Here is a 57,671-nt window from a genome sequence, read left to right as displayed (position 1 = left end):
CGCCCTTCCATTTTAATAAAAAAAACAAAAGGAAAAAAGCAAAATAGAAATGGAGGGCAAGATTACTATTATAAAAATTCCATTAGACTGAGTCAATACCTTCTTTTTTTATGATAACTTCTAACCCGGCATCAGGAGACAAAAGGCAATATTGTACATAACAAAACCCCGGCTCTTAGAACCGGGGCCATCTGCAATGTTTACGCGTGTTTTGAAAGAAGTTCGGAAAGAGCTTCTTTTGGCTGGAAGCCGACAACTTTGTCAACGACTTCGCCATCTTTAAGCACCAGCAGTGTAGGAATGCTCATGACACCGAACTTGCCTGCTGTTTCCTGGTTTTCATCTACATCGATCTTAACGATTTTCACTTTGTCGCTCATTTCGCTGTCAAGCTCTTCAAGCACTGGTGCAATCATTTTGCATGGTCCGCACCAAGGTGCCCAGAAGTCAGCAAGAACCAGGCCTGAGCCAGTTTCTGTTGCAAAAGTTTGATCAGTTGCATTTGTAATTGCCATAATATATGCCTCCTAAAAAGTATAGAGTTTGCCGGGAAGTCCCGTCTGGATTCAGATTGAACAATACAGTTTTCCCGGGCAGCATATCTATGCCTGGCTGCCCAATCAAAAACCGCCAGCTCGAATTCTAATGACAGTATATCACCGTTTCCCTGACGAAGCTAATAATCTGTTTCGTCCGTAATATACCCTTTTAACGCTGATATATTCATGATTTTGCCCTATTAAAACCCGGGGTCAAAAGAGAAAGAGCGGCTTGTGCCGCTCCCCTCATTATGCGTTTACAACGACTTTCCTGAATTCCTCTGTCAGCAGCGGGAGTACTTCAAACAAGTCTCCGACGATTCCGTAGTCTGCCACTTTGAAGATATTTGCTTCAGGGTCTTTATTGATGGCTACAATCACCTTTGAATTGGACATCCCTGCTAAGTGCTGGATGGCTCCGGAGATGCCGCATGCAATATAAAGATCCGGGGTAACCACTTTACCAGTCTGTCCGATCTGAAGTGAATAATCACAGTACTCTGCGTCACAGGCACCGCGGGAAGCCCCTACTGCTCCTCCCATAAGATCCGCAAGCTCCTTCAACGGCCCGAAGCCGTCTTCACTCTTGACTCCTCGTCCTCCCGCTACGATTACTTTCGCTTCAGAGAGGTCCACCCCTTCTGATGCTTTTCTCACCACTTCTTTAATGATTGTGCGCAGGTCTTTAATTTCTACAGAAAGTGAAGCTGTATCCCCAGTGCGTGACTCATCCTTTTCAAGCGGAGCGATATTGTTTGGCCTGATCGTTGCAAAAATCAGCCCATCTGTGATGATCTTCTTTTCAAAAGCCTTGCCTGAATAAATCGGGCGAGTGAATACAATATTTCCGCCGCTTTCTTCGACACTGACTGCATCAGAGATGAGGCCGGATTCAAGCTTTGCTGCGATCCGCGGCGACAGGTCTTTCCCAAGCGCCGTATGTCCGAACACGATCCCTTCCGGATTTTCGGAATCCACGACAGCCAGGAGTGCCTGTGAATAGCCGTCTGAACTATATTGCTTCAGCTTTTCGTCCTCCACTGTAACAACCCTGTCTGCACCGTACTGGATCAGCTCTGCTCCCAAAGCGCTGACTGAGTCCCCGATCAGAACGCCGACAACCTCTCCTCCTTCAGATGCAGTTTTGGCAGCTGCAATTGCTTCGAACGATACATTGCGCAATGATCCATCCCTGACTTCGCCCAATACCAATACTTTTCTAGCCATTTTGTGTACCTCCTGAGTATTTATTCTGTATCAATGAATTAGATGACTTTCGCTTCAGTGTGAAGAAGGCTGACAAGCTCTTTAACCTGGTCTTCCAGGTCCCCCTCCAGCACTTTACCGGCTTCCTTCTTCGGAGGAAGATATATTTCGATCGTCTTTGTCTTCGCCTCTACATCGTCTTCTTCAAGGTCAAGATCATCCAGCTCAAGCTCTTCAAGCGGCTTTTTCTTCGCCTTCATGATGCCAGGGAGAGATGGGTATCTTGGTTCATTCAAGCCCTGCTGAGCTGTAGCGAGCAGAGGAAGGCTTGTTTCAATCACTTCAGAATCACCTTCAACATCCCGGACAATTGTAGCTGTTGTACCGCTGATGTCCAGTTTTGTGATAGTAGTGATATAAGGGATATCCAGCAGCTCTGCAACACGCGGGCCAACCTGGCCTGAGCCGCCGTCAATGGCCACATTGCCTGCCAGAATCAAATCGGCTTCTTTGTCCTTTAAGTATTCGGACAGAATCCTGGCAGTTGTGAACTGGTCGCCTGCTTCCACATCATCTTCCGTATTGATCAGGACCGCTTTGTCAGCTCCCATCGCAAGTGCAGTACGGAGCTGCTTTTCAGCTTCCTCCGTGCCTACGGAAATGACCGTGACTTCACCTCCATGCTCATCCCTTACCTGGATGGCTTCTTCGACGGCATACTCATCGTACGGATTAATGATGAACTCTGCGCCATCTTCATTGATCTGGCCGCCTGAAATGGAAATTTTCTCCTCAGTATCAAAGGTTCTTTTCAATAAGACATAAATATTCATTATGTTCCCTCCCAAATTGATAGGTTAGATGAATTAAAAAATTGTGTGCGTTTACATTTTTGAAAAAAACGTCAGTTTAAAAGATTGGGAAAATTCAAGGCGGAGTAAATCCCCAGCCATGAAGCTGAGGGAAAAACTCTTATACAGCACTTATTTTCCTTTGAAAGCAGGCTCTCTTTTTTCAATGAAAGCTGAAATTCCTTCCTGCCCATCTTCAGAGGCGAATACTTCTCCGAAGAGTTCAGCTTCTTTTTCCACCCCTTTATAAAACTCAGCATGCTTGGAATAGTTGAGAAGCTCAATTGCAGCTTTCAGTGCGATCGGGCTCTTCCTGGCAATTTTCTTTGCCATATTAAACGCATTTTCCAGCAGCTCTTCTTCCGGGAATGCGTGGTTAGCCAAGCCATACTGGACAGCCTGGATGCCTGTGATCGGATCACTTGTGAACAGCATTTCCGCTGCCCGCGCAGATCCTACCAGCCTTGGCAGCCGCTGTGTGCCGGCAAAGCCCGGGACAAGGCCCAGCTGAAGCTCAGGAAGGCCCAGCTTGGCTGTTTCGGATACCAGCCTGAAATGGCAGCCCATGGCAAGCTCAAGGCCCCCTCCGAGCGCAGCTCCGTGAATGGCGGCAATGATCGGCTTTGGAAATGATTCCATCCTTTCGAACAGATCCTGGCCGAACTTGCCCAGTTTAGAAAAGTCGCCGCTGGACTCTACTTCTGTAAATTCTTTAATGTCAGCGCCTGCTGAGAAGAAGCGGCCTTCCCCACGAATGAGGACCACCCGAACCTCGTGTGTTTCTTCGATTTCATCCAGTACACCGGAAAGCTCTTTCAGCAGACCGGAAGAAAGCGCGTTTGCAGGAGCCCGGCTGATTGCAATCTCTGCAACCATGTCCTGATGCGACCAAGTTAAATACTCCATATTTCCCCTCCTATAATCGTCGGTTTACTCATATATCAGGTTTTGCCTGCCCTAGCGGTTTGAACAGCCATGCACAAGCAGCTTATGGACAGCAGGGGCCAGATCAGTCAGGCTGTACTTTTGGTCGTTCATGACCCAGGTCGTTACAGTTTCGTCTATTGTGCCGAAGATCATCTGTCTGGCCAGCCTGATATCAAGCGAGGGTGAAAATTCCCCGGTTTCAATCCCTGATGCAAGTATCTGATCGATCGCCTTTAAATAGCCTTTCAGCACGTCATTGATTTTTAAGCGCAAATCCTTATTGGACTGCCTTAATTCAAGCTGGGTGACAATGGCCAGATGGTGATCTTCAGATAAAAGCTTGAAATGATTTTCGACCATCATTAATAATTTCTCTGTGGCTGAGTCATTTCCTGCAATATTCTGTTCGATTTTTTCAACAAAGGATCCCATTTTCTCTTCAAAAAGTGAAATCAGGATATCTTCCTTATTCTTAAAATATAAGTATATCGTCCCGTCAGCCACCCCGGCCTGTCTCGCAATTTTCGAAACCTGGGCCTGATGGTAGCCGTTTTCTGCTATAACTACTACAGCAGCTTCAATGATTTGCATATATTTAGGTTTATTCTTCTTCAACATTTTTCCCCCGTTCAATTTATCAAAAAGCGCAAAGAAAGGGATAATGCTGTCATGCAGATTGTTCCTTTGTGCTAAAATGAATGAATCATCATTCATATTTTTATAATAGTATCACAAGTAATAGTTGTCAAGAATTTATCATGATAATTTTTCCTGCCGCTGCTGTAGCGGACAAGCCCAATTCTCCAAAATAAAGAGTCCGAATGGAGATCCGGCCTCAGGAAGGATCTGAATCTGTTTGTTTATACTTTACTCTATTATCCATTATTTTAAAAACGATCAGGCTTGCTTTTTCTGTTCTTCTTCCAATTTCTTTTTCTCTTCTTCTACAAGTGCCCGGCGGAGTATTTTGCCGACGGCTGTTTTCGGGAGCTCACTCCTGAATTCATAGACCCTTGGAACCTTGTAGGCAGCAAGGTGCTTGCGGGCAAACTCATTCAATTCTTCTTCGGTTGCCTCATGCCCTTCTTTCAAGACTATATAGGCTTTGACCGTTTCCCCTCTGTATGGGTCAGGGATTCCTGCAGCCACAACTTCCTGTACGCCCGGATGTTCATAGATGACTTCTTCTATTTCACGCGGGTAAATATTGAACCCTCCGGCAATGATCATATCTTTTTTGCGGTCCACGACATAGAAATAGCCTGATTCGTCCATATACCCAAGATCACCTGTAAGGAGCCAGCCGTCCCTTAGAGTCTGGGCCGTATCCTCCGGACGGTTCCAGTAGCCTTTCATGACCTGAGGACCCTTTACTGCTATTTCCCCAACTTCCCCGGGAGGCAGCTTTTCGCCGTTTTCCATTGAAAATACTGCAGCATCTGTATCAGGCCATGGGACACCTATACTTCCTTTCACACGCGGACGGTCCCATAAATAATTTGAATGGGTGACCGGCGAAGATTCTGTCAGCCCGTAGCCTTCAACAAGCTTTCCTCCCGTCACTTCCTCAAAACGCTGCTGTACTTCAACCGGCAGGGGAGCTGAGCCGCTGATGCAGGAATCGATTGATGACAGGTCATATTTCTGAAGATCCGGATGGTTAAGAAGCCCTATATAGATGGTTGGCGCTCCCGGAAAAAGGGTTGGCCTTTGCTTTTGGATTGTTTTCAACGTTGTCTCGGCATCGAATTTCGGAAGCAAGACCATTTTATACGCCTGCATGATGGAAAGGATCATCACGGTGGTCATGCCGTATACATGAAAAAAAGGCAGCAGGCCGAGAACAATTTCTTCCCCGCGGCGGCATTTATAGAGCCAGGCCTGGCACATGGAAGCATTGCTGACAAGATTCCTGTGGGTAAGCATAACCCCTTTGGGAAATCCTGTGGTCCCGCCGGTATATTGCAGAAGGGCGATATCTTCTTCATAGTCGAAGCTATGCTCCTTCAGGCTGCCGATGGGACGCTTCAATATTTCCTTCAGCAAATGGTTATTTCCTTCATGCTTCACATTGACTACAATGCCATATTGCTTTTTCTGGATATATGGGTAGACAAGGTTCTTCGGGAAAGGGAGCGCATCTTTGACAGCGGTTACAATTACATGTTCGATCCCTGTTTTTGGGACAGCCTTTGAAACACGCGGAAACAGAATATCAAGTGTTATGATCGCTTTTGCCCCGGAGTCCTTCATCTGGTACTCAATTTCTCTTTCCATATAGAGCGGATTGGTCTGGACTACCACCCCGCCTGCTATCAGGATGCCATAGTAGCTGATGACTGACTGCGGAGTATTGGGAAGCATGATGGCCACTCTGTCCCCTTTTTCAATGCCCAGCCCCTGAAGATAGGAGGCAAGCTTGAGTGCCTGCTCATACACCTCCTTAAACGTAAATTCCCTGCCCATAAAGTGAATGGCGCTTTTGGATGGAAACTCCTCTGCTGCTCTTTTTAAATACTGCTGTACCGGTTCGTCTTTGTATGTCAAAGTCGGGGGGATATCTTCCGGATAGCTTTGAAGCCAAGGCCTTTCTTCTGTCATTTTTTTCCCTCCTTCAAAAATGATTTGTTAGAACATTCTAACTGTTCCCATTCATTATAGTATAAGGAAATAATCATGACAATCTGTATAAGCCAAAGGACCTGCTGTTTGGTTCTTGAAAAATTAAAAAACTGCAGACATGCCCGTCTCTGCGGGTTTATCTGCAGTTTTTGCCGCCATATGCCGGCGGCTTCTACTTTATGCGATAAAAAGTATATACACGGCTCCGATGACTATAAATAGTCCGCAAAGCACCATAAGAATTTTCGCCAATTTTTCCACAGTTCTCCCGCTCCCTGTTAGATGCCTGCCCCGATGACATATGACAATCCGATTGAAATGACCATGGATATAAATCCGACCGCCTTGTTATTATTTTCGATTTCTTCATCGATCCTGAACTTCGGGGTCAGGAATTCATAAATGAAATAGCCTGTCAGCAAAAGGAAAAAACCGAAGACGCCCCAGCCGATCATAGTGAAAAGTGAATCATGCTGTGAAATGGAATGCCTGAAGATATTGGCAATCCCGAATATCTTTCCTCCTGTTGCCATGGCTACAGCAATATTGCCATTTTTGATTTCTTCCCAGTTTTTATATTTAGTGACAAGTTCAAAAATGGCCAAAAACACAATCATGCACAAAATGACGACGCTGTAATATGCTGCTGTCTGGATATACTCATTTTCCCAAAAACCGTTCATTCAGACTCTCCCCATCATTTGAACTCCACCACGGTTACGCCTGATCCGCCTTCCCCCGCTTCCCCGAAACGGATACGCTTCACAGACCTGTGGTTCTTCAAGTATTCCTGCACTCCCTGGCGCAGAGCCCCTGTCCCTTTCCCATGAATGATGGAGACGCGGGGATAATTGGATAAGAGCGCATCATCAATATATTTCTCGACCCTGATCAGTGCATCCTCATACCGCTCGCCGCGCAGGTCCAGCTCAAGGCCCACATGGGAGTCCCTGCCTTTTACGATGGCCATTGCCTTGGTTTCCTTCGGCTTTGGACTCTTAATAAATTCCAGGTCCCGTTCTTTTACCTTCATTTTCAGGATGCCGATCTGAACCTGCCACTCATCATCTGAAGCCTTTTCCAGAAGATGTCCTTTTTGGCCAAAGGTCAGTACCTTCACTTCATCCCCGGCTGCAAAATCATGCTTGTCAGACTTTCTTGCTTCTTTTTTGCTTTTGCTGACTTTCGGTGCAGCATCCTCCAGCTTCTTCCGCGCGTCGATCAGCTCATGCTCCTTCACTTCAGCATGCTTTTCGATGCGCATTTTTCTGAGATCACGGATAATCTCTTCTGCTTCCGCTTTCGCCTTCTCAACAATGTCAGCGGCTTTGGCAGCAGCCTTTTCCTGCATTTCATCCTTCTGCTCATAATACTCCATCATCTGCTTCTGCATATCCTTGTGGAGCATGTCAGCACCGCGAAGGAGCTCGTGGGCTTCTTCCAGCTCTTTTTCCGCCTGGCGCCTGCTGTCCTCAAGAGACGCAATCATGTTCTCGATCTGGCTGCTGTCCTCGCTCACATGGGAGCGTGCAGATTCAATGACAGAATTGTCGAGGCCAAGGCGCCTGGAGATTTCAAAGGCGTTGCTCCGGCCCGGCACCCCGATCAGGAGCTTATAAGTAGGGCTGAGCGTCTCAATATCGAATTCGACACTTGCATTGATAACTCCTTCCCTGTTATAGCCATAAGCCTTCAGTTCAGGATAATGGGTCGTCGCAATAACGCGGCTGCCCCTTTTGTACACCTCATCAAGGATGGAAATGGCAAGGGCTGCCCCTTCCTGCGGATCTGTCCCAGCCCCAAGCTCATCAAAGAGAACGAGGCTTTCAAAATCCGCCTTAGCTAAAATGTCAACAATATTAACCATATGGGAAGAAAATGTACTCAAGCTTTGTTCAATAGACTGCTCATCCCCGATATCAGCATAGACAGCTCCAAATACAGACACCTCTGAACCATCCAGAGCAGGAATCTGAAGCCCAGCCTGGGCCATCAGCGTACATAATCCCACAGTCTTAAGCGTTACAGTCTTTCCTCCGGTATTCGGTCCTGTAATCACAATGGTGGTATAATCCTTGCCTAAGGAAATATCGTTAGCCACTGCTTCATCTATCGGCAAAAGCGGATGCCTTGCCTTGAATAGATTGATCCTTCGCTCATTATTCACTTCAGGCTTGGAGGCCTTTAGCCTCCTGCTGTATCTTCCCTTTGCAAACATAAAGTCAACCTCTGCCAGGACCTCGACGATAATATCAAGCTCCGGCTGATAGGCCGCCGTCCGTCCGGAAAGTTCCACTAGTATGCGCTCAATTTCCTGCTGTTCCTTCACCCTGATGCTCTGCAGCTCATTGTTCAGCTGCACAATTGCCTGAGGTTCAATGAACAGCGTCTGCCCTGAAGAACTCTGATCGTGGATGATTCCCCCGTAATGGCCGCGGTATTCCTGTTTGACCGGGATGACAAAACGGTCATTCCGGATGGTGATAATGGCATCCGACAGCATTTTTGCAGCATTGGAAGAGCGGATCATGCTCTCCAGCCGCTCACGCACACGTGACTCCCTTGTGCGGAGCTGTGTTCTGATGGACCGGAGGGCATCGCTCGCACTATCCAGCATTTCGCCGTTTTCATCGATTGCCATGCGGATGGCCTCTTCAAGCTCAGCCAGCACGATTACCCTATCCATATACTTAGTCAGTATCGGCAGTTCAGATTCTTCGTTTGAAAAATCATCAACAAAGCGCTTCAGCTGTCTGCTTGCATGAACTGTGCTTGCAATCTGCACCAGTTCCTGGGGGCTCAGCATGCCTCCAATCACTGATCTTTTTACATGGGGAAGGATATCAAAAATCCCCCCAAGCGGAATATTGCCTTTTATCCGCAGCACTTTAACCGCTTCATCTGTTTCCTCCTGCAGCCGCACCACTTCTTCGTAATCGGCAGAAGGAAGGAGCACTTCTGCTTTGCTGCGTCCAAGCGAAGATGACACATGCTCAAGCAGCTGCTCCCTGACTTTATTAAATTCAAGCACCTTAAGCACCCGTGAATCCATGGAGTAATTCCTCCCTTTTTCTTTCTAGTCCTTCTCTATATAAGCCCTCAAGTCCGGCTGTAATTCTCCGCCTTTAACAAAGGGATCATCCATCATTCCTTTTAAGGAAGGAAAGAAGTTCTTCCATGCTGTAAGCATTTATCACATTTTCCTTCCTCAGCCATGCCTTTCTCCCTGCTGCAGCACCGATTTCCATATGGACGAGAGTGTCAAGCTTATGCGCATCTGTATTGATGACAAGCTTCACTCCCGCCTCCTGTGCCTTCCTTAAATGTTCTGCTGCCAAATCAAGCCGGTTCGGGTTGGCATTCAGCTCCAGGGCAGTATTTGTCTCCCTGGCAAGCTCGATCAGCATTTCCATATCCACCTGATAGCCTTCCCTCCGGCCGATCAGCCTGCCGGTCGGGTGGGCGATGATATCCACATGGCCGTTCATCAGGGCGGTCTTCAGACGTTCCATTATTTTATCCTTTGGCTGGCTGAAGGAGGAATGGATCGAGGCGATGACCACATCAACTTCTGCCAGCAAGTCATCTTCAAAATCGAGCGTCCCATCAGGGAGGATATCCATCTCGATCCCTGTCAGGATTTTGATGTCGTCATATTTTTCATTCAAACTCCTGATCTCTTCCATTTGCTTTCTCAGTCTTTCCGGCGTCAGTCCATTTGCTACCTTCAGGTACTGAGAATGATCAGTGATGGCCAAATATTGATAGCCTCTTTTGCGGCATGCCTCTGCCATTTCTTCAATAGTGTGGGCACCGTCGCTCCAGGTGGAGTGCATATGAAGATCTCCCTTTATATCTTCCAGGGAAATGAGCTCCATGCCTGTCTTAAATTCATCTACCTCACGGCCGTCCTCGCGGATTTCAGGAGGGATGAATGGAAGTCCGAAATGTGCATAAAAGGCTGCTTCATCCTTAAAAGTAAGAATTTCGCCCGTTTCGGCATTCTCAACACCATACTCGCTTATTTTTTCTCCGCGTTCCTTTGCCAGCTGGCGCATCCGCACATTATGATCCTTAGAACCAGTGAAATGATGGAGCGCTGTCGCAAGTTCATCCTGTGAGACGATCCGGAAATCAGCAGACACATCATACTGGTGGTTAAATGTCAGCGAGACTTTTGTGTCGCCTGCAGCAATGACATCCTTAATGCCTGGAAGGCTGAGCAGGGCTTCTTTGACTGATGAAGGATCATCGGAAGCAATGATAAAATCAAGGTCCTTGACTGTTTCCCGCATCCTGCGCAGACTGCCTGCCCTTGAGAACCGGATAATCGATTCCATCCCTGCAAGCCTTGCTTCAATATCCTCTGCGATCGGAAGCATAAAGGCAGCCGGGAGACGATCCGGCCTTTTGCCGGCATTGGCCAGCGCTTCAAGGATTTTTTCCTCTGTTTTCTTTCCGAAGCCTGCAAGCGCCTGAACTTTGCTGTCCCTGCAAGCCTGCTCAAGGTCTTCGGCGTCCTCTATCCCAAGCTCCTTATAGAGCTTCGCTATTTTCTTGCCGCCAAGGCCAGGGAGCTGAAGCAGCGGGATGAGCCCTGCAGGCACTTCTTCCTGCAGCTCCTTCAGTGCGGTTGATGTTCCTTCTTCGATATATTCCTCGATGACCGCAGCCGTCCCTTTACCGATACCGGAAAGCTTCGTGAAATCCTTTATTTCTGAAAACTTGTCATCATTTGCTTCCAGGGCTCCTGCAGCCTTCCGGAACGCCGCGACCTTGAACGGATTTTCACCCTTCAATTCCATATATACTGCTATTGTCTCCAATAGTCTTACCACATCTTTTTTATTCGGGTTCATTTTTTCTGCACCTGCCTTTAGAACATTCTCTCTCTTTATCCTTACCCTGAAACAGCGATTATTCTCCCATTCCGTCCAGGAGAGAACATAAGTATAATAGCAAACATAGCCTTTTATCATGATTTTTTAAGAAACATGTGTTAAACATTGCTAACAAAGCATTATAAAAAGAAAACTTCTCTGCGCAAAGAGAAGTTATGCAGCCTTATATTCAATCCACATTTCCTTAAGCTGCTGCGAAAGTGCAGGTGTATGGTTTATGATAAACTTTGCCGTGCCGGAATCATTGATCGGCTGCTGGACTGCTTCCACAGGGAGCAGTGCTCCTATGTATAATAGGATAAAAATGATAAGATAGACTTCAGCAAAACCGAGCAGTCCGCCTGCCCAGACATTGAGCTGCTTCAGCACAGGCAGTGAAGATACAAAATCCAGCATGCTGCCGATGATCTGCAGAATGATCCTCACAGCAAAAAAAATCACGACAAAAGCAATGGCGCGATAATAGGCATCCTCCATATTGGCATTGTCGAAAAACAGCTGAAGGGAAGAATCGCTTCCGAAATTCGGGTAGGGTACCCAGAGGTTCAGCTTGGGAGCGAGATCATCATAGTACATATTAGCTGCAATAAAAGCAACGATGAAGCCTGCTAAATGGATGAGCTGAAGGATAAAACCCCTTTTTAATCCCATAAAAAATCCAAAAACCAGTATTACCAAAATGGCGAGATCCAACATGACCCTGTTCAGTCCTTTACTCTTTTTAATTCATCTTCAAGCCGTTCAAGGCGGTCTAATATCTTAATATAATCATTAACGGCATTGACTGCCGTCAGGACGGCAAGCTTGCTGCTGTCAAGTGAAGGATTCATGGAGCTTATTTCGCGCATCTTTTCATCAACCATAGAAGCGACAAGCCGGATATGGCCTGAGCTTTCCTGGCCGACGATGACATACTGCTGTCCATAAATATCAACACTTGTGCGGTTTTTCTGCGTATCTGACAACGCTAATGCCCCCATTCCTTCCAAATCCTAATCTATATGATAACATGAACGTAAAAGAGTGGGAAGTCAAAGCCTGTCAAATTAAGCCGCAACAAGGGGAATGATGCAGATTATCAGGGATCAGCCAGTCACTATCATAAGCTCCTGATGCTGAAAGTTAAAAATGATTTAGTCTTTGGATCATACATAAATAATATATCTTTTTTAGGAGTGGTGGATATGAGCCATGTTGTACTTCAGAAGCGTCCAGCGGAAATCGAACAGATGAAAGCCTATTATGCGGCAAACCTGACGGGGAAAACTCCCCAGGGAGGCATATTTGCCGCCAAAACGGCAAACTGCAGCATCACTGCATATAAATCCGGGAAGGTGCTTTTCCAAGGGGCCGGCTCTGCGTCAGAAGCGGCAAAATGGGGAAGCACAGCCGAAAAAAAGGCGGCATCACCCAAAAGCCCTCAAGGCTCCCGCCTTCCTCCTTCTTTTGAAAGCCTTTCTGTCATCGGTTCAGATGAGGTCGGGACAGGGGATTATTTTGGACCCATAACCGTAGTCGCAGCATATGCGAAGAAAGAAAACCTCCCCCTGCTTAAGGAACTGGGCGTAAAAGATTCAAAAAATCTAAAAGACGAGCAGATCATCAGGATTGCCAAGGAAATAAAAGAGGTTGTCCCGTACAGCCTGCTGACCCTTAGAAACAGCAAATACAATCAGCTGCAGCAGTCAGGCATGTCTCAGGGGAAAATTAAAGCCCTCCTGCATAACCAGGCGATCGGCAATGTACTGAAAAAGATCTCCCCTGAAAAGCCTGAAGCCATTCTGATTGACCAGTTTGCAAAAGAAGATGTGTACTATAATCATTTGAAAGGGCAGTCAGTGATACAAAGGGAAAATGTCTACTTCAGCACAAAGGCTGAAGGCATCCACCTTTCGGTCGCCGCCGCTTCGATCCTTGCCCGCTATGCCTTCCTGCGGTATTTTGACAAACTCAGCGAAGAAGCCGGCTTTACCCTGCCAAAAGGAGCCGGTGCCCAGGTCGATAAAGCTGCTGCACGGCTGATCAAGGCTAAAGGTAAGCAGGCACTGCCTGATTTTGTAAAGCTGCATTTCGCTAATACAGAGAAAGCTTCGCGGATTGCGGGCATTTAATGGCAAGAAAGAATTAAGTTCGCAGGAAGTTTTCAGTAATTATGGGGCTGTTGATCTGCACTCCAGGCACTTCGCTTTCCGCGGGGCGAAGTTGAGCCTCCTCGCGCTGCGCGCTGTGGGGTCTCAACATTTCCGCTGCAATCCCGCAGGAGTCTGCGTGCCTTCCATTCCGATCAACAGGGCTTTTTAAACTTTTGGGGCAATTCTGCAATAGAAACAAAGGGATATTCTCCGTCATTATGATATATAACAGGAAAAGAAAGTCATAAACATATAAACTTGTGCACTTTATGTTATCCTGCTTTACTCCTATTGGAAAGATACAACAGATGCCTTCAATAAAATTAGTAAGCTCAAAAAGAGGTACGGAAGAATTTCCGTACCCCTTTTTTGTCTGCAAATTGACATCTTTTATGTCAGGCGTTTTTATTAGCCGCGCAATACTGCTCCGGCTTTTTCTTTTACCGCTTCAAGCACTTTATCATGGGCTTTGGCGATATCTTCATCTGTCAGTGTTTTCTCCGGGTCAAAATATTTCAGGGAGAATGCAAGCGATTTTTTGCCAGCCTCCATTCTGTCTCCTTCATAAAGGTCGAACACTGCTACTTCTTTGAGAAGGCTTCCGCCAGCTTCCTTGATGATATGCTCCAGCTCTCCTGCTTCTTTTTCAGAATCAATCACAAGGGCGATGTCCCTAGTAATGGACGGGTAGCGCGGAATCGCTTGATATTGAAGCGGCGCAGTTTCTTCTTCAAGTACATCCTTGAGGGAAAGCTCAAATACATAGGTTTCCTTCAGGTCAAGATCCTTCTCGACTGTTGGATGGACTCCGCCGATAAAACCGATTTTCTTGCCGGAAAGGACGATTTCCGCCGTTCTGCCCGGGTGCATGCCGTCGATTGCTGCACGGCGGAATTCAACTTTACCTTCAAGACCGAGGCGGGCAAATAAGCCTTCCGCAATTCCTTTTAACACGAAGAAGTCGACCGGCTTTTTCTCTCCCTGCCACGGGTGGGAGTGCCAAAGGCCAGTGACGGCAGCTGCGAGATGCTCGCGCTCCTCCGGAAGGCTCTCGCTGCCATTCGACAGGAATACGGAACCTGTCTCATATACGGCGAGGCTGTCATTCTGGCGGGCTGTGTTGTATTTCAATACCTCGAGCAGCTGCGGCACAATGCTTTGGCGCAGGATGCTCCGGTCTTCGCTCATCGGCATCGCCAGCTTGATCGGTTCGCGGCTTTCAATGGCATATTGGCCTGCTTTTTTTTCGCTTGTCAAAGCATAGGTCACTGCCTGGAATAAACCCGCACCTTCAAGATAGCGGCGGACGGTGCGGCGCTTTTTCTGATACTCTGTCAGGCTTCCAGGAGTAGATTCGCCGGAAGGCAATGTAACAGGAAGATTATCATAGCCATACAGTCTTGCCACTTCTTCAACCAAGTCTTCCTCGATCGTAATATCCCCGCGGCGGCTTGGGACTGTTACGGTAATGGAACCATTGTCAGCAGATGCTTCAAACTGAAGGCGGGCAAAGATATCTTCTACTTCTCCCATTGCCAGTTCAGTTCCGAGCACCCTGTTGATCTTTTCCAGGGAAATGGAGATGACGGCTGGCTCAAGTGTAAGTGAATCAGATTCAACGGCTCCTTCAAGAACTTCGCCTGATGCATACTTCTCCATCAGTTCAGCCGCTCTTTCTGCTGCAGCACGGACACGGTTAGGGTCTACCCCCTTTTCATAGCGGGTGCTGGCTTCACTTCTCAGGCCATGGTCTTTTGAAGATTTGCGGATCGTCCCCGCTGTGAAATAAGCAGATTCAAGAAGGACTGTCGTTGTATCTGACTGCACCTCGGAATTTGCGCCGCCCATTACACCTGCAAGCGCTACAGGCTCACTTCCATTCGTAATGACAAGATGATCTGCTGAAAGCTTCCTTTCTGCATCATCCAGTGTGACAATGGTTTCACCTTCATTCGCGCGGCGTACAAGGATTTCTTTGGAACCAAGTCGTCCATAGTCAAAAGCATGGAGCGGCTGGCCGTATTCAAGCAGAACATAGTTCGTGATATCGACCACATTATTATGAGGCCTGATGCCCTCAGCCATCAGCCTCGTCTGCATCCATAGAGGAGAAGGGCCGACTTTCACGTTTTTAATTACTTTTGCCACATAAAGCGGATTGTCTTCTTTAGCTTCAACATTCACAGTGATATAGTCTGAAGCTTTTTCAGCTGATCCTGCTGCCTGCGGGGATGGGACCTTCACTTCTCTTCCCAGAATGGCCGCAACCTCATAAGCAACGCCGAGCATGCTCAGGCAGTCCGCACGGTTAGGAGTAAGGCCGAGTTCAAGGACATGATCATCTCTGTTCAGCATTTCAAGCGCATCCTGGCCCACTTCCACATCATTCGGGAAAACAAAGATGCCTTCAGAGAACTCCTTTGCCACAAGCTTGCCCTCGATCCCAAGCTCCTGAAGAGAGCAGATCATGCCGTTTGATTCTTCACCGCGCAGCTTTGCACGCTTGATCTTGAAATTACCCGGCAGGACAGCTCCTACTGTTGCAACGGCAACCTTCTGGCCTTTATCCACATTCGGCGCACCGCAGATAATCTGTACAGGCTCTTCCCCGCCCGTATCTACAAGGCATTTATTCAGCTTGTCGGCATTCGGGTGCTGCTCGCGTTCCAGCACGTGACCGATCACTACCCCTTTAATGCCTTCGTTCAATGTTTCAATTCCTTCGACTTCTATTCCGCTCTTTGTAATCTTTTCTGCCAATTCTGCTGCGGAGATGCCGGATAGATCTACATATTCCTGCAGCCATTTATATGAAACCAACATAAAGCAGTCCTCCTATTCCTGTACTGAAAATTGTTTCAAGAAACGAATGTCATTTGTATAAAAATGGCGGATATCATCTATGCCATATTTCAGCATTGCAATCCGCTCTACGCCCATGCCGAATGCAAAGCCGGTATATTTCTTAGGATCATAGCCTGCCATCTCAAGTACATGCGGATGGACCATGCCTGCACCAAGGACTTCGATCCAGCCGGTGCCCTTGCAGACACTGCAGCCTTTTCCGCCGCAGATCTTACAGGAAATATCTACTTCAACAGAAGGCTCTGTGAACGGGAAGAAGCTCGGGCGGAGGCGGATTTCCCTTTCATCGCCGAACATCTTTTTAGCAAACACTTCAAGTGTTCCCTTTAAATCTGCCATGCTGATTCCCTCAGCTACAACAAGACCCTCGATTTGCATGAATTGGTGGGAATGGGTGGCATCATCGTTATCGCGGCGGTATACCTTACCTGGACAGATGATTTTGACAGGCCCTTTCCCTTCGTTCGCCTCCATCGTATGTGCCTGTACAGGTGAAGTATGCGTGCGGAGAAGCGTTTCTTCCGTTATATAGAAAGAATCCTGCATATCCCTTGCCGGATGGCCCTTCGGCAGGTTCAGCGCCTCAAAATTATAATAGTCGCTTTCTACCTCATAGCCTTCTGCTACGCTATAGCCCATTCCGATGAACAGGTCTTCGATTTCTTCCACAATCTTTGTCAGCGCATGATGAGTCCCGGTTCTGACAGGGCTTCCCGGGAGGGTGATATCAATGGTCTCTTCAGCCAGCTTTTGTTCAACAGCTGCACTCTCGAGCTTTACCTGTTTTTCTTCAATGGCTGTAGAGATGCTGTCGCGCACTTCATTTGCCAGTGCCCCCATTTTCGGGCGTTCTTCCGCCGACAGTTTGCCCATCCCTTTCAGTACCTCAGTAATCGGGCCTTTTTTGCCAAGATAAGAAACACGGATATCATTGAGCTCTTTCAGGTTCTCAGCTTTTTCAACTGAAGTTAAAGCTTCCTGCTGCAATTCTTTTAAACGATCTTGCATCTTTTTTCCTCCTTTTTACGTATCAGCGATATTTTTAGGCAAAATAAAAAACCCCTCCCTGTTAAGGGACGAGGTTTTGGATTCGCGGTACCACCCTTATTAACAGCCGCCTTTCAAAGAAGGTGCTGTTCGCTTCATTCAGATAACGGCTGTGCCGGGGGCATCTTTCGATTTGCGCTGTCCGCAAATGTTCCCGATGCCAGCTCAGGAGGTGAACTTCACTTAAAAAACACTCTAAAATGCTTCCAGTCACGGCATTTTATCCCTGTTGAGCTTTTATAAGCTACTTTTCTCCATCATCGCTTTTTATGTAATGCAGTTTTGCTGTTTATTATAGTATATTCTTCCCTTTGTTTCAAACTCTTTTCAAGTTTTTGCAGGCCCAATTCAATTCTTCAGATAATACAGAAGAATGCCTGCTGCAACCGCTACATTGAGCGACTCACTTTTTCCGTATATCGGGATATAAAGGTTCTTGTCTGTCCGCTCCAGGAGATCAGGACTGACCCCGCTCCCTTCATTCCCGACGAGGAGCGCAAAACGCCCGGCCGGCTGGGTCTCCTTGTAAGATGATCCATTTTCAAGCGCGGTTCCGTAGACCGGTATTTCCTCTTCCTTAAGCCTGTCCATCCACTCATCGAGGCTGCCTCTTATGATTGGAAGATGGAAGTGGCTGCCCTGGGCGGACCGGAGAACCTTAGGGTTATAGATATCTGCACTGCCTTTCCCGACTATCACTGCATCAATTCCGGCAGCATCTGCAGTCCTGATCATGGTTCCCAGATTGCCTGGATCTTGTACAGCATCTATCAGCAGGAAGGTACTGCCCTTTACAGAAGCGGGCAGCATTTTTTCTTCTTTGCATACCGCGATGACCCCCTGGGGAGTTTCGGTGTCTGAAAGTGATTTTATAATTTCATCGGTCACTATTGTTACCGGAAGCTCGCCATAATTCCAGCGGGCAGGCAGCTCTGCATTTTCACTGATGATCAGCTCGGTAGCTTTTTCTCCCTTTAGGGCTTCCTCCGCCAGGTGATAGCCTTCAGCAAGGAACATGCCCGTTTTATCGCGCTCTTTCTTGGCCAGCAGCTTCCTCCATTGTTTGATCTGCGGATTATTTGCAGATTGAATATGCTTCAACACGGTCTCTCCTTTATCTTTCAGCTTTCAATTTTCTTATTATAGCTTACCCTCTGTACATAATAAATCCAAAAATAGAAAACATATTAAAGAATTGAATATGAAAGGGGTGCGTGCAGATGAATCTGAATTTGCGCAATGCCATTATCCACAATGTTTCCGGCAACTCTCAGGACGAGCTGAAGGAGACGATAGTCGACGCAATCCAGAACGGCGAAGAAAAAATGCTGCCTGGCCTTGGCGTCCTCTTCGAAGTCATCTGGCAGAACTCATCAGAAGAAGACAAAAAAGAAATGCTCCAGACATTGGAGAGCAGTTTGAAATAATGCTGCAGGGAAGGTGACAGGCACCCATACCAATTTCTAAAGTGGCATAGGTGCCTGTCACCGCCGAAAAAAACAGCAGCCCCAAGAGGGGCTGCTGTTTTTTACTCGTAAGTAATCCTATCAACAGTTTCCTTATCCAAACGTTTAATCACTTCAACGATGAGCTTGACTGCATTTTCATAGTCGTCGCGATGAAGCATGGCTGCATGTGAATGGATGTAACGGGTGGCAATCGTGATGGCCAGGGAAGGCACTCCATTATGGGAAAGGTGGATGGCTCCTGAATCTGCACCTCCGCCGGCAATGCTGTCGAACTGGTACGGGATATTCAATTCGTCCGCTGTATCTGTGACAAGGTCACGCAAGCCTTTGTGGGATACAAGAGATGCATCATAAAGGATGATCTGCGGCCCTTTGCCCATCTTGCTCAATGCTTCCTTCTCAGAAATACCAGGTGTATCACCTGCGATACCTACATCCACGCCAAAGCCGATATCCGGTTCAATGAGGTTGGCAGCTGTCTTTGCCCCTCTCAGCCCTACTTCTTCCTGTACAGTTCCAACGCCGTATACCACGTTTGGATGCTCGGCATCTTTAAGCTGCTTCAGCACATCGATGGCGATCGCGCAGCCAATGCGGTTGTCCCATGCTTTGGCAAGCAGCATCTTTTCGTTATTCATCACAGTGAATTCAAAATAAGGGACTGCCATATCACCTGGCTTTATTCCCCACTCCATCGCTTCTTCGCGGCTGGAAGCACCGATATCGATGAACATATCCTTGATGTCGACCGGCTTTTTGCGGGCTTCAGCAGGAAGGATATGCGGCGGCTTGGATCCTATGATGCCTGTAATATCCCCTTTGCTTGTTACAATGGTAACACGCTGTGCAAGCATAACCTGTGACCACCAGCCTCCTACAGTCTGAAAACGGAGAAAGCCTTTGTCATCAATGCTAGTGATCATGAATCCTACTTCGTCCAGGTGGCCGGCAATCATGATCTTCGGTCCGCCCTCCTGGCCGGTCTTCTTGGCCACAAGGCTGCCAAGGCCGTCAGTTGTCACTTCGTCTGCAAATTCTGTTATGTATTTCTTCATGACATCGCGAACTTCGCGCTCATTGCCCGGAATGCCTTTTGCATCGGTCAATTCCTTCAGCATCGTCAGCGTTTCATCTAATTTTGCCATATGTTTCGACTCCCTTAATATTTATTTTCTTCTTCATTATACCTTACTGTCCCATGGTGTAAAAAGAAAAATCCGAATCTTGCGGGTTTCCTTAACGAGGCAAAGCTATCTGCTAGTATCCCTGGCGCTGCCTCTCATAATTCACTTCATTCTTCTCCACATAAGCCCTCTCGATTTGTTCTTCAGAAAACCCAAGCATTTCTGCCAGGCATACATATGCGCCAAAAAGCACATTAAAGTCCATAAGGGTCCTGGAAGCACTGAATTTATCTATCAAATGATAGAGGTTCAGAAACTGATGGGACAGTGATTCGCCCTTTTCCTGCGGCTCGATGGCGGCACCGCCCACAAATCCGCACTCAATTCCGAGTGACAGGATGAAATGGACGCCGTCGACGAATTCCTCAAGGATCACTGCAGGCTCAGAAGCTGGCTTCTGGCTCCAAAACTTAAAGCACCTCGTTTCATTGGCAAGCTCACCCAACTCTACCAAAAGGGCCAGGACCTTTCTGTCAAATAGATTTTCCTCCGTCAATTTATGCTCAGTCTCAATATGATGGTCAAGCGCTTTTTGCATATCAAAAAGTTTGTTGATATTCACAGCAGATAAACATCTCCTTTCAGCTGGCTTCAGAAAAACTTGCTGACGGAGATTGGCCAGCAAAAATCACCCGTCAGAAAAAATTATAACAAATAAAAAAAAGAACGAAACTTTTTTGAGATATATCCGTAAATAAAGATAAAACTGTGACCAGCGGAGGTATTTTATGATGTGGGCGATACGCTTGCTTTTGTTTGCACTCATTTTATTTCTCATCTACACATGCGTTAAATATATCGTTAACCCAAAGCGGAAGCTCGAGCTTGCCCATGAACAAAAGCGCTATTATTTCCTGGATGACCAGAATAATGTCCGCAAAAATTTCCTGATTACGTACAAGGGCGTACTGCTTGAGGGGGAGAAATATTTAGGCACCACTGACAATGCTTTTGAGGTTGTTTCCATTTTCATTTGGCCGCATAACCTGTCCTCTCTCAAAGGGATGGTAAGGGAAGATTTCCTATTCATTGAAAGAAAAATATCGGAGCAATATCCCAATGCAAAGCTTGACTGGAAGAGCCCCATCAAGGAATTCATGAGCAAAGGCACAGATTCCATTTAATTTTCAGGGAGTTTCGAGCCTGATTTTAACATGAAGCACTGCCAAAGCTAAATTTTATAAAAGGAAGAGGCGCCAATCCTTCGGCTGGCGCCTTTTTTCATGCAGAAAAACACTTATACCAGGTCCCCGCCAGCGGGAGGAGCCATATTCTTCTTATGCTGTTTCCTTGAAAAAATCCCGCCATTCAATGACGCTCATCTTTTCCCTAAGTATATACACTAACACTCCAAGCAGCAGCAGGATTGCCCCCGCGGCCGGAAGCGAAAATCGGCTGATGAAACCGCCAAACATGGTATAGCATACCGCCATCGGCAGATTGGTCACCCAGCTGCCCTTCACAAACTCCCCAAACCGTTTATATCGCTCGAGCAGACAAAAGGTGAGCAGATGATAATGAACGAAAGGGATCAGCCGGAGAACAGCCACCTGGCCTGCAGTCAGATTCCTGTATTCCCCGAACCAGCGTTTCTTTAAAGAAGACAGCTTATTGCGGGCAGCCGGCAACTTTTCCAGCATCCAATAAAAAAGCATATTCCCAAGCAGCAGTCCTGCAGCAGAATAAGCGGTGCCCGCAGCCGTTCCGAATGCCGCTCCTCCAGCTATGCAAATGGCGGCAGCAGGCACGAAAAGAAACTGCCTTATTGTATGGAGCAGAATGAATAAGACCGGAGACAGCCAGCCGCCCGTATGAACGGCGGCCAATACGAGAGAAAGCATTTCATTCATGGTAGCCACCTTCTTTGCTGTTAAATCATGATGTTACTTTAACATATAGCAAATGAAGGCAGCTTATGCCCAAACGGCTAGCAAATATATACAGACTGCCGCTTCAAGCATGCTCAGCGCCGGCAGCCCGTATTTAAAAGCATCATGTTTTGTTTTATGCCTGAATTTGTTCATGCCGGCGTACATTCCCGGGGCTCCAAAAACAAAAGCTATGGTCCAAAGTGTTCTTTCGCTTATCCGATATTGATTTTTCCGTGCTTTTTGTTTATCTGCCCTCATAATAAAAAAGCCCGCTGCATTGATCAGCAGCAAATACAGAGCAGCCCATTCCATTATCAGTCAGCCCCTTTATGTATAGTCTTATTATTGAAAAAAGCCATCCTCATAGCGAGAATGGCTTTCTAAAGGCCTCAGCCTTATTACTTGCTCAGGTTCTGCTTTGCAACAGAAGCTAATTCAGCAAATGCTTTTTCGTCAGCAACTGCAAGTTCAGCAAGCATTTTGCGGTTCACTTCGATGCCTGCAACTTTAAGACCATGCATCAAACGGCTGTAAGAAAGACCGTTCATGCGGGCAGCCGCATTGATACGAGTAATCCATAGTTTACGGAAGTCGCGCTTTTTCTGGCGACGGTCACGGTATGCATACATTAATGATTTCATAACCTGCTGGTTAGCAACTTTATATAATGTATGTTTTGAACCGAAATAACCTTTGGCTAATTTAAGAACTTTTTTACGACGTTTGCGAGTAACTGTACCGCCTTTTACACGTGGCATATCTTTTCCCTCCTATATTCGGAAATTACTTAATGTTGTCTAGCATATGGCGAATGCGTCTGAAATCGCCTTTGGAAACAATCGCAGCTTTACGAAGCTTACGCTTTTGTTTAGTTGATTTGTTAGCAAATAAGTGGCTAGTGTAAGCGTGAGAACGTTTCAGTTTACCTGAACCAGTCTTCTTGAAGCGCTTAGCTGTACCGCGGTGAGTTTTCATTTTTGGCATGTGGAATTCCCCCTCTTTACTTGTCGATTTTAGGTGCTAAGACCATGAACATGCTGCGTCCGTCCATTTTCGGATGTGATTCCACAGCTGCAACTTCCTTGCAGGCTTCCGCAAAACGGACTAAAACACGCTGACCAATTTCCTTATGTGTAATCGCACGACCTTTGAATCGGATCGAAGCTTTTACTTTATCGCCCTTTTCCAGAAACTTAATTGCATTTCGCAGCTTTGTATTAAAGTCATGCTCATCAATAGTCGGACTTAAGCGAACTTCTTTGATATTGATAATCTTTTGGTTTTTGCGAGCTTCTTTTTCCTTCTTCTGCTGCTCAAACTTAAACTTTCCATAGTCCATGATGCGGGCTACAGGAGGTTTAGCATTTGGCGCAACAAGAACAACGTCAAGATTTACGCGTGTAGCAATTTCCAGCGCTTCATTCTTGGACTTGATTCCCAATTGCTCGCCATTTTGGTCAATTAGACGAACTTCACGGGCGCGGATGCCCTCGTTTAACAACATATCTTGTTTGCTAATAGTTAGCCACCTCCAAGGTTTTGTGCGAATACAACGTCTGAGTCAAGAGCAGCCGCAAGCTGCAGAACCTGCACCGAATCCCACGCTGCATCCAGCATGACACTGACAATATTACATCATAAAGCTTTATAGACATATAAAAAAGTGCGGATGAAATCACCCACACTTACGAAACGACAAGTTAAAAGCTGTTTCAGTAAAACCTGCCAACTGCTCTTTGCGTCAGCCAGGTGAGAAGCGGGTGCTTCTTCTTTTCCTCAAAGCCGTATTCAATTTACCTAAGTAACTATATCACAAATGATAATTTCGTGTCAAACGAATAGATGTTTTTATCACAACGATTTGAATTCTATCAAAGAAATTGATTTCTTGCAATAGTTTTCGCAGATATTTTTTCTTAATCGTTCTAATTATTGGCTGAATTAAACATTGTTGCTGATTTTGGGCTCATTTAAGCAGATATTCACCCTTCCAGCTTTCTCAGCCGCAGAGTGAATATCCAGCTGCCTTTCAGTACAGCTGAAAGGCGTGTGAAACAGAATTTCACCCGAATGAGCCCAAAATCAACTTTACTAACAAAGTTTAACTATTAAAAAAGAGAGGCCGAAGCCTCCCTGTAAAAATTGTTATCTCACTGCATCTTCTTTCAATGCATCCTTGAACGCATCAAATGATATGGTCTCAGAATTCTGCTCACCGTATTTACGGACATTTACCGCATTATCTGAAACTTCCTTGTCCCCAAGAACGAGCATATAAGGGATCTTTTGCATCTGTGCTTCACGGATTTTGTAGCCGATCTTCTCATTGCGGGCATCCAATTCCACCCTGTAGCCTTGAGCCTGGAGCTCTTCCTGAACCTTTTTTGCATAGTCGAAATGGGCGTCAGGGGAAACCGGGATCACTTGTACCTGTACTGGTGCCAGCCATGTCGGGAATGCCCCTTTATATTCCTCGATAAGGAAAGCTACAAAGCGTTCCATCGTGGAGACGACACCTCGATGGATGACGACAGGACGGTGCTGCTTCCCGTCTTCGCCGACATAAGAGAGATCAAAGCGCTCAGGCAGAAGGAAATCAAGCTGGGCAGTGGAAAGGGTCTCTTCTTTGCCAAGCGCTGTTTTTACCATCACGTCCAGCTTAGGGCCGTAAAATGCTGCCTCGCCTTCTGCTTCATAGTAGTCTAGGCCAAGCTCGTCCATTGCTTCCTTCAGCATGGATTGGGCTTTTTCCCACATCTCATCATCATTGAAGTATTTCTCTGTGTCCTGAGGATCGCGGTAAGACAGGCGGAAAGAATAATCTTCAATGTTGAAGTCTTTATATACCTCGAGAATCAGGTGGACGACGCGCTTAAATTCTTCCTTGATCTGGTCCGGGCGCACAAAAATATGGGCATCATTCAAAGTCATCCCGCGCACACGCTGCAGTCCGGACAGCGCACCAGACATTTCATAGCGGTGCATGGTGCCAAGCTCGGCAATCCTGATCGGCAGCTCACGGTAGCTGTGAATGCTGTTTTTATAAATCATCATATGGTGCGGGCAGTTCATCGGGCGCAGGACAAGTTCCTCATTATCCATTTCCATGACAGGGAACATATCTTCCTGGTAGTGGTCCCAGTGTCCGGATGTTTTATAAAGCTCAACATTTGCCATAACTGGCGTATATACATGCTCATAGCCGAGGCGCTGTTCCTTATCAACGATATAGCGCTCGACGATGCGGCGGATGGTTGCACCCTTCGGCAGCCACATTGGCAGCCCCTGGCCGACCTTCTGGGAAGTCATGAACAAATCAAGCTCTTTGCCGATCTTCCTGTGGTCACGCTCTTTCGCTTCTTCGAGCAAACGCAGATGCTCAGCCAGATCTTCTTTCTTAAAGAATGCTGTCCCGTAAATGCGCTGCAGCATCTTATTGTCGCTGTCTCCGCGCCAGTAAGCACCGGCTATGCTGAGCAGCTTGAATTCCTTAATCTTGCCTGTGGAAGGCACATGGACACCGCGGCAAAGGTCTGTAAAATCACCCTGCTCATAAAGAGTGACAGTTTCCCCCTCCGGAATCGCTTCAATCAGTTCAAGCTTGTACTCATCGCCGATTTCCTTGAAGAACTCCACCGCTTCCTCACGGCTTACTGCTTTTCGATGCACATCAATATTTTCATTGACGATTTTGGCCATCTCTTTTTCAATCAGGGGCAGGTCTTCTGGAGTCAGTGATTCTTCAAGATCCACATCATAATAGAATCCGCCTTCAATGACAGGGCCTACACCGAATTTGGCGCCCTTGTGCAGGCGTTTGATGGCCTGTGCCATTAAGTGGGCTGTACTGTGGCGAAGAACCTCGAGCGCTTCATCGCTGCCCTGTGTGACGATTTCAATAGAACCATCTTCTTCTATCGGCCTGCGAAGATCGTACATAGTGCCGTTCAGCTTTCCTGCTAGCGCTTTTTTCTTCAATCCCGGGCTGATGGATGCAGCCACATCCTCTGTAGATGTTCCTTTCGGAAATTCCTTTACAGCTCCATCCGGAAAAGTCAATTTAATTACTTCTGACATGAAAAATTCCTCCTTATGTGCTTAAAAAACAAAAAACCCGTCCCTAAAGAAGGGACGAGTTGTATTTAACACGTGGTTCCACCCAAATTCCCAGACGCATTAAATCACGCAGTCCGGCTTAGTGAGGGATATAACGGTCCCATGCCCGCCAGCCAATACTTAGACCAATGATAAGCGGCGAATCTTCGTCACTCTTGCGCCACTGTCCTTTCCTGACTGTTGTTCGGAGGCGGTAAGCATTTCATCCGTGCTGGGAAGTTTTCAGCCTTGGCTTCCCTCTCTTTGAACCGTAATGAATACCCTTGTCCTCGTCACTACATTTGTGGTGTTTGAATTATTATGTACGTTATTATAGTAGTTTATCTTGGAAAAATCAAGGGATTTCAGATTTTCTCCCTTCCTGCTGCAGAGAGGATTTTCTTCAGTTCTGTAAAGACTTCAAGAGGCTGGATGACCACTCTTTCCTCAAATATATTGTGGACGGTCCTGGCCAGCGGACAGTCTGGTACATCTGAGTAAAGAAAAATGGCTGACGGCGCCATTGAAAGAAGCGGGGCGATCGTAACGGAATCGACGTATACAGGATGGTTAAAAAGCAGCCGGCGGTCAACCATCTTCAAGAGCTCAGCCCGCTTGATCTCAATAAGCCGGCCATCATAAAAGACAGTCTCCTCCCCCATCACCAGATGGACAGCACTGCGCTTAGGGGCCCTGCCCTTCAGGAAATCCCTCAGCATATGGATGAACATCTGATATTCCTGCTCCATCTTATATTCATCTATGGAAAGCGCTGCATATCGTTCAAGCTGGTCCATCATCGGGCGGAGGCGGAATTTTACAAAAGAGTCGAACGAAAACGAAGAGATGTCCCCTGACATTAATTCTTCAATTGCGAGGCTAAGGCTTTTCTCCGGTCCAGGACCGTCCAGAAAAGCAGACAAATCATCCCTGTTTCCCTCAAGAATGGAATGGATAATATCCATGATCTGCTGCTGCTCTTCCTCATCTTCATAAAAATACTGCTCCGAAAGAATCCTGCGGAACCAGTCATCCTGCTTAGTTTCTATAATGAAGTGTGTCATCGCCCTTTTTACCAGGTCTGCCGTCTCCTGTACTCTGCCCCCTTTGACCTGAACAGTATGCCCGTCTTTCAGCTGAAGTGCTGTTATATTAGAGGATGCTAGTTCAAGCTCCAGGAGTTCCTGCAGTTTCCTCGCATCCTGCTGATTTTGGAAAATGATTTCAATCAATCATATCCCCCCTTGTTTATTAAACAATATTCGAAGCTGCAGCAAGTGCCGGGAGATATCCTCTCCTTACCTATACGGCTTCCTTCGTTAATATCCCTGATTCCATGTATATGGGAAACTTGTACAATTTAGAAGCAAATGCGAAGCATAACAGGGATAAAAAGGGGGACATATTGCGGGAAAGAAATTTGGAGACAAAAGAACAAAAGCGCATGCGCCTTGATCACCCTTAAGGAACGCAGACTAAAAACGCCACGTCCTGTGGCAACGTCTGCATGACCCCCATCCTGGGGGCCTCAAGACAAACCTCCCGGAAAGGCGTTCTTTGCCTTTTTGGGAGGTTTGTCTTGTGACCTCGGCGCAGCTGCTGGACGTGGATCAAGAATTGATAATAATCCACAAGGCTTACAATTTATAATTTCCTAAACAATTAAAAACTGCCTAAATACAAGGCAGTTTTTTCAGAATCACTCTTTATACACGGCGGTTCGGCCCGTCAACCAGGACCGGCTCAGACAAGTAGCGGATGCGCTCCATGATCCGGCGCGCTTTCATTTTTTCTTCTTCGCCGCGCTGGCTGTAGGTCAGGTGGTGCTCCAGCCCCTGCATATCAAAATTGGATGTAAAGAAGGTTGGCAGGTTCTCCAGCATCCTGAACTGCAGGATTGGTCCTAACACCTCGTCCCTTGTCCAGCTGGACATCGTTTCGGCGCCAATATCATCAAGCATCAGGATCGGCTCGCGCTTGATGGCCTCAAGCTTTTCATTCAAGGTTGAGTCTCCGATGCTGCTTTTCATTTCCCTTAAGAGCTCCGGGACATAAACGATCATGGACGAGATCTTTTTCTTGGCAAGTTCATTGGCAATTGCTCCAAGCAGAAAGGACTTGCCGACCCCGAACTTTCCGTAGAAATAAAGCCCCTTCTGCCTTGTACCCGGCTGATAATTCTCGACGAAGCTTTCCGCTTTATCAACCGCATCCAGTCTGGTATCCAGGTAAACATCAGCGAAGGAGGCGCTGACAATCTCTTTTGGAATATACAGGCTTCGGATCAGCTTCTCATTTTTCTTCCGTTCATCATGGATCACCTTGCGCGGGCAGCGGTTGTATTGGACATCAATGATCCCCCTCCTGATGACCAGTTCAGGATGGTACCCCTGCATCATATTCTTGCATTCCCCAAGGCTTGGGCACTCTCTGCATTCCTTGCTCTGCTGGGCATACTCCGAGAGCTTGATCATGCTTCTTTCTGCCATTTCATTTGTAATTTCTGCGCGATGCTCCTGCAAAAAAGCTTTTACATCAGGATGGGAGAAAATTTCCTTCTTTTGCTGCTCGTACCTTTTTTGAAAGCTTTCGTTACCTGCAAGTTTTTTCAATGTCTCATTGATCCTTTCCATGCTGCCACCTCCTTATTTCTTATATTTTTTAAGCCTTTCCTCTAAGGCCCGTCTTTTTGCCTCATACTCCGAGTCATTGGCGGCCGATGCTTTTTGCGGCTGCTCTTCCTGCTGCTCATCAAACCAGTCCGGCAGTGCTTCTTTTCTGATCGGCTTTTTCGCTGAAGCAGGCTTTGCCTTTTTGCCTTCTGCCCACTCCAGATACTGGCGGTGTTCATTTTTGGCCAGGATCATGGCTTCTTTGACCGTTTTAATCTGTTTTCTAGCCCAATGCCCGGCAATCTTCTCTACATAGGCTTTCGTCAGCTTCATATCTGTCTTTAGCATAACATACTGAATTAGAACATTAGCAACGCCAGGGTTCAGCTTCTGCTGAAACATAACATCCTCAATAATCTGCAGGTCTCCCTTGGAGGGATCAGCCCCGCCGGAGATGTCCTTTAACAGCTGGCGCGGAGAAGTGGTCTCCATATATCTGATCAATTCTTCTTCCTGTGTTTTCGGCTCAGCGGCCTGAATTTGATGGATGCCTGGCTGGATCCGGTCTATAAGGGACGGCAGCTGATCCTGATGCTCAAATTGGTACCAGTCACGTGCGGATTTCCGCAGCTCTTCAATATTAATATCATTGTCTTCCGTCATTGCACTGATCAGGATGTTTTTCATCTGCAGGGCATCAATCCCGTAAAGAAAGGACAGGTTGCTTATTGCCTCCCGGACCTTCGGGGTCAGCGCCGACTTGGGAAGAAGAGACTCATTCAAACCAGCTGCAAGCAGCTCAAAATCAAAGGATGACCCGTCGATTTTTATCTCTTCAGTGCTTGTTCTGCCTATGAAGGCAAAGCCATCTTCAAGGGAAAGATCCCTTCCTGTATCCTGGTCAGGGGAGAAAGCTGCAGGATGGCCTGATTCATATACATCCTGAAAGGCTTTAGTTACTTCCTCATAACCCTGCATCATACCAGAATCATAGTCACAGAAAAATCGTTTAAGCCTCAGAAACTGATTTTTGCCGATTTTTCGATACAAATAGATGTTAAGCATCCCATCCAGAAAAAACTGCTCCGGACTCAGCGGCGGCTGCAGTTCGTATATAAAAGAGCGGCTGCCTTCATCATTTTTCACAAAAGCCTTCAAAAGACCAATTCCTTCAAGCTTCAGTCTTGCTTCATAAATCTCCTTTAAGTTCATCCCCATGAAATTCATCAAGCTATGATGGCTGTTTGATTGAGACCAGAGCCTGTTTTCCTCCAGTTCAGCCCACAACGTCATATATAAACTGAAACAGGAAGCCCCGATTAAGGGCTGATACAACAAAGTCAGTACCTTTCGGTCATACTCATGCAAAAGACCGCTCGCGGCCACTGCATAGCGGTCAATTGGAAGCATTTCTTGCCAATGCTGAGTCATAGCTGCCAACCTTTCTACGATCTTCGGGAAACCAGCCAAAAAAGAGCCAAAGACAGTCTTTAGCTCGGCTCTGGCTGCAGGCACTTCAGTGCATCACTTCCAAAAAATCATTGTTCTTTTTTGATCAATTCTTTCAGCTCATCGATAAATACGTTGATATCCTTGAATTGCCGGTAAACAGAGGCAAACCTGACATAAGCAACCTCATCAATTTTGGCCAGTCTGTCCATGACCATTTCACCGATAAATTCGCTTTTTATTTCAGAAACCCCCTGGCTGCGAAGCTCCTTCTCCACTTCAGATGTCACTTCTTCAAGCTCCTTAAGGGCAACAGGACGTTTTTCGCAGGCCTTGATCAGGCCCCTCAGCATCTTATCGCGGCTAAACTCCTCGCGCGTACCTTCCTTTTTTACGACAATAAGGGGTATCTCCTCCACCTTCTCGAATGTGGTGAAGCGATAGCCGCATTTCTCGCACTCCCGCCTTCTGCGAATGGAACGGCCGTCATCGACCGGACGGGAATCAAGGACGCGTGTATTGTTATTCTGGCATGAAGGGCATTTCATACAATCAGCTCCGTATCCTCATTCATGTACTTGCTGGCCGTTTCTCTGCACGAAGGCCATTCTGTTTCTATCATATAAAAAACACATCAGCGGTACAAGCTTCCGCTATTCAGCATTCCTGCCGGAACCAAGATATGTAAGCTCTTTATCCAGCCTGCTATAGAAACCTGTGATTTCCTTTTTCAGGGCAGGAAATGCTCCAGTAGGAGAAAATTGCTCAGTCGATATATTTACATCAATGGCAGACTCCATTCCCCTTACAGACACAATGGTGATAATGGCAAAGTACTTTCTGCCGCGGGTAATTTCCGCAGCCATTTCTCCATGCTCCTTGGCAGAGCTGATCATTTTCACGCTGGGATCCTTCCGCAAAACGTTTTCTGCAGTTTCAAAAGCCTTATTAAAGCTGGCCTTATAGTATCTTGTCCGCAGATTCTCATCCCGATGGCTTTCACTTGTTTCACACTGTTTTTGAAAGCGGCCGAAAACTGTCCGAAAAATTGACATCCATTCATCCTCCGAGTTATCACTTTTCTTTATTTTAACACAAGAAAAGCGCAAGCGCCTTGTCAAAAATGGAACACAGACTAAGAACGCCACGTCCTGTGGCAGCGTCTGCATGACCAGCTTCCCAGGGGCCTCAACACGATCCTCCCGGAAAGACGTTCTTTGCCTTTTCGGGAGGATCGGCTTGTGACCTCGAGGGGGCAGGCGCTGGGCTAGACAGTAACCGCAGTTGTAAAAACTATCTTATTTTTCGGATCATGCTGCCCTGCTGTCCCGGCCAATATAAAAAGAGGTGTACGGATACACCCCTTTGATTTGTCAGTTTATCAGTTTGTCATTTTTATAGTGCGTTTGCTTGAGCTTGCTTAACTTGAACAGGACCCATACCGCGAGGAATTTCAATATTCTCACGAGTTTGAGCGCCTAACTCTTCTGCAATATAATCTGCAGCAATGTTAGGATTGAGATCTCCGCATGTGTATACATCAATGCTTGCATAGCCATGCTCCGGGAAGCTGTGGATGGTCAGATGAGATTCGGAAATGATTACTACTCCGCTTACACCCTGCGGTGCAAACTTGTGAAACGCGACTTCGCGGATTTCTGCACCAGACTTCAATGCAGCCCCTACAAATGTCTGTTCAATAAATTCCATATCATTCAACTTTTCAAAATCGCAGCCCCATAGCTCTGAAATAACATGACGGCCCATTGTTTCCATATTCAAATTTCCCCCTTTTTAAAAATACAAGCGAATTAATGAGCTTCTTCATTTTTACTGGCCAACAACTACCACGGGGGAAAGTTAGTCCAGAGAGGTCCTAACCCTTTAAGTAGCCATCACTGCCAAAATTCAAGAAGTTCACGAGGAATAGTATACTTTGTTTATATTTTTTTTGCAACAGGAGTTTTTGATTTTTTTAGAGGTGTAGTTTGTCTTGAATAATAGATGGAAAAAGACTGGAATATGTCTTAAAAAGCTGGTTATTGGAGGGTTAGCTTTAGGTATGGGGGGTTGATTTCCGTTCCAGGCACTTCGCTTTCCGCGGGGCGGCGCTGAGCCTCCTCGTCGTACCTCCTGCGGGGTCTCGGCTCTGCCGCTGCAATCCCGCTGGAGTCTTCGTGCCTTCCACTCCAATCAACAGGTTTTTAAATTTTTTAAAGTCAAAAGCCTAATACATAAAATAAAAACAGGGGAACTGAAGAGTTCTTCCGTTCCCCTGTTTTCTAAAACAAACGTGCTTTAATAAACAAGCATCAGCTTACTATTTTCCGGTGTTGTCAGCCTGCTTTTACTTCTGTTAGTTTAGCCATTTTTCCGGCAACAAAGTTGACGAGGTCTACGACCCGGCAGGAGTAGCCCCATTCGTTGTCATACCAGGCGAGTACTTTTACTTTGTTGGGGCCGATGACCATTGTTGAGAGGCCGTCAATGATGGCAGAATGTTCATTTGTATTAAAGTCGACAGATACGAGCGGCTCTTCTGTGATATCCAAAATGCCCTTCATGCTTCCTCTGGCTGCAGCTTCAAAGGCATCGTTGATTTCGTCGGCCGTCACTTCTTTATTCAGGTCCACCACAAGGTCAACCAAGGACACATTTGGCGTCGGGACACGGAGGGCCATTCCGTGAAGCTTGCCCTTCAGCTGGGGCAGGACAAGGGAAAGGGCTTTGGCAGCGCCTGTTGATGTCGGAATGATTGATTGGCCGCATGCTCGTGCACGGCGCAGGTCCTTATGCGGATTGTCAATATTTTTCTGATCGTTTGTGTAGGCATGGACAGTCGTCATCAGTCCGTTTTCAATCCCGAATTTTTCATCAAGCACCTTTGCGACAGGCGCCAGGCAATTTGTTGTGCATGATGCGTTAGAAATGATGTCATGCTCGTATATATTTAATGCGCTTTCATTTACTCCCATCACAATTGTGACATCCTCATTTTTACCCGGGGCAGTCAGTATTACCTTTTTAGCTCCTGCCTCAAGATGAAGCGCTGCTTTTTCGCGGGAATTGAACTTGCCTGTTGCTTCAATGACAATATCGATTTCCAGGTCCCTCCACGGGAGTTCAAGGGGATCTCTGCTTGCCAGCAGCCTGATGCGCTTCCCGTTTACGACTATTGCATTATTTTCAGGAATCACTTCGCCTTCAAACATACCGTGATTCGTATCATATTTGATTAAATGAGCCAGAGTTTCAGCAGGATAGCTGGCGTTGATTGCTGCAATTTCAAGATTTTTCTCCATAATTGCCTTTCTGAACACCATTCTTCCGATCCTTCCAAAACCATTAATCGCTATTCTCGCCATCATTATACGGCCCCTTCCGAATAAGTGTTATACTTTAGCTGTTTATCCTTACGATTAGTATAACATATATAGTAACTTTTGTGCTCAAGATTGTGCACATTTTCAAAAAGTCTAATTATTCAGAATAACATTTTTGGACCTTAGTTCAATATAGTCTGCTTTACGCCTTTTATGAACGGAAAGAACAAAGCAAAAGCTATAAACATTTAGCTTCATTAGGCATAAAAAAGAGGGAAGGCATCAGCTCTTCCCCTTTTCCTCCGGCAGCCATTGGTCCAGCAGCCCCAACAACTGCTCCTTCGTCTCTTCAATGGTGCCATTATTATGAATGACGGCATCTGCCAGTCTGACTTTTTCAGGAAGAGGCATTTGAGAATTGATTCGTGCCTCCGCTTCTTCCTCACTTAAAGAATTCCGGTTCATCAAACGCCTCAGCTGAGTTTCCCTATCTGTATAAACAAGCAATGTCTTATCAGCCAAATGTTCCAGCTTGCTTTCGAACAAAAGCGGTATATCCAGCACTACAAGCTGCTCCCCTTTTTGGATGGCCTGTTCTTTTTTCTCCAGCATCCTTTTGCGGACAGCAGGATGGACGATCGCATTAAGAGCCAGCCGTTCCTCTTCATTATGAAAAATGATAGCTCCGAGCTTTGCCCGGTCAATTTCTCCATTAGATTGAAGAATTTCGGTTCCAAATCGGCTGACAATACCATCATATGCTTCTTCGCCCTTTTCCACCGCAAGCCGTGCTTCCAAGTCTGCATCAATGACTGTAATCCCTTTTTCCATCAGCATGGCGGATACGGTACTTTTCCCGCTGGCGATGCCTCCGGTCAACCCTATTACTAACGGCATATTCTGTCCTTTCCGGACTCGTTATATTTTCCAGATTCCAATGACGATCAGCAAAAGCCCCGGAATAAAAGAAAAGCGCTGCACCCAGCTGCTGTGGCTGAAAATAGTGCCGATCTTCATTCCGGCAAAAACAAAAAGCGAGCTCATTGCAGCCACCGCGGCAGCTAGATAGCCAGGAGAATAGCCCAGCATGGCGGCTCCTATCCCTGCTCCAAATGCATCCAAAGATAAGGCAAGGCCCAGCATAAATGCTTCAATCCCTGTAATCGTGCCAGATTTATCAAAATCGGCAGCCATCGGCTTTTGCAGGATATTTATAACAAGACCTAATGATTTAATTTCAAAATTAACAATCGTTTTTTCGTGGGGAAGTACATCCTTTGACTTTTCCGGACGGAAAAACTGGTATAAGACCCAGGCTCCAAGAAGAATCAAAAGAATTCCGCCAAGACTCTCGGCAGCTTGAGGTGACAGAAAACTCTCGATCACATGGCCGATGGTCATTGCTGTTATAAGCGTGATAGCCGAACAGCAGGCAATAATCAAAATCGACTTTAAGGGTATGCTCATTTTCCTTAACCCATATGTCAAGCCAACACTGAAACTGTCAAGACTGACAGCAAATGCAAGCATAAGAAGTGAGAGAGTGTGTACCATGGATCATGCTCCTTCCTCCTGTAAATCGCTAGGATAGTATATGGAAGAAGCCAATCCAATGTTATTAGAAATGCGGAAGCAGCTTGCCCAGGGACGACTAGCATAAGGCAGACTGGCTGAAAGGTTCGCTCTTTAACCTTTTAGCCAGGCTGACTTATGTCTCGAGTCCCTAGCCGCTGCAGCTGGACAAATCGAATTGCGGAGGGCGCTTGCCCACTGAGGAACGCAGACTAAGAACGCCACGTCCTGTGGCAACGTCTGCATGACCCACATCCTGTGGTCCTCAAGCATAAGACGAGCAGGACGGAAGGTTGTTCTTTAACCTTCTGGCCTGATTGGCTTATGACTCGAGGGGCTAGCGCCCGCAGCTGGACAATCGAAAAGCGGAAGCGGCTTGCCCAGAGCCGACAAGCATAAGGCGCACAGGAATAAAAGGCGTTCTTTGCCTTTAATTCCTGGGTGACTTATGACTCGAGGCTCTAGCCGCTGGAGCTGGACAATCGAAATGCGGAGGCGACTGTTCAGGTGCGACAAGCATAAGACGCTTTGGAATTGAAGGCGTTCTTTGCCATCGATTCCAAAGTGGCTTATGACTCGAGCACCTAGGAGCCGCAGCTGGACAATCGAAAAGCGGAAGCGGCTTGCCCAGAGCCGACAAGCATAAGGCGCACAGGAATAAAAGGCGTTCTTTGCCTTTAATTCCTGGGTGACTTATGACTCGAGGCTCTAGCCGCTGGAGCTGGACAATCGAAATGCGGAGGCGACTGTTCAGGTGCGACAAGCATAAGACGCTTTGGAATTGAAGGCGTTCTTTGCCATCGATTCCAAAGTGGCTTATGACTCGAGCACCTAGGAGCCGCAGCTGGACAATCGAAAAGCGGAAGCGGCTTGCCCAGGGACGACAAGCATAAGGCAGACTGGATGAAAGGTTCGCTCTTTAACCTTTTAGCCAGGCTGACTTATGTCTCGAGTCCCTAGCCGCTGCAGCTGGACAATCGAATTGCGGAGGGCAAAAGACCCTCTACTTCACCTGGCACACAGGGCAGAAGACTGTGCCCCGCCCGCCGACGATGATTCTTTCGAGTGTGCTGCCGCATGATTTGCATGCCTCTCCTTTTCGCCCGTAAACGAAAAGCTCGAGCTGGAACATGCCGATCTGGCCCTGCGAATTCACATAAGACCTGATGGTGCTCCCTCCCTTCTCAACTGCTTCAGAAAGTGTGGCGACAATTTCCTTATGCAGCCTGCCTACTTCATCACCAGAAAGAGAGCTGGCCAGCCGTTCAGGGTGGATGCCTGCTCTGAACAGCGCCTCATCCACGTAGATATTCCCCAGTCCAACGACCGCTTTCTGATCTAAAAGAGCAGTTTTGACCGCTCTATTTGTCCCGGCAAGCCGCTGCTGCAGAAACTGGGGTGTAAATTCTTCCGAAAAGGGCTCAGGCCCCAGCTGGGACAGGGGCAGACTCGCAAATTCCTCTCCCTTGGCAAACAGATGCATGGTACCGAATTTCCTTACATCCCTGTAGCGGAGTTCAGAGCCGTCTGAGAAATGGAAGATAACATGGGTATGCTTATCCTTGTCCTCTTCTTTTGAATAAAGAGCATACTTACCTTCCATGCGGAGATGGGAAACCAAAGCATAATCATCTGTGTAAATGATCAAAAACTTTCCCCGCCTCCCGACATCCAGGATAGTCTGTCCGGCAAGGGCATCGGCAAACTGCTCAGCTTCGCCTGGCTGCTTGATCATCTTCGGCCAATGGATGGACACCTGCTTGATTTCTTTGCCGCTGACAAGCTCTTTCAATGTTTTCCTGACTGTTTCTACTTCAGGCAATTCAGGCATGATTCATTCTCCTTTCTTCTTTATGCAAGCCTAGACTGCTGGCAAGGAAGAAAGCGCCCGGCTGTACCCAAGCGCTTGCTATCTTCCTTCTATTTTGCATCAAACCATGTCGGCCCGTATGAGAAGTCAACCTTTAGCGGGACATCCAGATCCACTGTGTTTTCCATCACGTCCGGCACAATTCTCTTCAGTGTCTCAATTTCTTCCTCAGGCGCCTCAAAGATCAATTCATCGTGCACCGATAAAAGAAGGCGGGCCTGCAGTCCTTCTTCACGAAGCCGATCGGCCATGTCAATCATGGCTTTCTTAATGACATCGGCAGCACTGCCCTGTATCGGCGTATTCATGGCTGTACGCTCTGCAAAGCTTCTTAGATTAAAATTCCGGCTTGTAATCTCAGGAAGATATCTTCTTCTATGAAGAAGGGTCGAAACATATCCCTTCTGTTTCGCCTCCTGGATGATATCGTCCATATATTCGCGGACACCCGGATAGCTTTCCAGGTAACGGTCGATGAACTGCCCGGCTTCCTTCCTTGTAATTCCGAGGCTTTGCGACAACCCATAATCGCTTATTCCGTATACAATTCCAAAGTTGACTGCTTTAGCGTGGCGTCTCATGTTCGATGTCACTTCGCCTTCTGAAACATGGAATACCTCCATAGCTGTCTTTGTATGGACATCCTGATCTTCACGGAAAGCCTCGATCAGCTTTTCATCGCCAGCAATATGCGCAAGCACCCTTAGCTCGATCTGGGAATAGTCAGCTGCAAAAATGACCCAGCCTTTTTCAGAAGGTACAAAGGCCTGTCTGATCTTTCTTCCCTCTTCAAGGCGGATCGGGATATTCTGCAGGTTCGGATCCGTCGAGCTGAGGCGGCCAGTTTGTGTGAGTGCCTGATTAAAGCGGGTATGAACCTTTCCAGTTTTCTTGTCCGTCACCTTTAGAAGCCCTTCGATATAAGTCGACTGAAGCTTGCCAAGCTGCCTGTACTGAAGGATTTCCCTGATGATTTCATGCTTCTCTTCCAGCTTTTCCAGGACATCGGCAGAAGTCGAATACCCTGTCTTTGTCTTTTTAACAGGAGGCAGGCCCAGCTTTTCAAAGAGGATGACCCCAAGCTGCTTAGGAGAATTAATATTGAAAGCCTCACCGGCGTGCTCATGGATTCGCTCCTCGATATCGCCAAGCTTCTGATTGATCTGTTCTCCCATCGCCTGTAGCCTTTCAAGGTCGACCTTAACGCCCTGGGACTCCATATCAGCCAGAATAAGCGAAAGCGGCATTTCCAGATCATAAAAAAGTTCATATTGCCGGTTTTCCTTTAACTCATCTTCAAGCTTGTCCCTAAGGGCTTCCAGCGCTGCAGCTTTTCTGGCAAGATGTCCTGCAAGCTCTTCCTGTACAGGAATTTTTCTCTTCGCACCCTTCCCGTAGACGGCATCATCCGTTTGTAAACCATTGTATCCATGGCGTTTGGCAACAGAAGCAAAGTCTTCGATTGATTCTGACGGATTGATGATATAGGAAGCGATAAGAAGGTCAAATTCCACTCCTTTTAGGTGGATGCCGTGATGGCGCAGTGAGACCTCCGTTCGCTTGGCATCATAGACAATCTTCTTTTTAGACTCGTCCTCGGCCCACTTCTTAAAGGTCTCAGAACTTAAAGCAAGCTCAGCCGGAATAAAATAGACCCCATTTCCGCTTGCAGCCGAGAAGCCGGCTATTTCTGCAGTATGATAATTCTCTTCAAGCATCTCGACATAAAAAGCAGTTTCATCAGCAAATAAATCGTCAAGGATATTCTCTGCTGTTTCAAACTGGATATCCTCAAGGGGCGCAGCTGCTTCTTCAGTTACTTCTCCGCCGATCTTCTCAAGAAGCGAGTTGAATCCGAGATCTTTGAAAAGAGAAACGACTTTAGCCTGGTCGTAGCCTGAATAGCCCACATCTTCTACTTTCACTTCAACAGGCGCTTCCCTTGTGATAGTGGCAAGCTCCTTGCTCATCACGGCCAGATCTTTGTGCTCCTCAAGCTTTTCCTTCAGCTTCTGGCCGCTCACACGATCAATGGATCCAAGCAGGTTTTCAAGCGTTTCAAATTCCTTCAGCAGCTTGATTGCTGTTTTCTCTCCTACACCAGGCACCCCTGGAATATTGTCTGAGCTGTCCCCCATCAGACCTTTCATATCAATGATCTGTCCAGGTGACAGGCCATATTTTTCCCGGATATGTTCCGGAGTATATTCTTCGATATCCGTTATTCCCTTGCGGGTGATTCCGACGGTAGTATGTTCAGAGCTTAGCTGGGTCAAATCCTTATCCCCGGAAATGACTTTCACCTCGAAGCCCTCCTGCTCTGCCTGGAGGGAAAGGGTGCCGATGATGTCATCCGCCTCATAATTCTCAAGCTCATAGCGCGGTATCTGATAAGCATCAAGCAAATCACGGATGAACGGGAATTGTTCAGACAGCTCTGGCGGAGTTTTTTGCCTGCCTCCTTTATATTCAGTGAATGTTTTATGGCGGAAGGTTGTTTTTCCTGCATCAAAAGCAACCAGAATATGAGAAGGATCTTCATCCTCCAGGATGCGCATGAGCATCATAGTAAAACCGTAAACCGCATTTGTATGTATGCCTTTGTCATTATTCAGCAGCGGAAGCGCAAAAAAGGCCCTGTATGCAATACTGTTTCCATCAATCAACACAAGCTTTTTAGCCAATGGTCCATCCTCCTTGCAGCATAGTTCTTGAAAGTCCGGGAAGCGCACTCTTGTCAGCGCCGCCGAATTCTTCAGCCAGCCAAAATTGGCCTTCAGCCTGGCAGAAAAAAGCTTAACATAAAAAACCGTTATTCTTCTTTCATTTTATCACGACTGGATAAAGAAAGAAAAATAACGGCGCGCAGCTATTTGACTGCTAGTTTGTATACCCCATCAGCAGGCGGGCATACGGCGAATCGGAAGGAAGCACAATGACAGACTCCCCATTAATCGTCTTTTTATAAGATTGAAGTGTTCTATACAGCGAGTAGAATTCAGGATCTTTTGAAAAAGACTGATTGTAGATGCGGGCAGCTTCTGCCTCGCCCTCCGCACGGATGGTTTCTGCTTCAGCCTGTGCCTTTGAAAGCATCTCCTTAACGTTCATGTCAGTTTCCGCTACAATCCTGTTATTTTGTGCATCCCCCTGGGAAAGATATTCCTGCGCCTTAGTATCCCGCTCGGAAATCATCCTTGTATAAACAGATTGCTCATTTTCGCTTGGCAGATCGGTCCTTTTCATCCTGACATCTGTCACAACCACCCCATACTGGTCCCTGGACAGCATCTCATTCACCTGTTCAGTGATCCTGTCATTGATTGAACCGCGGGAAGAGGCTTCTTCATCAGTGATGATGTCCTCATATTCCAAATTACCAAGCTCTGCCCTTACCACCGAGTAGATGAATTCTTCCATCCTTGACTCTGCTTTTTCCATCGTCTGGGCATTTGCGATCAGCTTCTTGGGATCCTCGATTCTCCAAACGGCATAATTATCGATGATAATCCTTTTCTTGTCTTTCGTATTGATTTCCGCCTCATTGACATCATATGTCATCTGATACTTCGGCAGGGAAGTGACACTCTGGATGAAAGGAAGTTTATAGCTGAGTCCGGGATCCTTCTCAATCCTGACTACCTCTCCAAACTGGCGGATAACCCTGTACTCACCTTCCTTCACGATAAAGAGGTTGGCAAAAATCAGAATCAGTGCCGCGATGACCACAACCAGAAAAATTCCTGCTTTTATATAGTTGCGCCATTGGAACCCGTTTCCGCGCTCATTTATATTCACTACATTCTGATCATCCATTGCCTTCACTTCCTTCCTCTGCGGGTGCCTTAGGCTGCTCCTTCTCAAGTGGCCTGATCGGGAAATATTTCATCGTATTGCCGTCATCATTCATGATATAGATTTCAGCACCTGGAAGAACCTGCTCAAGCGTTTCGAGTACCAGCCTCTCCCTTGTGATATCAGGGCTGTTTTTATATTCCGCATAAAGCTTGTTGAATACTGCTACATCACCAGTTGCTCCCTGGATCCTTGCAGTTTTATCTCCTTTTGCCTTGGAGATCATGGCATCCTCTTCACCGGCTGCCTCATTCATTCTTTTATTCTTGTATTTTTTAGCTTCATTTATTTTAGTATTCATCGTCTCACGGGCGTCTGTTACATTGGTGAACGCCTTGCGGACTTCATCATTGGGAAGTTCGACATCCTGGAGTTTGACTGCCAGTATCGATATGCCAATATCATATTTTTCAATCAGAGAAGTCAGCATCTCCCTGACGTCCCCCTCGATCTGTGCCTTGCCTGAGGTTAAGGCATCATCAATCTTAGAATTGCCGATGATGCTTCTTAATGAGGCAGAAGTTGCATCATACATGACTTCTTCAGGGTCATCTGCATTAAATAGGAATTTTTCAGGATTTGTAATTTTCCATTGCACCACAAGGTCTGCATGGACAATGTTCTCATCCCCTGTAATCATCTTTGTATCTTGAGGATATTCCTTTACCTTCCCATCTTTTTCTTCATAGCCGAATTGAAGGCTGAAGGTTTCTTTTGATAGCTTTTCTACTGACTGGATAGGCCAAGGCATTTTAAAATGCAATCCAGGCTCATTGATGCCCTGTTCCACTTCACCGAATGTCAATATGACTGCCTGTTCAGATTCGTCGACTGTATACCAGGTGGTGAATGCTGCAATGCTTAGTATGATAATCAGGACTACGAGGCCTGATATCGTATAAATCCTTTTTAAGCTGACCATTCCCCTGCTCACCCTTTCTGTTTTTATCTCTGCCTGTTAATACGGCTATATAACAGAAAGGTTTCAATAAGATTACAAAAAAAGCTGAAGAAACGGCGAAAGACGAAAGCGGGGTCTGCTTTCGTCTTTCTGGTTTGGCTCCTTGGATGAAGGGGTTTTTCATAAATGATTGTATCAATGGAATATTAAGGAACAATAAATACCATGTAAAGAATGTGTAAACTTAAATCCCCTTATGTACGATTTATGAAATTTCCCTGTGCAGCTGTACCTTAAAAGTTGTCCCTTTCCCCACTTCACTTTCAACCGTAATGCTGCCTTTATGTGCCTCAACGAGATGCTTAACGATTGCAAGGCCTAGGCCAGTGCCTCCGGAATTCCGGCTCCTTGCTTTGTCGATCCTGTAGAACCGCTCAAAAATCCGGGGAATTTCATCCTGTTCGATTCCCATGCCTGTATCTTTAACCATAACCTGAACCTTATCTCCCTTTTCCTCGAGCAATACGGATACTTTTCCGCCCTGAGGAGTATAAGTGATGGCATTGGTCAGCAGGTTGATGAACACCTGTTTGAGGCGGTGCGGGTCTCCCTTCATCCATCCATTTCCCGATTGATCTGTATACTCTATAACAATATCTTTATCTTTTGCCTTTCCCTTCAATATCGCCAGGCATTCACCAAGCAAGCCGGAAAGATCCATCTCCTGGATAGAAAGCCTGAACCCCTGCTGTTCTGTTTTGGAGAGATCCAGCAGATCCTGGATGAGAGACTGGAGGCGGTCGCTTTCCTTCAATATAATGTCCAGGAAAGCCGATAACGCTGCTTTATCATTCATAGCTCCGTCAAGCAGTGTTTCAGAAAACCCCTTAATAGAGGTGATTGGTGTCTTCAGCTCATGAGAAACATTAGCGACAAAGTCCTTTCTCATCTGTTCGAGCTTTTTTAATTCCGTAATATCATGGAAAACCAGCAGGATCCCTTTCCATACATCATTTGTTCCGATGATCGGAACTCCATACACCTCAAAATGCTTACGCTCAATCGCAACAGGAATCACCATTTGCTTTCTTGTTTTCTGCTCTGTCATAAAGATATCTTCAACCAGGTCGGTTATTTCTTTCTGTTCAATCACTTCATAATAAAGATTGCCGACATAGCCGTAAGGCTCCAGGCCGAAAATTTCATAGTATGGCTTATTCACAAGGCTGATATAGCCCCTGCTGTCGATTAAAATTAAGCCGCTGCCCATATTTTCAATCAGGGTTCCCAGCCGGTCCTGCTGCATCTCCTGGGCCTTGACCATATCCTGCAGATTTCGGGCAAGTACATTGATCGAAGAGCTGAGCATTCCGGTTTCATCTATATTGTCCTCATACGTCCTTGCCCGGTAATTTCCTTTTGCAAGTTCAATGGCGACGTTTGTAGCAGATTCAATTGGCTTTGTGTATCTCGCAGCGATCTTTGAACCGAGGAGGATGATGACTGCCAGTGCAAGCCCGAGGCTGACGGTCAATATCCACCAAATCTGCCTGTAGGCTTTTTTCAGCTCTGTCATCTGTGAGCTGAGAAATATATAGCCTTCATTTTCTCCGCCCTGGATGATCGGCTTCCAGTAATAATGCAGATCAAAGCCGCCTTCTACCTCGAAGACTTCCTCATCTCGCCCTGTCTTGCTTAGGATCCCCTTTATAATTCCTTCATGCCTGCTAGCAATGTCTTCCCTTTCACCTTTGCTGTCATACCGGATGGTGCCGTCCCCATTGACAATGGTGACACGGACGCCCAGCATCTCTCCAAAGTCCAGGATGGTTTTTTGGCTCAGCGCATCAATTCCCCCGCTGTCCTCAATATATGTAGAAAGCATCTCACTTTCCTTGATGAGCCTTTCATCAAATGACTTAAGATAATAGCTTTTAAACAGCTGGCCCAGCAGGAGGCCCAGTCCCACCAAAACGGCAATGATAAGCGTGATCAAAGCAAAAAGGAGCCTTGTTCGGAATTTAGTCATCAGCCCTTCGGCTCCTCCAATTTATAGCCGAGACCCCTGATTGTTTTTATATAAGCCGGCTTTTTCGTGTTCTCTTCAATTTTTTCCCGCAGATGGCTGACATGCACATCCACGATTCTTGTATCACCTGCGAAATCATAATTCCACACCGCACTCAGCAGCTGGTCCCTTGTCAGCACCCTGCCTTTATTCTGGGCAAGATAAAGCAGGAGTTCAAATTCCTTCGGTGTCAGTTCCAGCAGTTCTTCCGAGAAATATGCCTCATAATGCTCCGGAAAGATCTTCAGGCCGCCTATCCGGATAGAATCAGCATCCTCTTCATGCTCCTGCTGCCCGGCCGTCAGCTGGGTCCTGCGCAGGATTGCTTTTACCCGGGCAACAACCTCTCTTGGACTAAAAGGTTTTGTCATATAATCATCAGCGCCAAGCTCCAGGCCAAGCACCTTATCAAATTCATCATCCTTTGCAGTCAGCATCAGGATGGGTGTATGTATTTTTTCCTGGCGAAGCTGCTTGCAGACCTCTATACCATTAAGCTTCGGCAGCATTAGATCCAGTACGATCAGATCCGGCCTTTCCTGCAGGGCACAATCCTTGCCGGATTCTCCATCCATTGCAGTGATTACCTCATATCCTGCCTGTTTCAGGTTATACTCCAAAAGGGTGACAATGGATTGTTCATCATCAACTACTAGCACTTTTTTATCCATAAAGGCCTCCAATAATCTATATTACCCCTGTAAAAACCCCAAGTACCACAGCTCTATTATAATATATGGTGCCGGAGGAAAAGCAATAACGAATATTCCGGGATAAGCAATATCACCTTCTGGGAGTATCGCCGCAGATGGACAATCCAGGCATGAGGTTTAGCAAAAAATAAAAAAGACCCGGAATGCTTCCATTCCAGGTCCCCTAAATCTTTCATCTATTAAAAGTTTTCCAATGCGCTGCCTTCCATACCTTCCAGGCGGTATGGAGGACATACAAGGAGAGAACCGCTTAATGCGAGTTCGCCTTCTTCCGTGATGGCCTCCACTTTGATTGTTACTGTATGGCTGCTTTCGTTTACGTCATCCACCAAAAATAAAAATTCGATGACAGAATAATGGTACACAGGTTTATGGTACTCAATCTCCTGTTTAAGGATATGAGATCCAGGTCCAGGCAAATACTTTGAAACGGCCGATGATATAATGCCATTCAGCATGATATTCGGTACTATCGGTTTTTTATAAGGCGTCTGGGAAGCATAGTCATGCTGGATATAAAGAGGATTGGCATCATTGGTCAAGCCAAGATACAGCAGCAGATCCTTATCCTCGATTTTTTCTGTCAATGTAAGCTTTTCTCCTGCGGTTATTTCGTCTATTTTCCTGCCCAGTTTGCGTTTTTTTCCTAGAAGCAAGGAAGAGCACCCCCTAATTTTTGTAATCGTTTTCATTTTTATGTTTGATAATTCAGTTATTTTCTTTTAAAAAAATCGGGGGTATTCCCCCGATTTAATTGAATATCAAGCAAGCACATCCATTACATTCCGGACAGCTTCCGCAGATTTATCCAGCGCAGCTTTTTCATCTTCTGTCAGTTCCAGTTCAATGATCTTTTCAATTCCGTTCGCTCCAAGGATGGTTGGAACGCCGAGATAAATGCCTTCATAACCGTATTCCCCTTCAAGATAAGCGATGGAAGGAAGCACCCTCCGCTGATCTTTTAGGATTGCTTCGCACATCTCCACCAAAGAAGCAGCCGGAGCATAATAGGCGCTTCCGTTTCCAAGAAGGTTGACGATTTCCCCTCCGCCTTTGCGTGTCCGTTCAACGATTGCATCCAGGCGGTCCTTCGGAATTAATGTTTCCAGCGGGATGCCTCCTGCATATGAATAGCGGACAAGCGGAACCATATCGTCTCCATGTCCGCCAAGGACGAAGCCTGTAATATCCTTAACGGAAAGGTTCAGCTCCTGGGCGACAAATGTGCGGAAACGCGCCGTATCAAGGATGCCCGACTGGCCTATTACACGGTTTTTCGGGAATCCTGACTCTGTGAAGACTGTATAGGTCATAGCATCAACCGGGTTTGTCAGGACGATGATATAGCTGTCAGGAGAATATTTTACAATTTCCTGCGCGACGCTTTTCATGATTTTTTGATTGGTCTGAACAAGGTCATCGCGGCTCATGCCAGGCTTGCGGGCAATTCCGGCTGTAATCACCACGATATCGGAATCCTTCGTATCTTCATAGCTGGATGTGCCTGTTATATTGGCATCAAAGCCCTGTACAGGACTTGCTTCAAGCATATCAAGCGCTTTTCCTTTTGTAGGGTTTTCCATTTGAGGAATATCCACAAGGACTACATCCCCAAGCTCCTTTTGGGCGAGCAGGAAAGCTGTCGTTGCTCCGGTAAATCCTCCGCCGATTACAGAAATCTTTTTGCGTTTCAATGTCATGACATGTTCCCCCTTAAGGAATGGTTTGGCACGCAGCCTGCAGCTGGCAGGGCAGCGGCCGGATAATTCCGATTATGTAAGAGGCCGTCCTCAGATGAGAACCGGCCTCCTGTAAAATTCCTGCTGCTCTTACTTCATGTTCTTGATCAGCTCATCGCCGAACTCAGAACATTTCACTTCTGTCGCACCGTCCATCAAACGTGCAAAGTCATATGTCACAACTTTTGATGCGATTGTATTTTCCATAGATTTGACGATTAAGTTTGCAGCTTCAGTCCAGCCAAGATGCTCAAGCAGCAATACGCCTGACAGGATTACTGAAGATGGATTGACTTTATCAAGGCCTGCATATTTAGGTGCAGTACCGTGGGTTGCTTCAAAGATTGCATGCCCTGTTACATAGTTGATGTTTGCTCCAGGAGCGATTCCGATGCCGCCTACCTGTGCAGCCAGTGCATCAGAGATATAATCTCCGTTCAGGTTCATTGTAGCCACTACATCAAACTCGCGCGGACGTGTAAGGATCTGCTGAAGGAAGATATCTGCAATGGCATCCTTGACGATGATTTTACCGGCAGCTTCTGCATCAGCCTGTGCATTATTGGCAGCCTCTGTGCCCTGCTCTTCTTTGATGCGGTCATACTGGGCCCAAGTGAATACTTTGTCGCCGTATTCTTTCTCAGCCAATTCATAACCCCAGTTTTTGAATGCGCCTTCTGTGAACTTCATGATATTGCCTTTATGTACGAGCGTTACTGATTTGCGGCCTTCCTTGATGGCATAATCAATAGCTGCACGGACTAAACGGCTGGTGCCTTCTTCAGAAACTGGCTTGATGCCGATTCCTGATGTCTCAGGGAAACGGATTTTATTGACGCCCATTTCGTTTTGAAGGAAGCCGATCAGCTTCTTCACTTCATCAGAGCCTTTTGCATATTCAATTCCTGCATAGATATCTTCCGTATTTTCGCGGAAAATAACCATATCAGTATCCTGAGGACGCTTGACTGGAGAAGGAACACCTTCGAACCAGCGTACAGGGCGCAGGCAAACATACAGGTCAAGCTCCTGGCGAAGGGCAACGTTCAATGAACGGATCCCGCCTCCGATTGGAGTTGTAAGCGGACCTTTGATTGCAATCAGGTATTCGTTGATAAGTTCAAGTGTTTCAGATGGAAGCCATTCACCGGTCTTGTTGAATGCCTTTTCACCAGCAAGAACCTCTTTCCAGACGATTTTGCGCTCACCATTATAAGCTTTCTCAACTGCAGCATCCAATACTCTTGATGCTGAAGCCCAAATATCCGGTCCAGTTCCATCGCCCTCGATAAATGGGACGATTGGATTGTTAGGTACATTTAAAGCGCCGTTCGTTACAGTAATTTTTTCACCTTGCATGGTTTTTCCCTCCAAATTCTTAAGCTTAGGCCGGCACACTCATCCCGGCAATAGAGACCAGCCCGATAAAGCTGGCCGGAATGCCGATCGGTGCGCGGTTTTCTCCAGGAAACGGAAGTGAAATGAACAGCCTATCATTCTATCATGCTGCCATCCTATCCCCACTATAAAGAGGCATCCGAATTCCCTTCTTCTATTACATCAATTTTTTACTGAAAAGTAAAATTGTTTACTATATTATCCGCGTTCAGCAACCGGAACATATGTCTGCATGCCAGGTCCTGTATAGTCGGCGCGCGGACGGATGAGGCGATTGTTTTCGTATTGCTCGAGAATGTGGGCAAGCCATCCGGACACACGGCTTACGGCAAAGATCGGCGTAAACAGGTCATGGTCGATTCCCAGGCTGTGATAAACAGAAGCAGAATAAAAATCAACATTCGGCGGAAGGCCTTTCTCGCCTGTCACGATGTCCTCAATCTGTGTTGACATCTGGTACCAGTGCGGCTCACCAGTCAGATGAGTCAGCTTTTCAGACATTTCCCTCAGGTGTTTGGCGCGCGGGTCGCCTTTACGGTATACACGGTGGCCAAAGCCCATGATTTTTTCTTTATTGTCCAGCTTTTCACGAATATATGAATCTACGTTATTCAATTCGCCGATTTCTGTAAGCATCTTCATGACAGCTTCGTTTGCTCCCCCATGAAGAGGGCCTTTAAGGGCGCCGATGGCTGCAGTGACACCGGAGTATACGTCAGACAATGTCGCTACACAGACACGGGCAGTAAAAGTCGATGCATTCAATTCATGGTCGGCATGAAGGACAAGCGCCTTGTTGAAAGCTTCCACTGCGATATCTTCCGGCTCGTTGCCAGTAAGCATATAAAGGAAGTTGGCAGCAAAAGTGAGATCCTTTCTAGGAGCGATTGGATCAAGCCCTTTGCGCACGCGTGCGAATGCCGTAACGATTGCAGGCATTTTGGCCTGCAGGCGGACAGCTTTGCGGTAATTGGCCTCTTCATTCATTTCATCTGCTTCCTCATCATACAAGCCAAGCAGGGATACAGCTGACCTCAGCGCTGCCATAGGATGCACCTTATCAATCGGATACATTTTGAAATGCTCAAGCACTTCCTGTGGAAGCTCCATATCTTCTGCCAGCTGGTTCTTAAGCTCTTCCAATTGTTTGGCAGTCGGAAGCTTCCTGTGCCACAATAAATAGATTACCTCTTCAAAACTTGCATTTTCTGCCAGATCATCGATATTATATCCCACATAAGTGAGCGTATCATCGATGATCGAGCTGATAGAGGAAGTAGTCGCCACTACCCCTTCAAGTCCTCGTGTTGCTGTCATATGAACCTCTCCTTTACAAATTGATTTTCCCCTTGCCGGTATGCCTGTAAACATGCCGGCATGTCCAAAAATAGCACCGGTAAAAGATCATTCTGTTCAGCCCGACCGAGCCTGTTGTGTAATAGACTGCAGAGCTGATGCTGCAGGTTTTTGAACAAAGCTCCGCAAGCCTGATATATCGAGCGCTTGCTCGGAACCAGTATTAAAAAAAAGAAAATGCTTTCATTTTTTCGTTGCCGCCTTTTACTGATTCTGGCGGCAGGAAACTATCAAAAGGATACGCTTACAAGTCCTATTATAAACAATTATCTGATATTTGTGAACGAAAAGGCACTCGAAATGTGAAAAAATTATTATTTTTGGAGAAAACTATTTTAGAAATTCAAATAGTCTCATTGCCATGTAAGCGATTCCAGCTCCGATCAATGGCCCGACTGCGACACCCTTAAACAGTGATACGGCCAGGATGGTCCCAAGGACAAGCGCTGCCGTAATATGAGGATCCTCGGTCAGCAGTGTCAGTCCGCCTTTTGCAATCAGTGCGACTGCCATTCCGGAAATAAGGGCAATCCAGGCATACGGCGATTTAAAGGCTGCTGTAAGTTCCTTGAACCCGATATCACCGCTTGCAATCGGGGCCAGCACCGCAATCGTAATGACCGTGACTCCCCAATTGATTCCTTTTGTCTGCAGCACAGAAAATATTTTTGAATCTGCACCTATGGCTTTTATGGCCACCAGCACCATGACAGCGAGGACAAGAGAGTTATTTTTTGCAGCCAGCCCGATGGCCAGCAGCAGGATCAAAAAAATGAGCGACTGTGACATGTTCTTCTTCCTTCCTTCATATTTTCATTATTTTAACATAATATAAATAAGGTTTTTTATCGATTTGCCTTAAAATCCGCATATGCTGTCACATTGCTTTCCAGGCAGGTCTTCTTCCTGATTCTGATGCTGTTGGTGCTGCTTAATCGCTTTTTCGTTTTGCGGCATATGCAGCAGGACAATGGGCCGCCTTCAACGAATATGTCACTAGATGCAGTCCAGGTCTATTTATTGGCAGCCCCAAAAACATATTTTTTCCAGCAGTGCTGAATCTTAATCCAGCCAGTTTCGTAAATATGATGTGACGCCTGCTGAAATGTGCAGTTCTGGCAGAGGGCTGCACCGCCAGCACAAATTTGAATATCCCAAGGAGGAAAAACGGTTTGAATACTGTTTATCTGAATCGATCCCTAAGGTTTATTGTAGTTATTGGAGCAGTCCTCCTGCTCCTGGCTGGTTTATTTTATATTTCAAAGGTAACCTATCCGTTTATAATCGGATTTGCCATTGCGTTCCTCATGAATCCGCTTGTCAATTTCCTCGTCAGGAAAGGGCGGATGCCAAGGGCCCTCGCTGTGCTTATCAGCCTGATTCTTATTTTTGCCTTTTTTGCCGGTCTTATTACTCTGCTGATTGCCGAGATCGTCTCTGGTGCAGACTACCTGGCACAGGTGGTCCCGAATCATCTTGAAACCCTGATTACATATGCCGAAGACTTTTTTGCCGGACAGCTGATCCCGCTTTACAATCAGCTCACCAGTATGTTCAACAGCCTGGATACAGGACAAAAGGATACCATCCTCGCCAATATCCAAAATGTAGGCTCCAGGTTCGGAGCGACCGCAGGATCTTTTATACAATCGTTTTTCGAAAAGATTCCTAATATCCTTTCCTGGTTCCCTAATGCTGCATCGGTCGTGATTTTTTCCCTTTTGGCTACTTTTTTTATCAGCAAAGACTGGTACAGGCTATCCATCCTGGGGAACAGGCTGCTGCCTGAAAAAGCAAAAGCCAGCAGTGCAACAGTTTTCACCGATCTGAAAAAGGCCTTATTCGGGTTTGTCAAAGCACAGGCCACTCTGGTTTCTATCACTGCCATCATCATTTTAATCGGGCTGCTCATCCTTCGTGTCGATTATGCCATCACAATTGCCCTCGTTACAGGGATCGTCGACATCATCCCTTACCTGGGCACCGGCCTTATCTTTGTCCCATGGATCATTTACGAGGCCATTGCAGGAGAAATGAGCACCGCAGTCGGTCTCGGAGTATTATATGTCATCGTGCTCGTACAAAGGCAGGTGATGGAGCCGAAGGTGCTCTCCTCAAGCATTGGCATGGATCCGCTTGCTACCCTGGTTGCTTTGTTTGTCGGCTTTAAGACAATCGGCTTTCTTGGCCTCATCGCCGGCCCTGTAGTCCTAGTTATCATCACGACCCTCCATAAGGCAGGCGTTTTCAGGGATTTGTGGCTTTACATTAAAGGGAATGACCGAAGAAAGCCTGTATGAACAGGCAATGTAAAGAAGAAAGTCTGCCATCCAGGCAGCGGGGAGGTAAGGAACCCGCTGCTCCAGGGCAGACTTTCTTTCTATCTGATAATCTTAATATTTCCTCTTTGGATCCTGCTCCTGAAGATTTTCATCAGGATATTTTTGAAGAATATCCTTGAAGGGGGCAGCAGCAGAAGGAAACCAGTTATATCTGTAATAAATCCGGGCGTCAGGAGCAGCGTGCCGCCGACAAGGATACAGATGCCATCCAGGACCGCATCTCCCGGAAGCTGGCCGCGCCCGAGCTGTTCCTGTACCCTGCGGATTGTCTCAAGCCCCTGCTTTTTTGCCAGGTAAGCACCCAGCAGGCCTGTACAAATGATGAGCAGGATGGTCAGCCATACACCGATGACCTTCCCTGACAGCAGCAAAACTCCTATTTCAGCTGCCGGGATGATGATCAACAGCAGAAGAATATAGCGCATTTCTTTTCCTCCAGTCTTGAACAGGTGATGGATTACATGCCAGAAAGCACGTTTTCTAAAATACCTGCCTGTCCCTATTATAAAACTGTATGGTCTAAAAGACCAATTATGCAGGAGCTGCGGACCAAGAATATGAATATTTTTGAAAAAAAAGAAGAAGGGCAGCAAAACCCTTCTTCTCTTTCTTACTTACAGGACGCTTGCATGTCCATTATAGATAATGCCTCTTCGTGAATCGACAGTGATTTCCTGGCCATCCTTGAAAATGGAAGTGGCGTTTTCCGCCCCCACGATGACAGGGATTCCAAGATTCAGGCCGACAACAGCTGCATGGCTTGTCAATCCGCCTTCTTCAGTGATCAGGGCACTGCATTTTTCAATGGCTGGAACCATATCACGGTCTGAGCCGACTGTGACAAGAATAGAGCCTTGAGTGACCTTTTCGATTGCTTCTTTCGCATCCTTTGCGACAACCACTTTGCCGAACGCTGATTTGCGGCCGATGCCCTGTGCTCTCAGTGCAGCATCGCCAATCACATGGATCTTCATAAGATTCGTTGTACCTGCCTCGCCAACAGGGACGCCTGCAGTGATGACAACCAGGTCGCCTGACCCCACAAGTCCGCTGTTCATGCTTTCCTGTACAGCTGAATCGAGCATATCATCCGTTGTAGAAGCTTCCTGTCCAACCTGAGGATATACACCCCAAACCAATGAAAGGCGGCGTGTAACAGATTCTTTGGAAGTTACCGCAACAATCGGAGCCTTCGGACGATATTTTGAAATCATCCTTGCTGTATGGCCGCTTTCTGTTGGGGTGATGATCGCATTCACATCAAGATTTAATGCTGTATGTGCCACAGACTGGCCGATTGCATCTGTGATATTATGTTCGTTATCCTTGCTTCGGTTGGAAAGGATTTCTTTATGATCAAGCGCTGATTCTGCACGGGAAGCGATATTGTGCATCGTTTGCACTGCTTCTACCGGATATGTGCCTGCTGCTGTTTCACCGGATAGCATGATGGCATCAGTGCCGTCAAAGATCGCATTGGCGACATCGCTTGCTTCTGCACGCGTAGGGCGCGGATTGCGCTGCATGGAATCAAGCATCTGTGTAGCAGTAATAACAGGCTTGCCTTGAATATTGCACTTCTTGATCAGGCTTTTTTGCACAAGAGGAACCTCTTCTGCAGGAATTTCAACGCCAAGGTCACCGCGGGCTACCATCAGACCGTCTGATACTTCAAGGATTTCATCGATGTTGTCGACGCCTTCCTGGTTTTCGATCTTAGGGATGATTTGGATATGTGAAGCATTATTATCTTCAAGCAGCTGTCTGATTTCCAGAACATCCGAAGCACGGCGCACGAATGATGCCGCAATGAAGTCTACTCCCTGCTCAATTCCAAAAAGGATATCATTCGCATCCTTCTCTGTAATCCCTGGAAGCTTTACAGAAACGCCAGGAACGTTAACGCCTTTTTTATTTTTCAAAGTTCCGCTGTTGAGAATCTTTGTATGGATTTCACTGTTTGCCTTATCAATCTTTGTTACTTCTAATCCAATCAGGCCGTCATCCAGCAGGATTTTAGAGCCTGTATGGACATCGTCAATCAATCCAGCATATGTAACAGAAAATTTATCCGCATTCCCCAGAACTTCATTCATTGAAACAATGATATTATTTCCGGCTTCAAGCTCGACTGCCCCGTTTTCCATATTGTTTGTACGGATTTCAGGTCCTTTTGTATCAAGCAGGATTGCGACCGTCTTGCCAGTGCTTTTTGAAGCTTCGCGGATGTTTTTGATCCTCGCTCCATGTTCTTCAAAATCTCCGTGTGAAAAATTCAGACGGGAAACGTTCATTCCAGCTTCAATCAGCTGTGTCAATTTCTCAATACTTTCACTGGCAGGGCCAATCGTACAAACGATTTTCGTTTTGCGCATATTTCACAAACCTCCTGATATATTTGCACAGTCAGATTCCACTTACTGTGCCTGGGCTTGCTTCTGCAAGCCATGCGTTTATAATCCAGGCATCCCGGCTGCTGAATCCGATCCTGAGCCGGCCCGGATGAAAAAGGCGGGGAGGCTTCCTCGCAAGCCTCCGCCATTTTTTAAATGGAAAGCTCCTGTGACAGTTTGTACAAGTCAAGGTCGACAGTGTGCTTTCTGCCCAATGCTTCAATAATATCATAATCAACCAATTTATTCTGCTCCATGCCTACTGCACGGCCGCCTTTGCCATCCAGCAGCAATTCCACAGCTCTTGCGCCGAGCCTGCTGGCAAGTACACGGTCAAAAGCAGTCGGAGATCCGCCGCGCTGGATATGGCCCAGTGTCGAAATCCGGTTATCAGTGCCGGTGGCTTCTTTCAGCTGCTTTCCGAACTCATGGCCGCTGCATACACCTTCGGCAACCACGATGATACTGTGCTTCTTGCCGCGCTCATTCCCTTTTTTCAGGCGTTCTGCAATATCATTCATATCATAATTTTCTTCCGGGATCAGAATGGTTTCCGCTCCGCCTGCAAGGCCAGCCCATAGGGCGATATCGCCTGCATTACGGCCCATAACCTCAATGATGAAGGTCCTTTCATGAGACGTAGCTGTATCGCGGATTTTGTCAATCGCATCAATTACTGTATTCAGAGCCGTATCAAAGCCGATTGTAAACTCTGTACCAGGAATGTCATTATCGATTGTGCCCGGCACCCCTACACATGGATATCCTTGCTCAGTCAAGGCTTTGGCGCCCATGTAGGAGCCATCCCCGCCGATTACGACAAGGCCGTCAATACCATGCTTCTTGAGCTGGTCGATCCCCTTTTGCTGTCCTTCTTTTGTCTTGAACTCTTCGCATCTTGCTGAATAGAGCATTGTGCCGCCGCGGTGAATAATATCGCCGACTGAACCGAGCTCAAGTTTCTTGATATTTCCGCTGATCAAGCCTGCATATCCGCCGAAAACGCCATATACTTCAATTTCATGGAAGATTGCCTTTCGGACTACGGCACGGACAGCTGCATTCATTCCAGGAGCGTCCCCTCCGCTAGTTAATACGCCAATTCGTTTCAACATAATCACCTCATTAATTGTCAATAGCAACAAACTATGTAAATGGATAAAATAGGAAATATATATTTGAGAGGATAGTCCATACCCTCTTATTATAAACATAATAGCAGGGAATATTTCTAAAATACCATGAAGAATGGTCTATCTCAACTTAATCATGCACGAAACAGCAAAAGACGGAATTATCGCTAAAATGAAAGCGTTTAATCCGAAAACTGACTGCTTTCACGACTGAGTAAAAGAAAAACGTGCTGGAAGCACGTTTTTTAATTTACCCCAATATAGTCATTCAAAAACGAGTATTCCCCGATTGACTTATATTTATCATATCTTTGGCTGACAAGCTGCTCCACTGGCAAGCCTTTCAATTCCTTCAGTGCGGAGTACAAAATGCTTTCGATTTCGAAGGCCTGTCCCCTCACATCTTTATGGGCTCCCCCTTTGATTTCCGGGATCACTTTGTCAACAACTCCCAGCTCCTTCAGATCCGGAGCGGTGATCTTCATTGACTCTGCCGCCCTTTTCGCCTGGGCTGCATCCTTCCAGAGAATTGCTGCTGCCCCTTCTGGTGAGATGACGGAGTAGGTGGAGTTTTCAAGCATCATAATACGGTCCCCGACTCCCAATGCAAGGGCGCCCCCGCTCCCGCCTTCACCGATGACGACACAAAGGACAGGCACTGTGAGGCCAGCCATCTCAAACAGGTTGCGGGCAATGGCTTCACTCTGCCCCCGCTCTTCTGCTGCCTTCCCGGGATAAGCGCCTTTCGTGTCAATGAAGCAAATGATCGGACGGCCAAACTTCTCTGCCTGCTTCATCAGGCGGAGGGCCTTGCGATATCCTTCAGGATGAGGCATCCCGAAATTCCTGCGAATATTTTCCTTGGTATCCTTGCCGCGCTGCTGGCCGATGACTGTGACAGGAAGTCCCCTGAATTTCGCAATACCTCCGACAATCGCTTCATCATCTCCAAACGCCCTGTCTCCATGGCACTCAAAAAAGTCAGTAAAGATGTGGGATATATAATCAAGCGTCGTCGGCCGTGAAGGATGGCGTGCAATCTGCACCCTGTCCCAAGGTTTCAGATTCTCATAAATATCCTTCTCCAGCTTCTCAAGGCGGTTCTCAAGCTTGGTTATTTCGTCAGAAAGGTCGACTTCTGCATTTTTAGTAAAATCCTTAAGTTCGGCAATTTTCTTTTTCAGTTCAACGACAGGCTTTTCAAATTCAAGTTCTCCTACCATTCGAAGTCACCTCCTTGATGAATGCTGAGTATGTTAGCTACTTTCTCCTTTAGTTCCGGCCTTGGCACCACTGCATCAAGCTGGCCATGCTTAAGCAGGAATTCAGAAGTCTGGAAATCCTCAGGCAGTTCTTCCCTGATCGTCTGTTCAATGATCCTCCGGCCCGCAAAGCCGATCAATGCTCCCGGCTCTGCCAAATTGTAATCTCCCAGTGAGGCGAAGCTTGCTGAAACGCCTCCTGTGGTAGGATGAGTCATGATCGAGATGATCAGGCCGCCATTATCGCTGAAGCGTTTGAGTGCAACGCTCGTCTTGGCCATCTGCATAAGGCTGAGGACCCCTTCCTGCATCCTTGCGCCGCCTGAAGCAGTGAAAATGATAAACGGAACAGACAGCTCATCCGCTTTCTCAATCGCCCGGGTGATTTTCTCCCCGACAACAGACCCCATGCTTCCCATCCGGAAAGTTGAATCCATTACAGCTACAGAGACTTTCATGCCTTCTACTTCACCAGTCCCCGTTACGACAGCCTCATTGATGCCTGTCTTCTTGCGATCCTTCTCCAGCTTCTCCACATAATCAGGAAAACCAAGCGGATTCTCAGAAATCATATTTCCATCCAGCTCTTCAAAAGTATGCGGATCAAGGAAACTGTTAAGCCGCTCACGGGAATTCATGGAATGATGGTGCTGGCAGTGGAAGCACACTTTTAAATTCTTTGACAGCTCTTTCGTATACATGATCTTTTTGCAATTAGGACATTTCGTCATAATTCCCTCTGGAACATCATGCTTTGCGGTTTCCGAAGGTATGGTTGCATATTTCTTCTTTTTTGGTTTACTGAATATATCTTTAAGCAAGGTGAACCTCCCCCATTCGTTACATAAGCAATTAATATCAGGCAAATGCCTCAGGAACTATTAGTCCCAATGTACTTAAATACTGCTTAAGAGCCAGTGGTCAGACCACTGCCCTAAAAAACGAAGCCTTTTCAGGTGCTTCGTATGTTTGTCCCTATCAATATAGAACAAGCGTGTTGCAGAATCTGCAAAAAACTGTCACCGCGGAATCGACAATTTCCTTAACTCCCGGTACACTCTCCTGACTTCGGATTCTTTGCGGGTAGAAAGAGCATCGATAAGACCGGTATAGTCTTCGAGTCCGGCATCCGCCCCTTGCAGATGCAGTGAATTGTAATAATCCTTCAGGATCAGCCACATTCTGATGAACAGATGGTTATCCGCCAGGCTGACAATTTTGTAAAAAAAATCATCATCTGCAAAAGCGGATGAATTCACCCACTTCCGCAGCTTCAGAAGCTGGGCATCTTCTGCCTTGCGCATGACCAGCCACAGGCAGTCCATCTCAATCAGGTACTTTGTTTCCCTGACATCATGCTTTGATCTTTCATCCTGCAGGATGAATGTGCTCAATAATTGTACAAGCTGGTGCCCCCTGAAGTCACGGATGAATGTCCCTTCCCCGCGCCTTGTCTCAATAAGGCCAAGCAGTTCAAGCGCACGCAGCGCTTCTCGGACGGAAGAGCGCCCGACATTCAGACGCTCTGTCAGTTCCCGTTCAGAAGGCAATTTGTCCCCGGGCTTCAAGCCATCCTCCTGGATCATCGATCTTAATTCTTTCACGATTTCAACATATACTTTGGAGCCTTCCGACAAATTCACGCTCTCTGATCACTCACTTTTTCCAATGACTGCAAGTCTGCTTGTTTTTGCCTTTACTTCTTCTGGATCCACTTTGATCCTGGCAACGCCAGTCTCCATTGCTGCCCTCGCTACCGCTGCAGCCACCGCCGGCGCAACTCTTGGATCAAATGGCCCCGGAATGACGTAGTCGGCAGTCAGCTCTTCGGTGCTGACCAGGCTGGCGATTGCTTCCACCGCAGCCACCTTCATTTTCTCATTTATATGTGTTGCCCTTACATCAAGGGCTCCGCGGAAAATTCCAGGAAAAGCAAGGACATTGTTCACCTGGTTAGGGAAATCCGACCTTCCGGT

The 57,671-nt window shown here is 46.7% G+C and carries 53 protein-coding genes and 2 other annotated features (1 of these 55 cut by a window edge); of the genes, 4 read left to right on the top strand and 49 right to left on the bottom strand.

From position 1 onward, the window contains the following. Window positions 1-200: 200 nt before the first annotated feature. From trxA to zapA, 11 genes are all read right to left on the bottom strand, one after another. A complete protein-coding gene (trxA, locus tag ACQCVH_RS01150) occupies window positions 201-515 on the bottom strand; it encodes a thioredoxin (protein WP_009796020.1) in 315 nt (104 codons plus the stop codon). A 273-nt stretch (window positions 516-788) separates the two neighbouring features. Continuing rightward, the gene (locus tag ACQCVH_RS01145) at window positions 789-1,766 is read right to left on the bottom strand and encodes an electron transfer flavoprotein subunit alpha/FixB family protein (RefSeq protein ID WP_426834093.1); all 978 of its coding nucleotides are present in this window, start codon (window positions 1,764-1,766) and stop codon (window positions 789-791) included. A 38-nt stretch (window positions 1,767-1,804) separates the two neighbouring features. Then, window positions 1,805-2,578, bottom strand: a complete 774-nt coding sequence (locus tag ACQCVH_RS01140; protein WP_224898542.1) for an electron transfer flavoprotein subunit beta/FixA family protein — start codon at window positions 2,576-2,578, stop codon at window positions 1,805-1,807. Between the two features lie 150 nt (window positions 2,579-2,728). Beyond that, a complete protein-coding gene (locus ACQCVH_RS01135) occupies window positions 2,729-3,502 on the bottom strand; it encodes an enoyl-CoA hydratase (protein ID WP_426834092.1) in 774 nt (257 codons plus the stop codon). Between the two features lie 51 nt (window positions 3,503-3,553). Next, the gene (locus ACQCVH_RS01130) at window positions 3,554-4,138 is read right to left on the bottom strand and encodes a fatty acid metabolism transcriptional regulator FadR (protein WP_257991994.1); all 585 of its coding nucleotides are present in this window, start codon (window positions 4,136-4,138) and stop codon (window positions 3,554-3,556) included. Window positions 4,139-4,420: 282 nt separating this feature from the next. Continuing rightward, entirely contained in the window at window positions 4,421-6,124 is a 1,704-nt protein-coding gene (locus ACQCVH_RS01125) for a long-chain-fatty-acid--CoA ligase (protein WP_426834091.1), read from the bottom strand. A 299-nt stretch (window positions 6,125-6,423) separates the two neighbouring features. After that, window positions 6,424-6,828 carry a DUF350 domain-containing protein gene (locus ACQCVH_RS01120; RefSeq protein ID WP_224898534.1) on the bottom strand — a complete coding sequence of 135 codons (405 nt, stop codon included), beginning with the start codon at window positions 6,826-6,828 and terminating at the stop codon, window positions 6,424-6,426. A 14-nt stretch (window positions 6,829-6,842) separates the two neighbouring features. Next, the gene (locus ACQCVH_RS01115; protein WP_426834090.1) at window positions 6,843-9,197 is read right to left on the bottom strand and encodes an endonuclease MutS2; all 2,355 of its coding nucleotides are present in this window, start codon (window positions 9,195-9,197) and stop codon (window positions 6,843-6,845) included. 85 nt (window positions 9,198-9,282) lie between these two features. Then, window positions 9,283-11,004 carry a DNA polymerase/3'-5' exonuclease PolX gene (gene polX / locus ACQCVH_RS01110; protein ID WP_426834089.1) on the bottom strand — a complete coding sequence of 574 codons (1,722 nt, stop codon included), beginning with the start codon at window positions 11,002-11,004 and terminating at the stop codon, window positions 9,283-9,285. Window positions 11,005-11,199: 195 nt separating this feature from the next. Then, window positions 11,200-11,742: a CvpA family protein gene (locus ACQCVH_RS01105; protein ID WP_224898528.1), complete on the bottom strand. Its 543-nt coding sequence runs from the start codon at window positions 11,740-11,742 to the stop codon at window positions 11,200-11,202. 8 nt (window positions 11,743-11,750) lie between these two features. Continuing rightward, the gene (gene zapA, locus ACQCVH_RS01100; RefSeq protein WP_022544258.1) at window positions 11,751-12,011 is read right to left on the bottom strand and encodes a cell division protein ZapA; all 261 of its coding nucleotides are present in this window, start codon (window positions 12,009-12,011) and stop codon (window positions 11,751-11,753) included. A 219-nt stretch (window positions 12,012-12,230) separates the two neighbouring features. On the opposite strand from zapA, the gene rnhC reads away from it, so the two are divergent. Next, entirely contained in the window at window positions 12,231-13,157 is a 927-nt protein-coding gene (gene rnhC, locus ACQCVH_RS01095; protein WP_426834088.1) for a ribonuclease HIII, read from the top strand. A 429-nt stretch (window positions 13,158-13,586) separates the two neighbouring features. Here rnhC and pheT read toward each other — a convergent pair whose 3' ends face one another. From pheT to ACQCVH_RS01080, 3 genes are all read right to left on the bottom strand, one after another. Beyond that, window positions 13,587-16,001 carry a phenylalanine--tRNA ligase subunit beta gene (pheT, locus tag ACQCVH_RS01090; protein WP_426834087.1) on the bottom strand — a complete coding sequence of 805 codons (2,415 nt, stop codon included), beginning with the start codon at window positions 15,999-16,001 and terminating at the stop codon, window positions 13,587-13,589. A 12-nt stretch (window positions 16,002-16,013) separates the two neighbouring features. Beyond that, a complete protein-coding gene (gene pheS / locus ACQCVH_RS01085) occupies window positions 16,014-17,051 on the bottom strand; it encodes a phenylalanine--tRNA ligase subunit alpha (protein WP_426834086.1) in 1,038 nt (345 codons plus the stop codon). Window positions 17,052-17,112: 61 nt separating this feature from the next. Next, window positions 17,113-17,360, bottom strand: a binding site (T-box leader). 78 nt (window positions 17,361-17,438) lie between these two features. Next, window positions 17,439-18,191, bottom strand: a complete 753-nt coding sequence (locus ACQCVH_RS01080) for a TrmH family RNA methyltransferase (RefSeq protein ID WP_426834085.1) — start codon at window positions 18,189-18,191, stop codon at window positions 17,439-17,441. Window positions 18,192-18,310: 119 nt separating this feature from the next. Here ACQCVH_RS01080 and sspI point away from each other — a divergent pair, with 119 nt between their 5' ends. Further along, the gene (gene sspI / locus ACQCVH_RS01075; protein WP_009796004.1) at window positions 18,311-18,517 is read left to right on the top strand and encodes a small acid-soluble spore protein SspI; all 207 of its coding nucleotides are present in this window, start codon (window positions 18,311-18,313) and stop codon (window positions 18,515-18,517) included. Between the two features lie 101 nt (window positions 18,518-18,618). Here sspI and ACQCVH_RS01070 read toward each other — a convergent pair whose 3' ends face one another. Together ACQCVH_RS01070 and ACQCVH_RS01065 are read right to left on the bottom strand one after the other, a co-directional pair. Further along, complete coding sequence (locus ACQCVH_RS01070; protein WP_426834084.1) at window positions 18,619-19,704, bottom strand: M42 family metallopeptidase; 1,086 nt, start codon at window positions 19,702-19,704, stop codon at window positions 18,619-18,621. 112 nt (window positions 19,705-19,816) lie between these two features. Then, window positions 19,817-20,305 carry a dUTP diphosphatase gene (locus ACQCVH_RS01065; protein ID WP_426834083.1) on the bottom strand — a complete coding sequence of 163 codons (489 nt, stop codon included), beginning with the start codon at window positions 20,303-20,305 and terminating at the stop codon, window positions 19,817-19,819. Window positions 20,306-20,471: 166 nt separating this feature from the next. On the opposite strand from ACQCVH_RS01065, the gene ACQCVH_RS01060 reads away from it, so the two are divergent. After that, window positions 20,472-20,867 carry a sigma-w pathway protein ysdB gene (locus ACQCVH_RS01060; protein ID WP_426834082.1) on the top strand — a complete coding sequence of 132 codons (396 nt, stop codon included), beginning with the start codon at window positions 20,472-20,474 and terminating at the stop codon, window positions 20,865-20,867. 153 nt (window positions 20,868-21,020) lie between these two features. Here ACQCVH_RS01060 and ACQCVH_RS01055 read toward each other — a convergent pair whose 3' ends face one another. The 26 genes from ACQCVH_RS01055 to ACQCVH_RS00930 all read right to left on the bottom strand — a co-directional run bounded on the left by ACQCVH_RS01055 (window position 21,021) and on the right by ACQCVH_RS00930 (window position 49,354). Then, window positions 21,021-21,593, bottom strand: a complete 573-nt coding sequence (locus tag ACQCVH_RS01055) for a VTT domain-containing protein (protein ID WP_426834081.1) — start codon at window positions 21,591-21,593, stop codon at window positions 21,021-21,023. Window positions 21,594-21,656: 63 nt separating this feature from the next. After that, entirely contained in the window at window positions 21,657-21,926 is a 270-nt protein-coding gene (locus tag ACQCVH_RS01050; protein ID WP_426834080.1) for a DUF1294 domain-containing protein, read from the bottom strand. 86 nt (window positions 21,927-22,012) lie between these two features. Next, on the bottom strand, window positions 22,013-22,372 hold the full coding sequence (gene rplT / locus ACQCVH_RS01045; protein ID WP_009796130.1) for a 50S ribosomal protein L20: 360 nt from the start codon (window positions 22,370-22,372) through the stop codon (window positions 22,013-22,015). Between the two features lie 25 nt (window positions 22,373-22,397). Continuing rightward, window positions 22,398-22,598: a 50S ribosomal protein L35 gene (gene rpmI / locus ACQCVH_RS01040; protein WP_009796129.1), complete on the bottom strand. Its 201-nt coding sequence runs from the start codon at window positions 22,596-22,598 to the stop codon at window positions 22,398-22,400. A gap of 16 nt (window positions 22,599-22,614) precedes the next feature. Next, window positions 22,615-23,118, bottom strand: a complete 504-nt coding sequence (gene infC / locus ACQCVH_RS01035; protein WP_022544261.1) for a translation initiation factor IF-3 — start codon at window positions 23,116-23,118, stop codon at window positions 22,615-22,617. 147 nt (window positions 23,119-23,265) lie between these two features. Continuing rightward, window positions 23,266-23,392: a sequence feature (ribosomal protein L20 leader region), on the bottom strand. A gap of 367 nt (window positions 23,393-23,759) precedes the next feature. Beyond that, window positions 23,760-25,691 carry a threonine--tRNA ligase gene (gene thrS / locus ACQCVH_RS01030; protein ID WP_426834079.1) on the bottom strand — a complete coding sequence of 644 codons (1,932 nt, stop codon included), beginning with the start codon at window positions 25,689-25,691 and terminating at the stop codon, window positions 23,760-23,762. Between the two features lie 383 nt (window positions 25,692-26,074). Then, the gene (locus ACQCVH_RS01025) at window positions 26,075-26,941 is read right to left on the bottom strand and encodes a putative sporulation protein YtxC (protein ID WP_426834078.1); all 867 of its coding nucleotides are present in this window, start codon (window positions 26,939-26,941) and stop codon (window positions 26,075-26,077) included. Between the two features lie 474 nt (window positions 26,942-27,415). Beyond that, a complete protein-coding gene (gene dnaI, locus ACQCVH_RS01020) occupies window positions 27,416-28,342 on the bottom strand; it encodes a primosomal protein DnaI (protein WP_224898503.1) in 927 nt (308 codons plus the stop codon). Window positions 28,343-28,354: 12 nt separating this feature from the next. Beyond that, window positions 28,355-29,752, bottom strand: coding sequence for a replication initiation and membrane attachment family protein (locus ACQCVH_RS01015; protein ID WP_426834077.1), 1,398 nt, complete (start codon window positions 29,750-29,752; stop codon window positions 28,355-28,357). A 107-nt stretch (window positions 29,753-29,859) separates the two neighbouring features. Then, on the bottom strand, window positions 29,860-30,318 hold the full coding sequence (nrdR, locus tag ACQCVH_RS01010; RefSeq protein ID WP_009791377.1) for a transcriptional regulator NrdR: 459 nt from the start codon (window positions 30,316-30,318) through the stop codon (window positions 29,860-29,862). Window positions 30,319-30,423: 105 nt separating this feature from the next. Beyond that, window positions 30,424-30,825, bottom strand: coding sequence for a hypothetical protein (locus ACQCVH_RS01005; protein ID WP_224898499.1), 402 nt, complete (start codon window positions 30,823-30,825; stop codon window positions 30,424-30,426). Between the two features lie 340 nt (window positions 30,826-31,165). Further along, on the bottom strand, window positions 31,166-31,546 hold the full coding sequence (gene speD / locus ACQCVH_RS01000) for an adenosylmethionine decarboxylase (RefSeq protein WP_426834076.1): 381 nt from the start codon (window positions 31,544-31,546) through the stop codon (window positions 31,166-31,168). Window positions 31,547-32,106: 560 nt separating this feature from the next. Then, window positions 32,107-33,138, bottom strand: a complete 1,032-nt coding sequence (locus ACQCVH_RS00995; RefSeq protein ID WP_426834075.1) for a glyceraldehyde-3-phosphate dehydrogenase — start codon at window positions 33,136-33,138, stop codon at window positions 32,107-32,109. A 237-nt stretch (window positions 33,139-33,375) separates the two neighbouring features. Further along, complete coding sequence (gene coaE, locus ACQCVH_RS00990) at window positions 33,376-33,990, bottom strand: dephospho-CoA kinase (RefSeq protein WP_426834074.1); 615 nt, start codon at window positions 33,988-33,990, stop codon at window positions 33,376-33,378. A 21-nt stretch (window positions 33,991-34,011) separates the two neighbouring features. Beyond that, window positions 34,012-34,647, bottom strand: a complete 636-nt coding sequence (gene ytaF / locus ACQCVH_RS00985) for a sporulation membrane protein YtaF (RefSeq protein WP_022544264.1) — start codon at window positions 34,645-34,647, stop codon at window positions 34,012-34,014. 1,021 nt (window positions 34,648-35,668) lie between these two features. After that, window positions 35,669-36,496 carry a DNA-formamidopyrimidine glycosylase gene (gene mutM, locus ACQCVH_RS00980; RefSeq protein ID WP_426834073.1) on the bottom strand — a complete coding sequence of 276 codons (828 nt, stop codon included), beginning with the start codon at window positions 36,494-36,496 and terminating at the stop codon, window positions 35,669-35,671. A gap of 89 nt (window positions 36,497-36,585) precedes the next feature. Further along, complete coding sequence (gene polA / locus ACQCVH_RS00975) at window positions 36,586-39,219, bottom strand: DNA polymerase I (protein WP_426834072.1); 2,634 nt, start codon at window positions 39,217-39,219, stop codon at window positions 36,586-36,588. A gap of 196 nt (window positions 39,220-39,415) precedes the next feature. After that, a complete protein-coding gene (gene hflC / locus ACQCVH_RS00970; protein WP_426834071.1) occupies window positions 39,416-40,351 on the bottom strand; it encodes a protease modulator HflC in 936 nt (311 codons plus the stop codon). Then, the gene (gene hflK, locus ACQCVH_RS00965; RefSeq protein ID WP_426834070.1) at window positions 40,344-41,312 is read right to left on the bottom strand and encodes an FtsH protease activity modulator HflK; all 969 of its coding nucleotides are present in this window, start codon (window positions 41,310-41,312) and stop codon (window positions 40,344-40,346) included. Before hflK ends, hflC begins: the two co-directional genes overlap by 8 nt. Before the next feature lie 244 nt (window positions 41,313-41,556). Then, on the bottom strand, window positions 41,557-43,320 hold the full coding sequence (gene pnpS / locus ACQCVH_RS00960) for a two-component system histidine kinase PnpS (RefSeq protein ID WP_426834069.1): 1,764 nt from the start codon (window positions 43,318-43,320) through the stop codon (window positions 41,557-41,559). Beyond that, on the bottom strand, window positions 43,320-44,030 hold the full coding sequence (locus ACQCVH_RS00955; protein WP_426834068.1) for a winged helix-turn-helix domain-containing protein: 711 nt from the start codon (window positions 44,028-44,030) through the stop codon (window positions 43,320-43,322). Before ACQCVH_RS00955 ends, pnpS begins: the two co-directional genes overlap by 1 nt. 221 nt (window positions 44,031-44,251) lie before the next feature. Beyond that, window positions 44,252-44,728 carry a MaoC family dehydratase gene (locus ACQCVH_RS00950; protein WP_426834067.1) on the bottom strand — a complete coding sequence of 159 codons (477 nt, stop codon included), beginning with the start codon at window positions 44,726-44,728 and terminating at the stop codon, window positions 44,252-44,254. 105 nt (window positions 44,729-44,833) lie between these two features. After that, complete coding sequence (gene mdh, locus ACQCVH_RS00945) at window positions 44,834-45,772, bottom strand: malate dehydrogenase (RefSeq protein ID WP_224898477.1); 939 nt, start codon at window positions 45,770-45,772, stop codon at window positions 44,834-44,836. A 129-nt stretch (window positions 45,773-45,901) separates the two neighbouring features. Then, on the bottom strand, window positions 45,902-47,170 hold the full coding sequence (gene icd / locus ACQCVH_RS00940) for an NADP-dependent isocitrate dehydrogenase (RefSeq protein WP_426834066.1): 1,269 nt from the start codon (window positions 47,168-47,170) through the stop codon (window positions 45,902-45,904). Window positions 47,171-47,407: 237 nt separating this feature from the next. Next, a complete protein-coding gene (gene citZ, locus ACQCVH_RS00935) occupies window positions 47,408-48,526 on the bottom strand; it encodes a citrate synthase (protein WP_426834065.1) in 1,119 nt (372 codons plus the stop codon). A 369-nt stretch (window positions 48,527-48,895) separates the two neighbouring features. After that, a complete protein-coding gene (locus ACQCVH_RS00930; RefSeq protein WP_426834064.1) occupies window positions 48,896-49,354 on the bottom strand; it encodes a DUF441 domain-containing protein in 459 nt (152 codons plus the stop codon). A gap of 383 nt (window positions 49,355-49,737) precedes the next feature. Here ACQCVH_RS00930 and ytvI point away from each other — a divergent pair, with 383 nt between their 5' ends. After that, entirely contained in the window at window positions 49,738-50,865 is a 1,128-nt protein-coding gene (gene ytvI, locus ACQCVH_RS00925; RefSeq protein WP_426834063.1) for a sporulation integral membrane protein YtvI, read from the top strand. 80 nt (window positions 50,866-50,945) lie between these two features. Here ytvI and ACQCVH_RS00920 read toward each other — a convergent pair whose 3' ends face one another. The 7 genes from ACQCVH_RS00920 to ystJ form a co-directional block, all read right to left on the bottom strand. Then, window positions 50,946-51,332: an FxsA family protein gene (locus ACQCVH_RS00920; protein WP_224898465.1), complete on the bottom strand. Its 387-nt coding sequence runs from the start codon at window positions 51,330-51,332 to the stop codon at window positions 50,946-50,948. A 189-nt stretch (window positions 51,333-51,521) separates the two neighbouring features. Beyond that, a complete protein-coding gene (gene pyk, locus ACQCVH_RS00915) occupies window positions 51,522-53,282 on the bottom strand; it encodes a pyruvate kinase (RefSeq protein ID WP_426834062.1) in 1,761 nt (586 codons plus the stop codon). Between the two features lie 170 nt (window positions 53,283-53,452). Then, on the bottom strand, window positions 53,453-54,412 hold the full coding sequence (gene pfkA, locus ACQCVH_RS00910; RefSeq protein ID WP_426834429.1) for a 6-phosphofructokinase: 960 nt from the start codon (window positions 54,410-54,412) through the stop codon (window positions 53,453-53,455). A 266-nt stretch (window positions 54,413-54,678) separates the two neighbouring features. Then, the gene (accA, locus tag ACQCVH_RS00905) at window positions 54,679-55,656 is read right to left on the bottom strand and encodes an acetyl-CoA carboxylase carboxyl transferase subunit alpha (protein ID WP_426834061.1); all 978 of its coding nucleotides are present in this window, start codon (window positions 55,654-55,656) and stop codon (window positions 54,679-54,681) included. Further along, entirely contained in the window at window positions 55,650-56,516 is an 867-nt protein-coding gene (accD, locus tag ACQCVH_RS00900) for an acetyl-CoA carboxylase, carboxyltransferase subunit beta (protein WP_224898459.1), read from the bottom strand. The genes accA and accD overlap by 7 nt, the downstream gene beginning before the upstream one ends. A gap of 198 nt (window positions 56,517-56,714) precedes the next feature. After that, the gene (locus tag ACQCVH_RS00895) at window positions 56,715-57,281 is read right to left on the bottom strand and encodes a FadR/GntR family transcriptional regulator (protein WP_426834428.1); all 567 of its coding nucleotides are present in this window, start codon (window positions 57,279-57,281) and stop codon (window positions 56,715-56,717) included. A 66-nt stretch (window positions 57,282-57,347) separates the two neighbouring features. Then, on the bottom strand, window positions 57,348-57,671 hold the 3' end of the coding sequence (gene ystJ, locus ACQCVH_RS00890) for an NADP-dependent malic enzyme (RefSeq protein ID WP_426834060.1). Its footprint extends 915 nt past the window's final position; the window shows 324 of its 1,239 coding nt (coding positions 916-1,239); its start codon lies beyond the right edge, outside the window; its stop codon occupies window positions 57,348-57,350.

Origin of the sequence: Bacillus infantis, from assembly GCF_050107595.1 — a bacterium.
Classification (GTDB): Bacteria; Bacillota; Bacilli; order Bacillales; family Cytobacillaceae; genus Bacillus_AB; species Bacillus_AB infantis_C.
The sequence above is the reverse complement of the archived record's forward strand: the minus strand, read 5'-3'. Positions and strand labels throughout refer to the sequence as shown.

Bases quoted from the DNA above. Each gene is read 5' to 3' on its own strand.
- trxA (WP_009796020.1), bottom strand. From the start codon at position 515: ATGGCAATTACAAATGCAACTGATCAAACTTTTGCAACAGAAACTGGC.
- ACQCVH_RS01145 (WP_426834093.1), bottom strand. From the start codon at position 1,766: ATGGCTAGAAAAGTATTGGTATTGGGCGAAGTCAGGGATGGATCATTG.
- ACQCVH_RS01140 (WP_224898542.1), bottom strand. From the start codon at position 2,578: ATGAATATTTATGTCTTATTGAAAAGAACCTTTGATACTGAGGAGAAA.
- ACQCVH_RS01135 (WP_426834092.1), bottom strand. From the start codon at position 3,502: ATGGAGTATTTAACTTGGTCGCATCAGGACATGGTTGCAGAGATTGCA.
- ACQCVH_RS01125 (WP_426834091.1), bottom strand. From the start codon at position 6,124: ATGACAGAAGAAAGGCCTTGGCTTCAAAGCTATCCGGAAGATATCCCC.
- ACQCVH_RS01120 (WP_224898534.1), bottom strand. From the start codon at position 6,828: ATGAACGGTTTTTGGGAAAATGAGTATATCCAGACAGCAGCATATTAC.
- ACQCVH_RS01115 (WP_426834090.1), bottom strand. From the start codon at position 9,197: ATGGATTCACGGGTGCTTAAGGTGCTTGAATTTAATAAAGTCAGGGAG.
- polX (WP_426834089.1), bottom strand. From the start codon at position 11,004: ATGAACCCGAATAAAAAAGATGTGGTAAGACTATTGGAGACAATAGCA.
- ACQCVH_RS01105 (WP_224898528.1), bottom strand. From the start codon at position 11,742: ATGTTGGATCTCGCCATTTTGGTAATACTGGTTTTTGGATTTTTTATG.
- rnhC (WP_426834088.1), top strand. From the start codon at position 12,231: ATGAGCCATGTTGTACTTCAGAAGCGTCCAGCGGAAATCGAACAGATG.
- pheT (WP_426834087.1), bottom strand. From the start codon at position 16,001: ATGTTGGTTTCATATAAATGGCTGCAGGAATATGTAGATCTATCCGGC.
- pheS (WP_426834086.1), bottom strand. From the start codon at position 17,051: ATGCAAGATCGTTTAAAAGAATTGCAGCAGGAAGCTTTAACTTCAGTT.
- sspI (WP_009796004.1), top strand. From the start codon at position 18,311: ATGAATCTGAATTTGCGCAATGCCATTATCCACAATGTTTCCGGCAAC.
- ACQCVH_RS01070 (WP_426834084.1), bottom strand. From the start codon at position 19,704: ATGGCAAAATTAGATGAAACGCTGACGATGCTGAAGGAATTGACCGAT.
- ACQCVH_RS01060 (WP_426834082.1), top strand. From the start codon at position 20,472: ATGATGTGGGCGATACGCTTGCTTTTGTTTGCACTCATTTTATTTCTC.
- ACQCVH_RS01055 (WP_426834081.1), bottom strand. From the start codon at position 21,593: ATGAATGAAATGCTTTCTCTCGTATTGGCCGCCGTTCATACGGGCGGC.
- ACQCVH_RS01050 (WP_426834080.1), bottom strand. From the start codon at position 21,926: ATGGAATGGGCTGCTCTGTATTTGCTGCTGATCAATGCAGCGGGCTTT.
- rplT (WP_009796130.1), bottom strand. From the start codon at position 22,372: ATGCCACGTGTAAAAGGCGGTACAGTTACTCGCAAACGTCGTAAAAAA.
- rpmI (WP_009796129.1), bottom strand. From the start codon at position 22,598: ATGCCAAAAATGAAAACTCACCGCGGTACAGCTAAGCGCTTCAAGAAG.
- infC (WP_022544261.1), bottom strand. From the start codon at position 23,118: ATGTTGTTAAACGAGGGCATCCGCGCCCGTGAAGTTCGTCTAATTGAC.
- thrS (WP_426834079.1), bottom strand. From the start codon at position 25,691: ATGTCAGAAGTAATTAAATTGACTTTTCCGGATGGAGCTGTAAAGGAA.
- dnaI (WP_224898503.1), bottom strand. From the start codon at position 28,342: ATGGAAAGGATCAATGAGACATTGAAAAAACTTGCAGGTAACGAAAGC.
- ACQCVH_RS01015 (WP_426834077.1), bottom strand. From the start codon at position 29,752: ATGACTCAGCATTGGCAAGAAATGCTTCCAATTGACCGCTATGCAGTG.
- nrdR (WP_009791377.1), bottom strand. From the start codon at position 30,318: ATGAAATGCCCTTCATGCCAGAATAACAATACACGCGTCCTTGATTCC.
- ACQCVH_RS01005 (WP_224898499.1), bottom strand. From the start codon at position 30,825: ATGTCAATTTTTCGGACAGTTTTCGGCCGCTTTCAAAAACAGTGTGAA.
- speD (WP_426834076.1), bottom strand. From the start codon at position 31,546: ATGGAAACAATGGGCCGTCATGTTATTTCAGAGCTATGGGGCTGCGAT.
- ACQCVH_RS00995 (WP_426834075.1), bottom strand. From the start codon at position 33,138: ATGATGGCGAGAATAGCGATTAATGGTTTTGGAAGGATCGGAAGAATG.
- coaE (WP_426834074.1), bottom strand. From the start codon at position 33,990: ATGCCGTTAGTAATAGGGTTGACCGGAGGCATCGCCAGCGGGAAAAGT.
- ytaF (WP_022544264.1), bottom strand. From the start codon at position 34,647: ATGGTACACACTCTCTCACTTCTTATGCTTGCATTTGCTGTCAGTCTT.
- mutM (WP_426834073.1), bottom strand. From the start codon at position 36,496: ATGCCTGAATTGCCTGAAGTAGAAACAGTCAGGAAAACATTGAAAGAG.
- hflC (WP_426834071.1), bottom strand. From the start codon at position 40,351: ATGGATGATCAGAATGTAGTGAATATAAATGAGCGCGGAAACGGGTTC.
- hflK (WP_426834070.1), bottom strand. From the start codon at position 41,312: ATGGTCAGCTTAAAAAGGATTTATACGATATCAGGCCTCGTAGTCCTG.
- pnpS (WP_426834069.1), bottom strand. From the start codon at position 43,320: ATGACTAAATTCCGAACAAGGCTCCTTTTTGCTTTGATCACGCTTATC.
- ACQCVH_RS00955 (WP_426834068.1), bottom strand. From the start codon at position 44,030: ATGGATAAAAAAGTGCTAGTAGTTGATGATGAACAATCCATTGTCACC.
- mdh (WP_224898477.1), bottom strand. From the start codon at position 45,772: ATGACATTGAAACGCAAAAAGATTTCTGTAATCGGCGGAGGATTTACC.
- icd (WP_426834066.1), bottom strand. From the start codon at position 47,170: ATGCAAGGTGAAAAAATTACTGTAACGAACGGCGCTTTAAATGTACCT.
- citZ (WP_426834065.1), bottom strand. From the start codon at position 48,526: ATGACAGCAACACGAGGACTTGAAGGGGTAGTGGCGACTACTTCCTCT.
- ACQCVH_RS00930 (WP_426834064.1), bottom strand. From the start codon at position 49,354: ATGTCACAGTCGCTCATTTTTTTGATCCTGCTGCTGGCCATCGGGCTG.
- ACQCVH_RS00920 (WP_224898465.1), bottom strand. From the start codon at position 51,332: ATGCGCTATATTCTTCTGCTGTTGATCATCATCCCGGCAGCTGAAATA.
- pyk (WP_426834062.1), bottom strand. From the start codon at position 53,282: ATGCGCAAAACGAAAATCGTTTGTACGATTGGCCCTGCCAGTGAAAGT.
- accA (WP_426834061.1), bottom strand. From the start codon at position 55,656: ATGGTAGGAGAACTTGAATTTGAAAAGCCTGTCGTTGAACTGAAAAAG.
- ACQCVH_RS00895 (WP_426834428.1), bottom strand. From the start codon at position 57,281: ATGATCCAGGAGGATGGCTTGAAGCCCGGGGACAAATTGCCTTCTGAA.